The organism is Nocardia africana NBRC 100379 (assembly GCF_001612635.1).
GTDB classification, from domain to species: Bacteria; Actinomycetota; Actinomycetes; order Mycobacteriales; family Mycobacteriaceae; genus Nocardia; species Nocardia africana.
In genome coordinates this window covers 286,897-344,567 of sequence record NZ_BDAV01000012.1, presented here as the reverse complement: position 1 = coordinate 344,567, position 57,671 = coordinate 286,897, and the positions used below count along the sequence as shown (strand labels likewise).

General features: G+C 68.3%; 56 protein-coding genes (2 of these 56 only partly in view). 23 read left to right on the top strand and 33 right to left on the bottom strand.

All coding sequences use genetic code 11. From position 1 onward, the window contains the following. Positions 1-951: the 5' portion of a DUF4407 domain-containing protein gene (locus tag NA3_RS22820; RefSeq protein WP_227995422.1), read on the bottom strand. Its footprint begins 1,005 nt before the window's first position; 951 of the gene's 1,956 nt are visible here — the first part of the coding sequence; the start codon lies at positions 949-951; its stop codon lies beyond the left edge, outside the window. Positions 952-1,266: 315 nt separating this feature from the next. Between NA3_RS22820 and NA3_RS22815 the strand changes: the two genes are divergently transcribed. The 4 genes from NA3_RS22815 (at position 1,267) to NA3_RS22800 (ending at position 10,190) form a co-directional block, all read left to right on the top strand. Beyond that, a complete protein-coding gene (locus NA3_RS22815) occupies positions 1,267-1,998 on the top strand; it encodes a chorismate mutase (RefSeq protein WP_062965654.1) in 732 nt (243 codons plus the stop codon). A 718-nt stretch (positions 1,999-2,716) separates the two neighbouring features. After that, positions 2,717-7,381, top strand: coding sequence for a glutamate synthase large subunit (gene gltB / locus NA3_RS22810; RefSeq protein ID WP_062965653.1), 4,665 nt, complete (start codon positions 2,717-2,719; stop codon positions 7,379-7,381). Positions 7,382-7,440: 59 nt separating this feature from the next. Continuing rightward, entirely contained in the window at positions 7,441-8,910 is a 1,470-nt protein-coding gene (locus NA3_RS22805; RefSeq protein ID WP_062965652.1) for a glutamate synthase subunit beta, read from the top strand. A 356-nt stretch (positions 8,911-9,266) separates the two neighbouring features. Next, positions 9,267-10,190, top strand: coding sequence for a cutinase family protein (locus NA3_RS22800; RefSeq protein WP_084491787.1), 924 nt, complete (start codon positions 9,267-9,269; stop codon positions 10,188-10,190). A 63-nt stretch (positions 10,191-10,253) separates the two neighbouring features. On the opposite strand, the gene NA3_RS22795 is transcribed toward NA3_RS22800, so the two are convergent. From NA3_RS22795 to lysX, 4 genes are all read right to left on the bottom strand, one after another. Further along, entirely contained in the window at positions 10,254-10,583 is a 330-nt protein-coding gene (locus NA3_RS22795) for a hypothetical protein (protein ID WP_062965651.1), read from the bottom strand. 225 nt (positions 10,584-10,808) lie between these two features. Then, entirely contained in the window at positions 10,809-11,084 is a 276-nt protein-coding gene (locus NA3_RS22790) for a hypothetical protein (RefSeq protein ID WP_227995421.1), read from the bottom strand. A gap of 146 nt (positions 11,085-11,230) precedes the next feature. After that, complete coding sequence (locus NA3_RS22785; RefSeq protein ID WP_062965649.1) at positions 11,231-11,875, bottom strand: histidine phosphatase family protein; 645 nt, start codon at positions 11,873-11,875, stop codon at positions 11,231-11,233. Between the two features lie 70 nt (positions 11,876-11,945). Further along, positions 11,946-15,281 carry a bifunctional lysylphosphatidylglycerol synthetase/lysine--tRNA ligase LysX gene (lysX, locus tag NA3_RS22780; protein ID WP_062965743.1) on the bottom strand — a complete coding sequence of 1,112 codons (3,336 nt, stop codon included), beginning with the start codon at positions 15,279-15,281 and terminating at the stop codon, positions 11,946-11,948. Positions 15,282-15,437: 156 nt separating this feature from the next. On the opposite strand from lysX, the gene NA3_RS22775 reads away from it, so the two are divergent. Beyond that, positions 15,438-15,659: an RNA-binding S4 domain-containing protein gene (locus NA3_RS22775; RefSeq protein ID WP_062965648.1), complete on the top strand. Its 222-nt coding sequence runs from the start codon at positions 15,438-15,440 to the stop codon at positions 15,657-15,659. Between the two features lie 43 nt (positions 15,660-15,702). On the opposite strand, the gene rraA is transcribed toward NA3_RS22775, so the two are convergent. From rraA to NA3_RS22740, 7 genes are all read right to left on the bottom strand, one after another. Further along, on the bottom strand, positions 15,703-16,188 hold the full coding sequence (gene rraA, locus NA3_RS22770; RefSeq protein ID WP_062965647.1) for a ribonuclease E activity regulator RraA: 486 nt from the start codon (positions 16,186-16,188) through the stop codon (positions 15,703-15,705). 72 nt (positions 16,189-16,260) lie between these two features. Further along, on the bottom strand, positions 16,261-16,719 hold the full coding sequence (locus NA3_RS22765) for an SRPBCC family protein (RefSeq protein WP_062965646.1): 459 nt from the start codon (positions 16,717-16,719) through the stop codon (positions 16,261-16,263). Positions 16,720-16,809: 90 nt separating this feature from the next. Beyond that, positions 16,810-17,751 carry a CopD family protein gene (locus tag NA3_RS22760; RefSeq protein ID WP_062965645.1) on the bottom strand — a complete coding sequence of 314 codons (942 nt, stop codon included), beginning with the start codon at positions 17,749-17,751 and terminating at the stop codon, positions 16,810-16,812. Next, positions 17,748-18,302: a copper resistance CopC family protein gene (locus NA3_RS22755; RefSeq protein WP_084491786.1), complete on the bottom strand. Its 555-nt coding sequence runs from the start codon at positions 18,300-18,302 to the stop codon at positions 17,748-17,750. The genes NA3_RS22760 and NA3_RS22755 overlap by 4 nt, the downstream gene beginning before the upstream one ends. Next, positions 18,299-18,961 (bottom strand): YcnI family copper-binding membrane protein, encoded by a 663-nt coding sequence (locus NA3_RS22750; RefSeq protein ID WP_062965643.1) that lies wholly within the window; start codon positions 18,959-18,961, stop codon positions 18,299-18,301. Before NA3_RS22750 ends, NA3_RS22755 begins: the two co-directional genes overlap by 4 nt. 75 nt (positions 18,962-19,036) lie before the next feature. After that, complete coding sequence (locus NA3_RS37085) at positions 19,037-19,642, bottom strand: hypothetical protein (RefSeq protein ID WP_157126592.1); 606 nt, start codon at positions 19,640-19,642, stop codon at positions 19,037-19,039. 14 nt (positions 19,643-19,656) lie between these two features. After that, on the bottom strand, positions 19,657-20,298 hold the full coding sequence (locus tag NA3_RS22740; RefSeq protein WP_062965641.1) for a DUF6474 family protein: 642 nt from the start codon (positions 20,296-20,298) through the stop codon (positions 19,657-19,659). A 410-nt stretch (positions 20,299-20,708) separates the two neighbouring features. On the opposite strand from NA3_RS22740, the gene NA3_RS22735 reads away from it, so the two are divergent. After that, entirely contained in the window at positions 20,709-22,388 is a 1,680-nt protein-coding gene (locus tag NA3_RS22735; protein WP_062965742.1) for a TM0106 family RecB-like putative nuclease, read from the top strand. After that, positions 22,385-24,379, top strand: coding sequence for a molecular chaperone HtpG (gene htpG / locus NA3_RS22730; RefSeq protein WP_062965640.1), 1,995 nt, complete (start codon positions 22,385-22,387; stop codon positions 24,377-24,379). The genes NA3_RS22735 and htpG overlap by 4 nt, the downstream gene beginning before the upstream one ends. A gap of 91 nt (positions 24,380-24,470) precedes the next feature. Here the strand turns inward: htpG and NA3_RS22725 are convergent, their stop codons facing one another. Then, positions 24,471-25,238, bottom strand: coding sequence for an SDR family NAD(P)-dependent oxidoreductase (locus tag NA3_RS22725; protein WP_036496958.1), 768 nt, complete (start codon positions 25,236-25,238; stop codon positions 24,471-24,473). A 186-nt stretch (positions 25,239-25,424) separates the two neighbouring features. Here NA3_RS22725 and NA3_RS22720 point away from each other — a divergent pair, with 186 nt between their 5' ends. Then, a complete protein-coding gene (locus NA3_RS22720) occupies positions 25,425-26,192 on the top strand; it encodes a TetR/AcrR family transcriptional regulator (protein ID WP_062965639.1) in 768 nt (255 codons plus the stop codon). An 18-nt stretch (positions 26,193-26,210) separates the two neighbouring features. Here NA3_RS22720 and NA3_RS22715 read toward each other — a convergent pair whose 3' ends face one another. Both NA3_RS22715 and NA3_RS22710 read right to left on the bottom strand, forming a co-directional pair. Further along, on the bottom strand, positions 26,211-26,648 hold the full coding sequence (locus tag NA3_RS22715; protein ID WP_062965638.1) for a VOC family protein: 438 nt from the start codon (positions 26,646-26,648) through the stop codon (positions 26,211-26,213). Continuing rightward, on the bottom strand, positions 26,648-27,217 hold the full coding sequence (locus tag NA3_RS22710) for a DinB family protein (protein ID WP_062965637.1): 570 nt from the start codon (positions 27,215-27,217) through the stop codon (positions 26,648-26,650). Before NA3_RS22710 ends, NA3_RS22715 begins: the two co-directional genes overlap by 1 nt. Before the next feature lie 61 nt (positions 27,218-27,278). On the opposite strand from NA3_RS22710, the gene NA3_RS22705 reads away from it, so the two are divergent. Next, positions 27,279-28,256 (top strand): helix-turn-helix transcriptional regulator, encoded by a 978-nt coding sequence (locus tag NA3_RS22705; protein WP_062965636.1) that lies wholly within the window; start codon positions 27,279-27,281, stop codon positions 28,254-28,256. Here NA3_RS22705 and NA3_RS22700 read toward each other — a convergent pair. From NA3_RS22700 to NA3_RS22685, 4 genes are all read right to left on the bottom strand, one after another. After that, entirely contained in the window at positions 28,239-28,958 is a 720-nt protein-coding gene (locus tag NA3_RS22700) for a TMEM165/GDT1 family protein (RefSeq protein WP_062965635.1), read from the bottom strand. The two genes, NA3_RS22705 and NA3_RS22700, sit on opposite strands and share 18 nt — an antisense overlap. 351 nt (positions 28,959-29,309) lie before the next feature. Continuing rightward, on the bottom strand, positions 29,310-29,837 hold the full coding sequence (locus NA3_RS22695; RefSeq protein WP_062965634.1) for a hypothetical protein: 528 nt from the start codon (positions 29,835-29,837) through the stop codon (positions 29,310-29,312). Between the two features lie 216 nt (positions 29,838-30,053). Continuing rightward, entirely contained in the window at positions 30,054-30,677 is a 624-nt protein-coding gene (locus NA3_RS22690) for a superoxide dismutase (protein ID WP_062965633.1), read from the bottom strand. A gap of 262 nt (positions 30,678-30,939) precedes the next feature. Continuing rightward, complete coding sequence (locus tag NA3_RS22685; protein ID WP_062965632.1) at positions 30,940-31,548, bottom strand: hypothetical protein; 609 nt, start codon at positions 31,546-31,548, stop codon at positions 30,940-30,942. 448 nt (positions 31,549-31,996) lie between these two features. Here NA3_RS22685 and NA3_RS22680 point away from each other — a divergent pair, with 448 nt between their 5' ends. The 4 genes from NA3_RS22680 to NA3_RS22665 all read left to right on the top strand — a co-directional run bounded on the left by NA3_RS22680 (position 31,997) and on the right by NA3_RS22665 (position 35,355). Continuing rightward, positions 31,997-32,380, top strand: coding sequence for a rhodanese-like domain-containing protein (locus NA3_RS22680; RefSeq protein WP_227995420.1), 384 nt, complete (start codon positions 31,997-31,999; stop codon positions 32,378-32,380). Positions 32,381-32,455: 75 nt separating this feature from the next. Beyond that, positions 32,456-33,538 carry a DUF4328 domain-containing protein gene (locus NA3_RS22675; RefSeq protein WP_227995419.1) on the top strand — a complete coding sequence of 361 codons (1,083 nt, stop codon included), beginning with the start codon at positions 32,456-32,458 and terminating at the stop codon, positions 33,536-33,538. After that, on the top strand, positions 33,535-34,302 hold the full coding sequence (locus tag NA3_RS22670; protein WP_062965631.1) for a glycerophosphodiester phosphodiesterase: 768 nt from the start codon (positions 33,535-33,537) through the stop codon (positions 34,300-34,302). Before NA3_RS22675 ends, NA3_RS22670 begins: the two co-directional genes overlap by 4 nt. 126 nt (positions 34,303-34,428) lie before the next feature. After that, positions 34,429-35,355, top strand: a complete 927-nt coding sequence (locus tag NA3_RS22665) for a DUF5926 family protein (RefSeq protein ID WP_062965630.1) — start codon at positions 34,429-34,431, stop codon at positions 35,353-35,355. Positions 35,356-35,455: 100 nt separating this feature from the next. On the opposite strand, the gene NA3_RS22660 is transcribed toward NA3_RS22665, so the two are convergent. From NA3_RS22660 to NA3_RS22640, 5 genes are all read right to left on the bottom strand, one after another. Continuing rightward, positions 35,456-36,004: a ferritin gene (locus tag NA3_RS22660; protein WP_062965629.1), complete on the bottom strand. Its 549-nt coding sequence runs from the start codon at positions 36,002-36,004 to the stop codon at positions 35,456-35,458. A gap of 80 nt (positions 36,005-36,084) precedes the next feature. Next, the gene (locus NA3_RS22655; protein ID WP_062965628.1) at positions 36,085-36,624 is read right to left on the bottom strand and encodes a ferritin; all 540 of its coding nucleotides are present in this window, start codon (positions 36,622-36,624) and stop codon (positions 36,085-36,087) included. A 10-nt stretch (positions 36,625-36,634) separates the two neighbouring features. After that, the gene (locus tag NA3_RS22650) at positions 36,635-38,059 is read right to left on the bottom strand and encodes an LCP family protein (protein WP_372464260.1); all 1,425 of its coding nucleotides are present in this window, start codon (positions 38,057-38,059) and stop codon (positions 36,635-36,637) included. Positions 38,060-38,150: 91 nt separating this feature from the next. After that, a complete protein-coding gene (locus tag NA3_RS22645; RefSeq protein ID WP_227995417.1) occupies positions 38,151-38,927 on the bottom strand; it encodes a CPBP family intramembrane glutamic endopeptidase in 777 nt (258 codons plus the stop codon). A gap of 68 nt (positions 38,928-38,995) precedes the next feature. Next, complete coding sequence (locus NA3_RS22640; protein WP_062965626.1) at positions 38,996-39,769, bottom strand: DUF2470 domain-containing protein; 774 nt, start codon at positions 39,767-39,769, stop codon at positions 38,996-38,998. Positions 39,770-39,874: 105 nt separating this feature from the next. Here NA3_RS22640 and NA3_RS22635 point away from each other — a divergent pair, with 105 nt between their 5' ends. The 3 genes from NA3_RS22635 to NA3_RS22625 all read left to right on the top strand — a co-directional run bounded on the left by NA3_RS22635 (position 39,875) and on the right by NA3_RS22625 (position 41,997). After that, a complete protein-coding gene (locus NA3_RS22635; RefSeq protein ID WP_062965625.1) occupies positions 39,875-40,294 on the top strand; it encodes a hypothetical protein in 420 nt (139 codons plus the stop codon). 84 nt (positions 40,295-40,378) lie between these two features. Continuing rightward, on the top strand, positions 40,379-41,299 hold the full coding sequence (pheA, locus tag NA3_RS22630) for a prephenate dehydratase (protein WP_062965624.1): 921 nt from the start codon (positions 40,379-40,381) through the stop codon (positions 41,297-41,299). Beyond that, entirely contained in the window at positions 41,296-41,997 is a 702-nt protein-coding gene (locus NA3_RS22625) for a histidine phosphatase family protein (RefSeq protein WP_062965623.1), read from the top strand. Before pheA ends, NA3_RS22625 begins: the two co-directional genes overlap by 4 nt. On the opposite strand, the gene NA3_RS22620 is transcribed toward NA3_RS22625, so the two are convergent. The 5 genes from NA3_RS22620 to NA3_RS22600 all read right to left on the bottom strand — a co-directional run bounded on the left by NA3_RS22620 (position 41,994) and on the right by NA3_RS22600 (position 46,074). After that, on the bottom strand, positions 41,994-42,827 hold the full coding sequence (locus NA3_RS22620; protein WP_062965622.1) for an ESX secretion-associated protein EspG: 834 nt from the start codon (positions 42,825-42,827) through the stop codon (positions 41,994-41,996). The genes NA3_RS22625 and NA3_RS22620 overlap by 4 nt on opposite strands. Further along, positions 42,828-44,003 (bottom strand): PPE domain-containing protein, encoded by a 1,176-nt coding sequence (locus tag NA3_RS22615; protein WP_062965621.1) that lies wholly within the window; start codon positions 44,001-44,003, stop codon positions 42,828-42,830. Positions 44,004-44,047: 44 nt separating this feature from the next. Continuing rightward, positions 44,048-44,359, bottom strand: coding sequence for a PE family protein (locus tag NA3_RS22610; protein ID WP_030516766.1), 312 nt, complete (start codon positions 44,357-44,359; stop codon positions 44,048-44,050). 199 nt (positions 44,360-44,558) lie between these two features. After that, a complete protein-coding gene (locus NA3_RS22605) occupies positions 44,559-44,912 on the bottom strand; it encodes a metallopeptidase family protein (RefSeq protein ID WP_062965620.1) in 354 nt (117 codons plus the stop codon). Positions 44,913-44,916: 4 nt separating this feature from the next. Beyond that, positions 44,917-46,074: a septum formation family protein gene (locus NA3_RS22600; protein ID WP_062965619.1), complete on the bottom strand. Its 1,158-nt coding sequence runs from the start codon at positions 46,072-46,074 to the stop codon at positions 44,917-44,919. Positions 46,075-46,179: 105 nt separating this feature from the next. On the opposite strand from NA3_RS22600, the gene serS reads away from it, so the two are divergent. The 3 genes from serS (at position 46,180) to NA3_RS22585 (ending at position 50,484) form a co-directional block, all read left to right on the top strand. Beyond that, positions 46,180-47,442: a serine--tRNA ligase gene (gene serS / locus NA3_RS22595; protein WP_062965618.1), complete on the top strand. Its 1,263-nt coding sequence runs from the start codon at positions 46,180-46,182 to the stop codon at positions 47,440-47,442. 132 nt (positions 47,443-47,574) lie between these two features. Continuing rightward, complete coding sequence (locus NA3_RS22590; RefSeq protein WP_227995416.1) at positions 47,575-49,446, top strand: putative bifunctional diguanylate cyclase/phosphodiesterase; 1,872 nt, start codon at positions 47,575-47,577, stop codon at positions 49,444-49,446. Between the two features lie 63 nt (positions 49,447-49,509). After that, on the top strand, positions 49,510-50,484 hold the full coding sequence (locus NA3_RS22585; protein WP_062965616.1) for a DMT family transporter: 975 nt from the start codon (positions 49,510-49,512) through the stop codon (positions 50,482-50,484). 27 nt (positions 50,485-50,511) lie between these two features. Here NA3_RS22585 and NA3_RS22580 read toward each other — a convergent pair whose 3' ends face one another. Then, entirely contained in the window at positions 50,512-51,141 is a 630-nt protein-coding gene (locus tag NA3_RS22580) for a TetR/AcrR family transcriptional regulator (protein ID WP_062965615.1), read from the bottom strand. Positions 51,142-51,257: 116 nt separating this feature from the next. On the opposite strand from NA3_RS22580, the gene NA3_RS22575 reads away from it, so the two are divergent. Then, on the top strand, positions 51,258-52,079 hold the full coding sequence (locus tag NA3_RS22575) for an SDR family NAD(P)-dependent oxidoreductase (RefSeq protein WP_062965614.1): 822 nt from the start codon (positions 51,258-51,260) through the stop codon (positions 52,077-52,079). A gap of 86 nt (positions 52,080-52,165) precedes the next feature. Here NA3_RS22575 and NA3_RS22570 read toward each other — a convergent pair whose 3' ends face one another. Then, complete coding sequence (locus tag NA3_RS22570; RefSeq protein ID WP_062965613.1) at positions 52,166-53,722, bottom strand: Rieske 2Fe-2S domain-containing protein; 1,557 nt, start codon at positions 53,720-53,722, stop codon at positions 52,166-52,168. A 195-nt stretch (positions 53,723-53,917) separates the two neighbouring features. Here NA3_RS22570 and NA3_RS22565 point away from each other — a divergent pair, with 195 nt between their 5' ends. Further along, positions 53,918-54,544 carry an antibiotic biosynthesis monooxygenase gene (locus NA3_RS22565; RefSeq protein ID WP_062965612.1) on the top strand — a complete coding sequence of 209 codons (627 nt, stop codon included), beginning with the start codon at positions 53,918-53,920 and terminating at the stop codon, positions 54,542-54,544. An 86-nt stretch (positions 54,545-54,630) separates the two neighbouring features. On the opposite strand, the gene NA3_RS22560 is transcribed toward NA3_RS22565, so the two are convergent. Beyond that, a complete protein-coding gene (locus NA3_RS22560) occupies positions 54,631-55,542 on the bottom strand; it encodes a hypothetical protein (protein ID WP_062965611.1) in 912 nt (303 codons plus the stop codon). Between the two features lie 127 nt (positions 55,543-55,669). Here NA3_RS22560 and NA3_RS22555 point away from each other — a divergent pair, with 127 nt between their 5' ends. Next, positions 55,670-56,458 (top strand): lysophospholipid acyltransferase family protein, encoded by a 789-nt coding sequence (locus tag NA3_RS22555; protein WP_062965610.1) that lies wholly within the window; start codon positions 55,670-55,672, stop codon positions 56,456-56,458. 37 nt (positions 56,459-56,495) lie between these two features. Then, positions 56,496-57,251, top strand: a complete 756-nt coding sequence (locus tag NA3_RS22550; RefSeq protein ID WP_062965609.1) for a lysophospholipid acyltransferase family protein — start codon at positions 56,496-56,498, stop codon at positions 57,249-57,251. Between the two features lie 106 nt (positions 57,252-57,357). On the opposite strand, the gene NA3_RS22545 is transcribed toward NA3_RS22550, so the two are convergent. Further along, positions 57,358-57,671: the 3' portion of a hypothetical protein gene (locus NA3_RS22545; RefSeq protein WP_227995507.1), read on the bottom strand. It continues 340 nt past the right edge of the window; 314 of the gene's 654 nt are visible here — the last part of the coding sequence; the start codon falls outside the window, past its right edge; it ends in the stop codon at positions 57,358-57,360.

Genomic DNA, 57,671 nt, shown 5'->3' with positions numbered 1-57,671 from the left:
CCCGATCGCGATGGTGAGCAGGCGCAACAGCAGCGCGCCCGGATGTCCGGTGGTGTAGTCGTTCATGGCCAGCCAGCGCGCGCCCAGACCACGATCTCCGGTGTGGTAGGCGGCGGTGCGGGCCTGCTCCAGGGCGCTCTGACGGGTCGCGATCTCCGCATCCAAAGGCTGGACGCGCGCCTCGGCGGTGTTGAGCCGCCCGCGGGCATCGTCGAGCATCGCGTTGGCGGTTTGCGATTCCGGACCACGGCCGGGCACCCCGGTGATCTTGGTCTGGGGGCACTGCGGCGTCGGGTTGTACTCGCACCGGGCGACGACCAGAGCCTGATCCATATCGGCCTGCGCCCGGGCGATGGTCTGCGTGAGCGCGGCGCGTTCGGCGGCGGCGCGGTCGAGTTCCGTGCGTGCGGTGACCACGGACGCGGCGGAGTCGGCGTCGCGGCGGGACCGATCGTCGAGCGTACGATCGACGGATCCGGCGAGGATCACCGTGCTCGCCAGCTCGGCGACCAGGACGCCGGTGATTGCGGCGACCGCGATCCGCCCGATCCGATCGGCCCGGCCGCGACCCGCCTGAGCGGACAGTGGCGCGGTGGCCAGCGCTCGCGAGATCGCGCCGACCAGCAGTGTCGCCGGCAGCGCGACGATCACCACGACCGCGGCGGGCCAGTGCGCCGCCACACCGGCCGCCGCGACGACGATTCCGGACAGCACCGCGAACAGCAGCACCACCCCGCCGGTGACGGCGTACGTCGATCCCTCGTGCCGGTCGCCGCGGCCGGCTTCGGCGCCACCGAGCCAGGTCAGCATGGCGGCCGGGGACCGCCTCGCTCGCGGTTCGGTCGTGCGGGAGCCGGACACCGATGACCGGGAGGCGGCGGCTTGGGCGGTCGTGGGGCCGGATGCCGAACTTTCGGTGGCGGACTGTTCGAAGACGTGGGGATCGGTCAACGGATTCACATCCTCTGGGTCCCAATCGTTGTCGCCGCCGGGCGAAACGGTCGTTGCATCGTGGTCCGGGCGGTGGTGCCCCCACGCGCGGGCGGGACGGGTAATCCGCCGAGCGCCCTGCCGCGCGCAATCAGGTTCAGAGTGACAGGCCGAGCGGGGAACCACCGAGCGCGGCGGCATCGATGTGGTGAGCCTCACAGACGGTCGCGGAGTGAATCCCTACTCTCGGGTAGCGCGGCATCGATCGACACCATGGTGCGGCGGTGATAGGAGGGTGGAACGTTGCGAGCGACTCCGGGAGTCGGCATTCATCGGATGGGGGATCCCTATGCGGGCGACACCGACGACTCCCAGGCCGCGGCGGCGGCCGGCGCCCGCGGCGCACGGTCGCGATTCGATGGTCGCCGCGCACGCCGACGCACCCGTCTCGTCGCGGTCGCCGTGCTCCTCACCTCGGCATTCACGGTCGTGGCGCCGATGACCGTAGAGCGAGTACTTCCGCACGCGCAGGCGGCTCCCGCGCAGGAAGGCCCCTCGGTACTGAGTCCACTGGTGGAGTTGGTGCTGCGCCGCCTGAACACCGCCGATGCCGTCGCCGCCGCGAAATGGACCGCTTCGCAGCGGACCGGGCAGCCTCCCGTGGTCGACGATCCGGCGCGCGAGGCGCAGGTCTACGACGCGATGGCCGCGGCCGGCACCCGATCGGGGCTGCCGCAGGACTGGGTGCGGCAGGTGTTCACCGGGCAGATCGAAGCGAACAAGACCGTGCAGTACGGACTACTCACCCGGTGGCGGTTCGATCCGGCGGCCGCGCCCGCACCGGATGCGTCGGATCTGGCCGCCGTACGGCCGGTGATCGACGAGGTGAACGGCGAGATCCTGAATCAGCTGGCGGCTCACCGCGCCGTACTGGGCGCACCGGATTGTGCGGAGCAGCTCGCGGCCGCCGTGTTTCCGGTGCTGACCTCGGGCCGGGTCGATCCGCTGCACGGTGCCGCCCTGGTCCGCGCGACCGTAACGCTTTGTCCCGCAACGGATGTGAAATAAACCACAGTCATTCTCGATCTTGGTTTGCCGAGAATGTGCTGAACTCCACATTCGCAAACGATGCCGTACGGTCCGCACATTGGCGTGGCTTGTCGCTCCGCTATCCGGAATGTCTCCTCCGGGTGTCCGGAGAGTTAGCCGCCTTACACCCCGGTTTGCCGCCGCCGCATTCGGGGAAATCTGATTCGACGCAGGTGAGAGCGTTGCGCAGGACTGGGCTCCCAGCTCGTGGCCGATGCCCAGGCGCTATCGACGGCAGTGGCGAACGCGACTCAGCGATCCGCGTCGGCTGCTTTACACTGGAGAACGCGCAGGTAGTGGAGGACCGATGAAGATGCCCAGGTAGACGGAGTATTTAGCACAACCTAAGTTGGTTGGGCTCCGGTCCTGACTTATCGTTTGCTCTAAGTGTCGGACGTGAAATGTCCGACTCGTCGCCCGTACTCGGCCACGAGCCGTAAGCATCAGCCTAGCGGGCGAGCACGGCGCGGTGGGTAAGGAACTCCTCAGAGTTCCGCTACCACCGAGCACCCGACTACGAAACCGAAGCGGGTGGACAACTGGAGAGTTTGACTGCACGGGATGACCATCAGCGCCGCTGGTCGCCGCAACGTCCGGACGCAGTCTAGGCGGAGGCGTTTCGACGAGGGCCATCGGAAGAAGGCATCGAAATCGAAGGCCTCTTCGTTGAAGGCGCCTATTTCTTGAAGGCAGAGGCATGACGCAACTTCCTGGCCACAGGTCACCTGGACCGATCGGGCTCTATGACCCGGCGAACGAGCACGACTCCTGCGGTGTCGCGTTCGTCGTCGACATGCATGGCCGTCGTAGCCGCGACATCGTCGACAAGGCTATTACGGCACTGCTGAACCTGGAGCACCGCGGTGCTGCGGGTGCGGAACCCAACTCCGGTGACGGTGCGGGCATCCTGATCCAGCTCCCGGACGCGTTCTTCCGGGCCGCGCTGGCGGAGAGTGGTGCCACGTTCGAGTTGCCGCCGGAAGGCTCCTACGCCACCGGTATCGCATTCCTGCCGCAGGCCCGCCGCGAGGCCGCCCGCGCCTGCTACCGGGTCGAGAAGATCGTCAAGGAAGAGGGCCTGGCCGTTCTGGGCTGGCGCGAGGTTCCGATCGACGAGTCCTCCCTGGGCGCGCTGTCGCGTGACGCCATGCCGACGTTCCGGCAGCTGTTCATCGCCTCGCCCGCCGATTCGGCCGAGCAGCTCAGCGGAATGGATCTGGAGCGGCGTGCCTACGTCGTGCGCAAGCGGGTCGAGCACGAACTCGGCAAGCAGGGCGCCGGCGAGGGCGCGGTCGGCCGCGAGACCGTCTACTTCCCGAGCCTGTCCGGTCAGACCTTCGTCTACAAGGGCATGTTCACCACCCCGCAGCTGCGGGCGTTCTATCTCGACCTGCAGGACGACCGGGTGGAGTCGGCGCTGGGCATCGTGCACTCGCGCTTCTCGACCAACACCTTCCCGTCCTGGCCGCTGGCCCACCCCTTCCGCCGCGTCGCGCACAACGGTGAGATCAACACCGTCACCGGTAACGAGAACTGGATGCGCGCCCGCGAGGCGCTGCTGAACTCCGAGATCTTCGGCACCGACAGCGAGGGCAACAACCGGCTGGAGAAGATCTTCCCGGTCTGCACCCCGGGCGCCTCCGACACCGCGCGCTTCGACGAGGTGCTGGAACTGCTGCACCTCGGTGGCCGCAGCCTGCCCCACGCCGTGCTGATGATGATCCCGGAGGCCTGGGAGCGGCACGAGTCGATGGACCCGGCGCAGCGCGCCTTCTACCGCTACCACTCCATGCTGATGGAGCCGTGGGACGGCCCGGCCTCGGTGTGCTTCACCGACGGCACCGTGGTCGGCGCGGTGCTGGACCGCAACGGTCTGCGCCCCTCGCGGATCTGGGTCACCGAGGACGGCCTGGTCGTCATGGCCTCCGAGGTCGGCGTGCTCGACATCGAGCCGTCGAAGGTGGTCCGCAAGGCCCGTCTGCAGCCCGGCCGCATGTTCCTGGTGGACACCTCGCAGGGCCGCATCATCAGCGACGACGAGATCAAGTCGCAGCTGGCCGCCGAGCAGCCGTATCAGCAGTGGCTCGACGAGGGCATCATCAAGCTCGCCGAGCTGCCCGACCGTCCGCACGAGCACATGTCGCACGACCGCGTGCTCATCCGCCAGCAGATCTTCGGATACTCCACCGAGGAACTGAGCCTGCTGATCTCGCCGATGGCCAAGACCGGCGGCGAGGCGCTGGGGTCGATGGGCACCGATACGCCGATCGCGGTGCTGTCGTCGCGTCCGCGTCTGCTGTTCGACTACTTCGCGCAGCTGTTCGCCCAGGTCACCAACCCGCCGCTGGACGCCATCCGCGAGGAGGTCGTCACCAGCCTGCGCAGCACCATCGGCCCCGAGGCCGACCTGCTGCATCCGGGTCCGGAGTCCTGTCGTCACATCACGCTGACCCAGCCGATTCTCGACAACGACGAGCTGGCCAAGCTCGTCCACATCAACGACGACGGTTCGCGGCCCGAGCTGCGTTCGGTGGTCGTGCGCGGCCTCTACTCGGTGAAGAAGGGCGGCAAGGGCCTGCGCAAGGCGCTCGAGGCGATCAACGCCCAGGTGTCGGCCGCCATCGACGGCGGCGCGCGGATCATCGTGCTGTCCGACCGCGAATCCAACGAGAAGCTGGCGCCGATTCCGTCGCTGCTGCTCACCGCCTCGGTGCACCACCACCTGGTGCGCGAGCGCACCCGCACCAAGGTCGGCCTCGTGGTCGAGGCCGGTGACGCCCGCGAGGTGCACCACATGGCCATGCTGGTCGGCTTCGGCGCGGCCGCGATCAACCCCTACATGGCCTTCGAGTCGATCGAGGACATGCTCGAGCGCGGCGCGCTGGAGATGCCGGGCAGCACCGGCGACAAGGCGGCCGACTACGCCGCCGCCGTCAAGAACTACAACAAGGCGGCCGGCAAGGGCGTGCTGAAGGTGATGTCCAAGATGGGCATCTCCACCATCGCCTCCTACCGCGGCGCGCAGCTGTTCCAGGTCGTGGGTCTGTCGCAGGAACTGTGCGACCAGTACTTCACCGGCCTGACCTCGCCGCTGGACGGCATCGGTCTCGACGACATCGCCGCCGAGGTCGCCGCCCGCCACCGGATCGCCTTCCTGGAGAACCGCACCGAGCGCGCGCACCGCGAACTCGAGATCGGCGGTGAGTACCAGTGGCGGCGCGAGGGTGAGTACCACCTGTTCAACCCGGACACGGTGTTCAAGCTGCAGCACGCGACCCGCTCGGGTCAGTACTCGATCTTCAAGGAGTACACCAAGCTGGTCGACGACCAGTCCGAGCGACTGGCCTCGCTGCGCGGCCTGTTCAAGTTCAAGACCGAGGGCCGGCACGCGATTCCGATCGAGGAGGTCGAGCCGGCCAGCGAGATCGTGAAGCGCTTCTCCACCGGCGCGATGAGCTACGGCTCGATCTCCGCGGAGGCGCACGAGACCCTCGCGATCGCGATGAACCGCCTCGGCGGCCGTTCCAACTCGGGTGAGGGCGGCGAGTCGCCGGCCCGCTTCGAGCCGGAGGACAACGGCGACTGGCGGCGCAGCGCGATCAAGCAGGTGGCGTCGGGTCGCTTCGGTGTGACCGCGCACTACCTGACCAACTGCACCGATATCCAGATCAAGATGGCCCAGGGCGCCAAGCCCGGTGAGGGCGGTCAGCTGCCGGCGCACAAGGTGTACCCGTGGGTCGCCGAGGTGCGGCACTCGACGCCGGGTGTCGGCCTGATCTCGCCGCCGCCGCACCACGACATCTACTCGATCGAGGATCTGGCCCAGCTGATCCACGACCTGAAGAACGCGAATCCGCAGGCTCGGATTCACGTGAAACTTGTCGCGGAGCCGGGTGTCGGAACGGTCGCGGCCGGTGTGTCGAAGGCCCACGCCGACGTCGTGCTGATCTCCGGCCACGACGGTGGTACCGGCGCCTCGCCGCTGACCTCGCTGAAGCACGCGGGCGGCCCCTGGGAACTCGGCCTGGCCGAGACCCAGCAGACCCTGCTGCTCAACGGTCTGCGCGACCGCATCGTGGTGCAGGTCGACGGCCAGATGAAGACCGGCCGCGATGTGCTGATCGGCGCGCTGCTCGGCGCCGAGGAGTACGGCTTCGCGACCGCTCCGCTGGTGGTCTCCGGCTGCGTCATGATGCGTGTCTGCCACCTCGACACCTGCCCGGTCGGCGTCGCGACTCAGAATCCGGTACTGCGCCAGCGCTTCACCGGTAAGCCCGAATTCGTCGAGAACTTCTTCATGTTCGTCGCCGAAGAGGTGCGGGAGCTGCTGGCCTCGCTGGGTCTGCGCACGCTCGACGAGGCCATCGGCCGCGTCGACCTGCTCGACACCACCAGGGCCAAGGAGCACTGGAAGGCGAGCAAGCTGGATCTGTCGCCGATCCTCGACGACGTCGAGACGGCGTTCATGTACCAGGACCGCCGCTGCACCAAGACGCAGGACCACGGCCTGGACAAGGCGCTGGACAACCAGCTCATCGCCCAGGCGGCGGATGCGCTCGAGCGCGGCAAGCCGGTCAAGTTCGAGACCAAGATCACGAACGTGAACCGCACGGTCGGCACCATGCTCGGCCACGAGGTGACCAAGCTCTACGGTGGCGCCGGCCTGCCCGACGACACCATCGACATCACCTTCACCGGTTCGGCGGGCAACAGCTTCGGCGCGTTCGTCCCGGCCGGTATCACCCTGCGCGTGTTCGGTGATGCCAACGACTATGTGGGCAAGGGCCTTTCGGGCGGTCACCTGGTGGTGCGGCCGTCGCTGAACGCGCCGGAGTCCTTCGTCGCCGAGGAGAACATCATCGCGGGCAACGTGATCCTGTTCGGCGCCACCAGCGGTGAGGCATTCATCCGCGGTGTGGTCGGCGAGCGGTTCTGCGTGCGCAACTCGGGCGCCACCGCGGTGGTCGAGGGCGTGGGTGATCACGGCTGCGAGTACATGACCGGCGGCCGGGTCGTCATCCTCGGCGAGACCGGACGCAACTTCGGTGCCGGCATGTCGGGCGGTATCGCCTACATCTACAACCCGAACGGCACGTTCGAAGCCAACCTCAACACCGAGCTGGTGGATATCGAACAGCTCGAGGGCGAGGACTTCACCTGGCTGCGCGACGTGGTCGCGAGCCATCGCGACGCGACGGGTTCGGCGGTGGCCGAACGCATCCTGAGCGATTGGTCGCAGCAGGTGAACCACTTCGTGAAGGTTATGCCTCGCGACTACAAGAAGGTATTGCTCGCTATCTCCGAGGCCGAGAAGGCCGGGCGGGATGTCGACGAGGCGATCATGGAGGCCGCACGTGGATAACGTGAGACGCGTGCACAACGCACGGACGGCTGTGAGAGGCGAAAAGACGGAGGCCGCACGTGGGTGATCCACAGGGATTTCTGAAGCACACCAAGCGGGAGCTGCCCACCCGCCGTCCGGTTCCGCTGCGCCTGATGGACTGGAAAGAGGTCTACGAGGAGAACTACTCCCACCAGACCCTGCAGACCCAGGCCAGCCGCTGCATGGACTGCGGTATCCCGTTCTGCCACAACGGCTGCCCGCTGGGGAACCTGATTCCCGAGTGGAACGACCTGGTCTACCGGGATCGCTGGCGCGAGGGCATCGACCGTCTGCACGCGACCAACAACTTCCCGGAATTCACCGGGCGGTTGTGCCCGGCGCCGTGTGAGGCGTCGTGTGTGCTCGGCATCAACCAGGATCCGGTCACCATCAAGCAGGTCGAGGTCGAACTCATCGAGAACGCCTTCGACGAGGGCTGGGTGCAGCCGGTCTATCCGACCCGCCTGACCGGTAAGAAGATCGCGGTCGTGGGTTCGGGTCCGGCCGGTCTGGCCGCGGCCCAGCAGCTGACCCGCGCCGGCCACACCGTCACGGTGTTCGAGCGCGACGACCGCATCGGCGGCCTGCTGCGCTACGGCATTCCGGAATTCAAGATGGAGAAGCGCTTCATCGACCGCCGCCTGGCGCAGATGGAGGCCGAGGGCACCATCTTCAAGGCGGGCGTGAACGTCGGTGTCGACATCACCGCCGAGCAGCTGCGCGAGCAGTTCGACGCGGTGGTGCTCGCGGGTGGTTCCACCATCGCTCGGGACCTGCCGATTCCGGGTCGCGATCTGGACGGCATCCACCAGGCGATGGAATTCCTGCCGCTGGCCAACCGGGTCCAGCTGGGCGATCCCGTCACCGACGAGGAGGGCCTGCCGCGGATCCACGCCAAGGGCAAGAAGGTCGTCATCATCGGTGGCGGTGACACCGGCGCCGACTGCCTGGGCACCTCGCACCGCCAGGGCGCGGCCAGCATCCACCAGTTCGAGATCATGCCGAAGCCGCCGGCCGAGCGGGCCGAGTCGACCCCGTGGCCGACCTACCCGCTGATGTTCCGGGTCTCCTCGGCGCACGAAGAGGGCGGCGAGCGCGTCTTCTCGGTGAACACCGAGCGGTTCATCGGTGCGGACGGCAAGGTCACCGGACTGCAGGCGCACGAGGTCCGCAACGTCAACGGCCGCTTCGAGAAGGTCGAGGGCACCGACTTCACGCTGGAGGCCGATCTGGTCCTGCTGGCGATGGGCTTCGTCGGCCCGCAGAAGCCGGGTCTGCTCGAGGATCTCGGCGTGGGCTACGACCAGCGCGGCAACGTCAAGCGCGATAAGGACTTCCAGACCACCGTTCCCGGTGTCTTCGTCGCCGGCGACATGGGCCGTGGTCAGTCGCTGATCGTGTGGGCCATCGCCGAGGGCCGCGCCGCCGCGTCGGCGGTGGACAAGCACCTCGAGGGTGAGACCGCGCTGCCGGCGCCGATCGCTCCGACGGCGGTCGCCCAGCGCTGAGTCCCGGCAAGCGCCGGCTGTCGAACAATCGAAAAAACGAGGCGTCCACGGGCTTTCGAGCCCGTGGACGCCTGTCTTTCCGGCCCTGTACTGCGGAAACGCGTACCCGCGTCTCAAACACCGGAAATCGGACGGGATTTCGAGCTCGGATGGCAGTTCCTAGGTGCCGCCGTTATCCTGATCACCGGTATGTCGTAAGTCGTGCTCTTGGTCCGCGTCCGAACTCGTTCACGAGTTACGGGCGCGGGCGGCTTTTGCTTCGCCGGGAATTTACCGCGCGGCAATGTGGCGGCGGCATCATCAGCGGCGAATACATATGGGGAGCCCCGGCGAGGGCTGGCTTGAACTGGAGCAGCATGCGGTTGAAGAAGGTTGTCGCGGCCGCCGGGGCGGCAGTCGCGGTCCTGGCTGGAATGGCAGTGTCGGGTACCGCGATCGGAAGCGGTTCCGCGAGCGCGGATCCCGGTTGCCCGAGCCTGTACGTCGTCGCGATTCCGGGCACCTGGGAGACCGGTGATCACAAGCCCGATCACATGGTCGGCCCCGGCATGCTGTCCGGTGTGACGCGCGGCCTGCCGAGCTCGGCGGACGTCGACTACGTCAGCTACGCCGCGACCGCCTTCCCGTGGGAGGGCGATGTCTACGGCGCCTCCAAGAAGGAAGCGACCGACAACGCGCGCGGCCTCATCCAGGCGATGGCGGCCCGCTGCGCCGGTACGCATTACGCGATCGTCGGCTACAGCCAGGGTGCGGATGCCGCGGGCGATCTGGCCGCCGAGATCGGCACCGGCCTGGGCGTCGTTCCGCCGGACCGCGTTTCGGGTGTCGGCCTGATCTCCGATCCGCGTCGTTCGCCCACCGACGTCCAGGTCGGCCCGGTGGTCGGCGGCGCCGGCGCCGGTGGCCCGCGCGTGGGTGGATTCGGCTTCCTCAGCGACCGGGTCCGCACCATCTGCGCGGCCGGCGACCTGTACTGCTCCACCGAGGACACCGACTACGTCACCCGCTTCGCCGGCTTCCTGGCGCAGGCCTCCGGTGCGAGCGCGGCCAACCTGTGGCGCTACCAGCTCGAGGCGGGTTCGATCATCGGCGACCTGATGGCGCACGGCGGTGTCGCGGCCCTGCAGTCGCAGCTCACCGACGACGCCAACCAGCAGCGGGTGGAACAGCTCCAGCACTTCTACCAGTCCGGCACCCACACCTCCTACGGCAGCTATTCCGTGGGCGGCGGCCAGACCGCGATCTCCTGGATGCACAACTGGATCGCCGGAATGGCATGAGCCGGTGATTCGCCCGTGAAGGCCACCCCGCGGCGAGCGGGGTGGCCTTCGTCGTTTCCGGGATCAGCCGGCGGAACCGGTCGGCGGGAGCTGGGGCAGCTGCGGTCCGGGAGCCGGCTGGTTCTCCGGTCCGCGGTCCCGATCCCCGCGGTTGTCGCCGCGGTGGTCACCGTCGGGCGCGCGGTGGTCACCGTCGTGATCGCGGTCGCCGGGGTGGTTGTCCCGGTCGATGGCGACCGCGGCGGGGGTGTCGGCGAAGGCCGGCACGGCGAGCGCGGACAGGGGAACGACGACCAGCGCACCGGCGACGGCGATGCGGGTCATGAGGCGGCGGGTGTGGTTCTTCGGCTTCGCGGTGGTCTGCAAGGTTTCGGCCTTTCGTCTGCGAATCACGGAGCCGCGCTGTGGGTTTCGGACCGGGTGGCCCGGCGGCTCACGAGTACATCGAAACGCCCGCGGCTAGGACGGCGATGTTCGCGAACTGTGAATGAACTTTGAAGCGATCGGTCACGATGTCGCGTCCCCCGGTCACACCCGCGAATCCGTATCCCGTACAGCGAACGAGGGCCGCTCCCTGCCGGGAGCGGCCCTCGTGTGTTCATCGGCTGTGCGGTTCGATCAGCCGAACGAGCCGGTGGGCGGCGGGCCGGGCAGGAAGCCGCCGGGGCCGGGCTGCCACGGGCCGTTGTCGTGATCATGATGATGACGCCACCCGTCGTGGTCGCGATCGTGGTCGTGATCACGGTCGTGGTCGTGCCAGTCGATCTGCGTGGCGGACGGGGTCTCGGCGAAGGCGGGTACGGCGACCGCCGCGACGGGGGCGGCCGCGACCGCGCCGGCGACGGCGATGCGGGCGACCAGCCGGCGGCGCGAGGAACTCGTGGAGGAGAACAACGGACTACCTTTCTCGGAGCACGGACCGTCGGGCGGGCCCGTGGTCATCCATGGAACGACTCGTGCCTGTGACCGGCAGGCGTTCGGGCTGGCAATCGGCTGTGAATATCCGTGCCCCGGCACAGCTTTCGGATGCCGGGCTCTCCTCAGATCGCGTCGCTTCCCGCTGCGGGACGATTTCGCGGCAGCAGATCCCACACGTGGCTGTTCTCGTTGATCGTCGCGGCGGTGCGGTTACCGCTGCGAGAGAACAGGATCCGGGTGATCGAGCAATAGTCGATCGGAAAGGTCAGCGGGCGTTCGAGTCCGAGAATGTCCTGGAGCAGCACGTTCACCACTCCGCCGTGGGCGAAGGCGACGACCGTATCGGCGGGTTCGGCGGCCGCGACGAGCTCCGACACTGTGCCCAGCACCCGCGCCACGAACGCGGGCCCGTCGATCTGTTCGGGCAGATGCCCGGCCTTGATCCGGTCGTAGGTGGCGCGGAAGTCGCGCTTGGCGTCTTCGATCGGGATGTAGGCGGGCAGGTCGCGGTCGTATTCGGCCAGCCCGTCGAGCACCTCGACCGGCAGCCCCAGCTTCTCGGCCGTCGGCGCGGCGGTATCGCGGGCCCGCCGCTGCGGACTGCTCACCACCCGTGCGATGCGATGCTCGCCCCCGGCGAAGCGGGCGATCACCGCCGGTACCCGGCGAGCCTGCTCGAGACCCAGTTCGGTGAGTTCGGGATCGGCGGGACCGGAGGTGGTCAGCACCCGGCCGGGCTGGGCGTGACGCACGAGAACAAGCTGCACGGAACTACTGTGCCGGACGCGGGTTCCGGGTTCGCGAACGGGTGCGCGCCCCCGGCCGCCGGCGGTGTGGTCAGCGTCCGTCGCCGTGTCCGGTGCGCGGTTTGACCAGCGGGAACGGCAGGGTTTCACGGATGCTGCGGCCCGTGATGAGCATGACCACGCGGTCCACACCCACACCCAGACCGCCGGTCGGCGGCATCGCGAATTCCAGCGCCTCGAGGAACTCCTCGTCCAGTTCCATGGCCTCCGGATCGCCGCCCGCGGCCAGCAGCGACTGTTCGGTCAGGCGCCGGCGTTGTTCGATCGGATTGGTCAATTCGCTGTAGGCGGTGCCCAGTTCGACACCCCAGGCCACCAGATCCCAGCGTTCGGCGACACCGTCGATGCGGCGATGCGCGCGCGTCAGCGGTGATACGGAGGTCGGGAAGTCGATGTAGAAGGTCGGTTCCTGGGTCCGGTCCTCGACCAGATGCTCGTACATCTCCAGCACGATCTGCCCGGCGTCCCAGCCGGGCTGATACGGCACCTCGGCCTTGTCGCACAGCAGCCGCAGCCGATCCGCCGGGGTATCGGGGGTGACGGTCTCGCCGACGGCCTCGGAGATGGCGCCGTGCACCGTACGCACCGGCCAGTCGCCGGAGATGTCGACCTCGGTCAGCGTTCCGTCCGCACCCGGCCGCAGGGCGACGCAGGCGCCGTTGGCCGCGATCGCCGCGTTCTGGATCAGCTGGCGGCACGCGTGCATCATCCGCTCGTAATCACTGTGCGCCTCATAGGCTTCCAGAATCGTGAACTCCGGATTGTGGCTGTAGTCCACCCCCTCGTTGCGGAACACCCGGCCCAATTCGAAGACCTTCTCCATCCCGCCCACGCACAGCCGCTTGAGGTACAGCTCCGGTGCGATGCGCAGGTAGAGGTCCAGATCGTAGGCGTTGATGTGGGTGCGGAACGGCGCGGCGTTGGCGCCGCCGTGCACCTGCTGCAGCACCGGCGTCTCGACCTCGAGGAAACCCCAGCCGTTCAAGGTATCCCGCAGCGACCGCACCACGGCGCTGCGTTTGGCCAGCACCTCGCGCGCCTCGACGTTGATCGTCATATCGACGTAGCGCTGGCGCACCCGCGCCTCGGGGTCGGCGAGTCCGCGCCACTTGTCCGGCAGCGGGTGCAGGCATTTGCCGATCATCCGCCAGTCCTGGGCGAGCAGCGACAGTTCGCCCCGGCGGCTGGCGCCGATCTGGCCGCTCACCTCGATCAGATCGCCCAGATCGAAGTACTCGCCGAACGAACTCGAGCGGCGCGCGCCGACGCGGCCCCGGTCGATGAGGATCTGGATGTCGCCGGACCAGTCGCGCAGCGCCGCGAAGGTGACGCCGCCGTGGTCGCGGATTCGCAACAGCCGCCCGCACACTCGCACCGTGGTGCCCTTGGGGGAGCGGCGGGCATCGGCGATCGAGTGGGTCGGGGCGTAGGCCACCGGATAGGCGTCGATATCGGCCGATTCGAGACGCCGCACCTTGTCCATCCGCACCCGCACCTGCTCCGGGCGGCGCGCGGCGGCCTGTTCGAGGGGGGAGGGCGGTGCCTCGGGCGGGCTGCCGTCGGCATGCAGCCCGGTGATGGTGGGCGGCACCGCGGAATGAAGACCGGTGTGCGCCGAGGCATCCGGCTGCTTGCCGAAGCGCGGCAGGAAGCCCTCGGCCAGCGCGCTGGCGAGCGCGACCCGCGGCAGCCGGCGGCGTTCCTCGAAGATGAAGAACCGCGGCACCCACTGCGGCTGATATTTCACATTCGACCGGTACAGCGCCTCGAGCTGCCACCAGCGGCTGAAGAACATCAGCACACTGCGCCACAGCCGCAGCACCGGGCCGGCGCCGATCCGGCTGCCCTCCTCGAAGACCGAGCGGAACACCGCGAAGTTCAGCGAGACCCGGGTGATCCCGTACTGCTCCGAGGTCAGCGCCAGCTGGGAAATCATGAATTCCATGATTCCGTTGGGGCCCTGGGGATCTCGTCGCATCACATCGAGCGAGACACCACTGCGGCCCCACGGCACCAGCGACAGCATGCCCCAGACGCGGCCGTCGCGGTCGAGGGCCTCCACCAGCAGGCTGTCGCCGTCGAGCCGGTCGCCGAGCCGGCCCAGTGCCATCGAGAAGCCGCGTTCGGTTTCGGTGTCTCGCCAGGAATCGGCGCGGGCGATCATCTGCGCCATCTCGTCCGGCGAGAGTTCGCTGTGGCGGCGGACCCGGACCGTGAAGCCCTGTTTGTGCAGGCGGTTGGCGGCCTGGCGCACCTGCTTCATCTCGGGCCCGGCCAGCGAGAAGGAACGGGTGTCGAGGATCGCCTCGTCGCCCAGGCGCAGCGCGGACAGGCCCGCCCGGCGGTAGGCGGTGGCGCCGAGTTCACTTGCGCCCATCACCGCCGGGGCCCAGCCGTATTCGTCGGCCAGTCGCAACCAGGCGTCGATGGCCTGCGGCCACGCCTCCCGCACACCGATCGGATCACCGGAGGCCAGGCAGACGCCGAGTTCGACGCGATAGGTGATCGCCGCCTTACCGCTGGGCGCGAACACCACGGCCTTGTCGCGGCGAGTCGCGAAGTAACCCAGCGAATCCTCGACATCGGACCGGGCGAGCAGGCCGCGCACCGCGGATTCGTCGAGTCCGGTCATGGCGTTGGAGGCGCGTTGGGAGCGGAACAGTACCAGCGCCGCCGCCAGCAGCGCGATCGCACCGAACAAGCCGAGCAGCAGATTCACCACATGCAGCGGGTGGCCGTCGAAGTTGTTGTCGGCCACCAGAATTGTCGCGGTGACGCGCGAGATCGCCCACAGCGGGCGCTGCGCACCGCGCGGCAGGCTGCCGGGGAACAGTTCCACCAGCCCCCACCCGAGCAGGCTGCCGACCACCAGCCCGCTGACCAGGACACCGAGCGCCTTCCACACCGCACCCCGCCGGACCCGGGTGTAGAACTCCGGCCATGCCGCGATCATCAGGCCGATCACGGCGAGGTGGACGCACAGCGCGGCCAGCGCGTGCGGATCCTGTTCCTCGGCGAAATCCAGACCGTTGGCAAGGGCGAACAGCGCCATGTACCCGACCAGCAGCCACCAGGCGATGCGTTTGCGGGAGGCCGTCGCGCCCGCGAGCAGGCCGACGATCACCGCCCACATCAGGTTCGTGTCGGGCGCGTCGAAATAGTAGGCGTCGAGGTAGTGCCGGGGGACCGAGGTGATGTAGCGCAGGCCCGGCGAAATGCTCCACAGCGCACACAGAACCGAGAACACGCCGAGCACCAGGCCGACCAGGTGGGGGACTTCGCTCAGCCGACCGTGGGCGCGATGCGGAACCGGTGACGAAGGTGATCTGCGGTCGCGCGAGTGGAGCTGGTCTTGCGTGGAAGTCACCGCACCAGTGTGCGGGCTGGGGCCGCTCGAGGGGAGAAGGCCACCGGGCGAGTCCTGCTCGTGCACGGTCATATTCGATCCTTTCGCCGGACCCCGATGCCCACGGCGGCGGGGGCGGCGTGCGGCCCGTCGAGCGCGGCGGTAAAGATGTAATCCATGTCGGATCCAGTCGATGTGCCGATCGAAGACGAAGTCATTCGACTCGGGCAATTCCTGAAGCTGGCCAATCTCATCGACAGCGGGTCGGAGGCCAAGACCGTGATCGCCGCCGGACTCGTGCGCGTCAACGACGAGGTGGAACTACGGCGGGGCCGCCAGCTCCATGCCGGAGACGTTGTCGAACTCGCCGGCCACCGCGTGCGGGTGGCAAGCGGATAGTTCGGCAGGCGCGAGACCGGCCGGCCCGGCGGCGATCGGCGACTCATTCCGCGCGGACGACGACCCCGTCGTGATCGCTGTAGAGCATCTCGCCCGGAACGAAGGTGACGCCGCCGAATTCGACCGGCACATCGCGTTCGCCGGACCCGGTCTGCGTGCTCTTGCGCGGGTTGGTGCCCAGCGCCTTGATACCGATGGGCAGGGTGCGCAGAATCGCCGAATCACGGACGGCGCCGTTGATCACGACGCCGGACCACCCGTTGTCGACTCCGCGGCCGGCGATCACGTCACCGACGAGGGCGGTGTGGATGCTCGCGCCGCCGTCCACGACCAGCACACGTCCCTCACCGGGTTCGCTGAGAGTCTGCTTGACCAACAGATTGTCCTGGAAGCAGCGAATGGTGACGATGCGCCCGCTGAACACCGGATTGCCGCCGAACTGCGTGAATTGCGTATCACAGCTACGAATCTCGGGGCCGATCTCATCGGCGAGGTCGGCGGTTGCCACTAGGTTTGCTGAATCGGTCACGAAATAAGCTTGCCATGCGGGCGGCGATCGGATCCTGAGACCTTGCCGCCGTCCGCCGCGGCCCTGGCCGGTTCAGCTGTCGAGGGCGCGCTGATACTCCGCGATCTTGGTCGTCAGATTGTGGGTGGTGTGTTTGACCGACAGCTTCACGAACGGCTCGATGGTCTTGCCCAGCACCTTGCCCGCGAGTCCGCCCGGTACCCGGTACTCGACGATGGCGTCCACCGTGCAGTCGCGGTCGCCGCGGGGATGGAACAGGAAGGTCGATTCGATCTCGAATCCGGTCACGGCCTTCACCGCGATCGCGACGTTCTTCTCCCAGCGCACGATCTGCAGCCGGGAGGTCAGCGACGCGGGGCCCAGTTTGATCTCGGTGTCGAACGTCGCGCCCAGCCCGGCCACCTGATCGGTGATCGGGCGGAAGGAATGGACCTCGGTGACGAATTCCGGCAGATGGCGATAGTCGTTGACATAGTCGAACGCGGTCTCGGCCGGCGCGGCGCAATCGGCCACGATCTTCACTGCGGTCATGCGGTAACCGTAACGTGTTGCAGTCCCGCCCGGACCGGATGTAATTGCTATCACTCCAGTTCGCAGGGCCTGTCCGGCCCGGGCTCGGACTCAGGCGGTCACCGCCAGCGTCGCCGCCAGGCCGAACACGGCGGCCATCACCACGACCTCGATCAGCGCCCGGCGCAGCGAGGAGTCCGCAGTCATCCGGTGGTCGGTGGCCATCGGAACCCAGCTGCGCCGCCACCACCAGCCGAGGCCGAGCAGCGCGACGGCCATGACCGTCTTCGCCAGCACGACGCGGCCGTATCCGGTATCGACGAGGGCAGCCGGACCCCCGATCCGGACCAGCCCGTTCACCACTCCGGTCACCGTCACCGCGGCCACCGCCGGCAACGCCCAGCCGGAATAGCGCGGCAGAATCACCGCCCACTCCCCGCGGGTGCGCACGACCAAGGCCAGCGCCAGCAGCAGGCCGAACCAGGCAGCCGCGGCGAGGGCGTGGACTGCGGCCAGTACCGAGCCCAGCGTCTGCTGCGACATATGGCCGGTGATCGGGCGCAACACCAGCGTCACCGCGGCGAAGACCAGCACCAGATCGGCGGCCGCGCGGTCCGGTCGCCGGAAGGCCAGCGTGCTGTAGCCCACGACCGCCGCGGTGCCGATCAGCACGGCGATGCCGATCTGGCCGCCGCTGACATGCGCGAGGTAGTCGCCGAAATCGCCGGCGCGCAACCGGGTCAGCGGTACCCCGACCACCTCGGCGGCCTCGGTGGCCAGCAGCACGAATTCCGCGACCGCCCAGAGGCCGCCGAAGACCGCCAGCAGCCGCCACGCGGGCCGCATCCGGTCGTGCAGGCGCGGCAGGGCGGCCAGGCCGAGCACCGTCGCGCCCAGCCCGTCGGCCAGGGTGCGCACCGGCGCCTCGGCCTGTACCGGATCGGGTGCGGCGAGCGCCCATCCGGCGGCGGCGCCGACGAGGGCGGCCGGGACGACCAGCAGCAGTGCGTAACGCAGTGCGGTCGATCTGCTGCCGGCCGTCCCCGGCCTCATGGTTTGCCGCCGCTGCCCGACCGTCGGGAGCGACCACCGAACAGCGCGAACGCCAGCCCACCGCCGAACAGCACGACCGCGGCCACGATGAACACCCACAGCGGTACGCCGCCGGAATCGCCGCCCCCGGAGTTGCCGCCCTTGGCATCGGCCTTGGGCCCGGGGGTCCCGTGGCCGGGCGTGGTCAGCTCGAAGCTGCGGGTGCCGCTGACCGGATGGCCGTCGGCGGAGGTGACCCGGTACGCCATCGTGTAGGTGCCGGCCGGGCCCAGGTCACCGACCTCGACGCTGACGGTCGGGCCATCCACCACCGGCTTGCCCTTCGACCACAGATTGCCGTCCGGGCCGACGACGGTGAGCGACGGGAAACTCGGCTGCAGATTCTCGTTGAAGGTGATGCTCACCCGCGCCGGACCGGTCTCGACCTTCGCGCCGTCGGCGGGGTCGGTGGATACCACCGTCGAATGCGCGGCGGCCGGACCGGCGGCCGTGACCGTCAGTCCGCCCAGGGCCAGGGCGCCGACCAGGGCGAACAGGATGCGGCGCATCATGCGCGCCGGCTCCGGATCAGGCTGCCGAGTCCGAGCGCGGCGCCGAGGGCGCCCAGCACGAGTCCGATGCCGCCCAGCCAGCGCGCGGTGTCGTCGGAGTCGGACTCGTCGCTGCCGGACTTGTCACTGCCGCTCGCCATACCGGCGTGATCGTCGTCGGATCCGGCGGCGGCCGGCGTGATGCTCGGAGCGGGGTGCTCGGGTTCGTCGCCGCCGGCGGGCATGGGCTCGTTCCAGTTGACGACCTTGCCGTCGCTGTAGGTCTGGGTGGCCGGGAAGTTGATCTTGTCCTGCTTCGGCAGCGGTCCGACCGAGACGGCGAAGCGCTGGAACTGCTCGGGGGTGATGCCGGGAGTGCCCGGGTTGGCGGTCCAGGTCACGGAGGTGAACTGGTTCTTGTCGTTCTTCTCGGTCTTTGCGGTCCAGCCCGGAACGGGTTCGGTGCGGGCCGCGGACAGCTGTGGCAGCGCGACGGTCAGCTTGGTGGTGGAGGCTGTCGCCGATTCGGTCGGCACGCGGAAGGTGATGACGGCGTAGCCGCCCTGGGCCGCCCCGGGCGCGTCGGCGGTGACGTGCGCGGCCGCGGTGCCGGAGGCGAGCAGGGCGAGACCGGCGGCGGCGCCCGTGGCGACCAGGGCGCGCGACAGTGCGGTGGACATAGTTGAGCTCACGATGGGTGACTTTCTCGGTACTCGGCGAAATGCCTGAGGGATTGCCTGTGGTCGAGGATCGGTTCAGGCGAGTACCGGAGGTGCGCGGGAGCCCAGAGCGCCGGCGCTCCATCGCTGCCCCGGTCGCCGCGCGGAGTTCCGCCATCGGGGTGTGGCGATATCCATCGGCGGTCGCGGCCGGGTGGTGACGGCCCGCAACGATTGGGAGACAGCGGCATACAGCCGCTCCACGGCTACGATCAGCACCGCGCACACCACGGTCGCGAGGGTGTGCGCCAGCGTCATCCAGCCGGTCGGGAAGATCGCGTTCAGGCCGGAAAGGCCGCTCCCGCATGGGGATTCACCGGGTCGATGGGCCGGCACCAGACTCAGCGCGATATGCGACACCGTCTGTCCGCCGGCGAGGGCCGCCAGGACGCCGGTCCGGCCCCGCACACCGCCGGTGGGCGGCAGCATCGACGCGAAGGTTCCGGTGGCCGCCGCGCTCAGCAGCAGCAGCGCCAGCGTCGCCGAGCCGGGACAGCCGCCGTCGGCCCATCCGTGCGCGGCGACGGCGAGCACCACCACCGCCACCCCGACCAGGCTGCCCCGCAGCGCATCGATGCCCGGCCGCCGGACCGCTCGCCGAGAGGGCGGGGATCCGGTCGTGGGCCGGGCACGAGGCAGCATGGCGAGCGGTCGGATCAGTGCACGCCGAGGCGCGCGAGGATATCGGCTTCGACGCCGGACAGTTCGTGCGAGATGGAGTTGTGCACCGCACGCCGTCGCGGCGCGGGCATCTGCTCGGCGGTGCGCACGGCAGCGGACAGGCTGGCGAGCCGGTCGCGGGTGGCGGCCACGAACTTCTGCGTCTCACCGCTCTTGTCACCGGAGTTCTCGATGCCTGCCAGGGTCGATTCGACGCCGGTGATGCGGGCCTGCAGGCGGGCGCCGTGGCCGGTGAAGTTGCCCAGTTCGCCGATCCCGATGCCCAGCCGATGGGCGCGGCGGGTGTCGATCTGGCCGCGGACGAAGGTGGCGGCACGGTAGGCCAGCGGCGCCAGCACCGGCACCAGCACGCGCGCCACGCCCAGATACTTCTTCACCTGACTCGCGGTGAGCAGTTCGCGGTCGGCGCGTTCGGCGGTCTTGAGCGCGGCCTTCTCCTCCGCTTTCAATGCCGCGATCTGGGCCTTCGCCACCTCGCGCTGGGTGCGCAGTTCGGCGCGCTGGCGTTTGCGTTCGTTGCGGGCGCCGAGTTTGGCTTCCATCGCGGCCTTGTGCTTGAGGGCTTTCGCCTCGGCTTTGCGGTCCGCACGCCGCTTGCGCTTGGTGAACAACCCCATCGAAAGCCCTCCGTCACGAAGTTCCGTCATGCTGATATACCCACATGCCACACGGTTTGCGCCAACTGTAGCGGGGTGCGGGCCCGAGGGCGCCGCCGCGGCGGCCGGTCCGCGGTTCGAGCGCGTGGCGATCCGAACCCCGGGCCGCGTGAGTGCCGAGGTAGCCGCCCCGCATACGCCCGGCACGCAGGCGGTTCGCGGGAGTGTCGGAGGTAGGGACCATACTGCTTACCGTGTATTCGGGCAGCGGCGACCGGGACGGTCGCGAGGAGGACGGCGGAGGCGACGAGCGGCGGGCTGCTGCTCGACGAACCGTCGTGGTGCCCGTCGAAGTGGAACGGGCGCAGCAGGTTTCGGCAGATACGGACGATGTTTCGGCTCTCGCCGGGTCCGCCGAACAGCCGCCGCGAATCGCCTACGTCGACGCGCGCGCACTGGTCGGCTGCCGGCACCGGCTGCATCTGGACGCCACTCATCCGGAACGGCTGCTCGGGGTGCCCGAGGACGCGGGGGTCAAACAGCGCCGCGACGCCGCCACCGCGCATCGCTCGAAGGTCCGCGACACACTCGTCGCCGCCGATCCGCAGGCGTGGGTGATCATCGATGCGGATCAGAACGCGAGCGGCCGCGCCGAGGACACGCTGCGCGCGTGTTCGGAAGGAGCGCAGCGCATCTGGGGCGCGTTGCTGCCGCAGGAGCCCGATACCGGCCGTCGCGGCGGTTGCGAGATCCTGCTGCGCGACACCGATCGGGGCGGCTATATCCCGATCATCGTGGTCAACCACAAGGTGACCGATCCGCGCCAGCCGGATCCGGCCGATTTCCACCCCACCACCTCCGACCTGTACCGCTGGGATCCGCGCCCCGACCGGCACGTCCGAGTCCGGACCCAACCGCGCGACCAGCAGCGGCTGGCCCACCTCTACCGGATGTTGCAGCGGCACGGGCTGGCCAGTCCCGCCCTGGTCGGCGGGGCGATCGGCTATCACTTCGACCGCATCCTGGTGCACGATCTGGGCCCGGTGCTCGACGAGTACGACCGGCGCTATGCCGACCGCATCGCGGTGGTGCGGGGTGAGCTGCCGACCGTGCCGTCCAAGGTGCCGGAATGCCGGCAGTGCCCGTGGTGGACGCGGGCGCCCAGCGTGACCGGCGGCGAGCGCCCGGATATCACCGAACCGCCCGCGGTGAGCTGTGAGGGCTGGCTGGCGGCCCATCGCGACGTCAGCCTCGTCGCACCCGGTTCCCGCGCCGAACTGCTGCGCCGCCACGGCGTGCAGACCATCGACGATCTGGCCGAGTGGACCGCGGACGAACCCGAGGACTGGCAGTACGAGCCGTTCGCCGAGACGGTGGTGACCGCGCGCGCCTGGATCTCGGGCGCACCGCTGGTCCGCCGCGTGGATCGGGTCCGGGTCACCCGGGCCGACGTCGAGGTCGACGTCGACTTGGAGAGCTATCAGGAATACGGCGCCTACCTGTGGGGCACCCTGCTCGACGGGGTGTATCGCCCCTTCTTCACCTGGGACCCGCTGCCGACCGCCGACGAGGCCCGCTCGTTCGCCGAGTTCTGGACCTGGTTGATGGCGGTGCGTGCCGACGCGGTCGCGGCGGGCAAGACGTTCGCCGCCTACTGCTACTCGCGTACCGCCGAGGACAAGTGGCTCTACGAATCGGCGCGCCGCTTCGCCGGACGGCCGGGGGTCCCCAGCGAGGACGAGGTCCGTGCCTTCGTCGACAGCCCGCAGTGGGTGGATATGTTCCAGGCGGTGTCGGAGCAGTTCATCTGCCCGAACGGCAAGGGGCTCAAGAAGATCGCTCCGGTCGCCGGCTTCGGCTGGCGCGATCCCGAGGCCGGCGGCGAGGCGTCGATGAGCTGGTATCGCCTGGCGGTCGGTTACGACGGGGCGCCCGATCTGTCGCAGCGCACCCGGCTGCTGGAATACAACGAGGACGACGTGCGCGCCACCCAGGTGCTGCGCGAATGGATGGCGCCCGCGCAGCCCCGCGCGCACAGCGCCGACGCCGAGGTTCCCGCGATGACCGACTTTCGCGAGCCACCCGCGGTCCGTCGTAATATCTGCACGTGACCGAACACGTCGAACAACTGGAGTTTCAGGCCGAGACCCATCAGCTTCTGGAACTGATGATCCACTCGGTCTACTCGAACAAGGACACCTTCCTGCGGGAATTGATCTCGAACGCCTCCGACGCGCTGGACAAGCTGCGACTCGAGTCGTTCCGGGACAAGGATCTCGAGGTCGACACCTCGGATCTGCATATCGAACTCGAGGTCGACAAGGACGCCCGAGTGCTGACCGTCCGCGACAACGGCATCGGCATGTCGCGCGCCGAGGTCGTCGATCTCATCGGCACCCTGGCCAAGTCCGGCACCGCCGAACTGCGCCGCCAGCTGCTGGAATCCAAGGGTGGCGACGGCGCCGTGAGCTCCGAGGATCTCATCGGCCAGTTCGGTATCGGCTTCTACTCGACGTTCATGGTGGCCGACAAGGTCACGCTGACCACCCGCCGCGCGGGTGAGTCCGAGGGCACCCGCTGGGAGTCCTCGGCCGGCAGTTCGACCTACACCATCGAAACCCTCGACGACGCGCCTCAGGGCACCGCGGTGTCGCTGCACCTGAAGTCCGCCGACGAGGACGACCACCTCTTCGATTACACGCAGGAGTGGAAGCTCCGCGAAATCGTCAAGAAGTACTCGGACTTCATCTCCTGGCCCATCCGGATGCAGGTGGAGCGCACCGTCACCGAGGGTGAGGGTGAGGAGAAGACCGAGAAGACCATCCTCGAGGACCAGACGCTCAATTCGCAGAAGGCGCTGTGGACGCGCCCACGCAGCGACGTCTCCGACGAGGAGTACAAGGAGTTCTACAAGCACGTCTCGCATGCCTGGGACGACCCGCTGGAGATCATTCCGCTCAAGGCCGAGGGTACGTTCGAATATCAGGCGCTGCTGTTCATCCCGTCGCACGCGCCGTTCGACCTGTTCATGCGCGAGCACAAGCGCGGGGTGCAGCTGTATGTGCGCCGCGTGTTCATCATGGACAACTGCGAAGAGCTGATGCCGGAGTATCTGCGCTTCGTCAAGGGCGTCGTGGACGCGCAGGATCTGTCGCTGAACGTCTCGCGCGAGATTCTGCAGCAGGACCGGCAGATCCAGATGATCCGCAAGCGCCTGGTGCGCAAGGTGCTGTCGACCATCAAGGATATGCAGGGCGCCGAAGCGGCCGAGGCCGGCGACGGCGAGGCCACCGCGAAAGACTCGAAGTACCAGACCTTCTGGAACGAATTCGGCCGAGTTCTCAAGGAGGGGCTGCTCTCCGACTTCGACAACCGCGAAACCATCCTGCAGGTCTCGTCTTTCGCCTCGACGCACTCGGAATCAGAGCCCACCACGCTCGCGCAGTACGTGGAGCGCATGGCCGAGGGCCAGGACAAGATCTACTACATGACCGGCGAATCCCGGCAGCAGATCGAGAATTCGCCGCATATGGAGGCGTTCAAGGCCAAGGGCCTCGAGGTGCTGATCCTCACCGATCCGGTCGACGAGATGTGGGTCGGTTCGGTGCCGGACTTCGACGGCAAGCCGTTCCAGTCGATCGCCAAGGGCGAGGTCGATCTGGAGACCGAGGAGGAGAAGAAGGCCTCCGAACAGCTGCGTGAGCAGCAGGAGAAGGATTTCGGCGACGTGCTGAAGTGGCTGCAGGAGACGCTGAGCGACAGCGTCAAGGAGGTCCGCCTGTCCTCGCGCCTGACCACCTCCCCGGCCTGTGTCGTCGGCGATGTCTTCGACTTCACCCCGCAGCTGGAGCGCATGTACCGCGCATCCGGCCAGGCCCTGCCGGAATCCAAGCGCATTCTGGAACTCAACCCGGATCACCCGCTGGTCACCGGGCTGCGTGATGCCTACGCCGGGAGCAAGGACGCGGGCGAGAAGTCCGAAGATTTGGCCGCTACCGCCGAATTGCTCTACGGCACGGCGATTCTCGCCGAAGGCGGCGAATTGAAGGACCCGGCCCACTTCGCGCAACTGCTGGCGGATCGGCTCACGAAGACCGTCTGACCGCACTGCTGGAAAAACGTCAGGCTCGCACGGAAGTCCGTGCGAGCCTGACGTTTTCCGGCAGCAGGGGCGGAACCCCCACGGCCCGGCGTCAGCGCGGCGCCATGCGCAGCGCACCGTCCATGCGGAAGGTCTCGCCGTTCAGGTAGTCGTGCTCGGTGATGTACTGCGCGAGCTGGGCGTACTCGTCCGGGCGGCCCAGGCGCGAGGGGAAGGGCACGCCGGCTTCGAGGCCCTTGCGGTACTCCTCGGTGACGCCGGCCAGCATCGGGGTGTCGATGATGCCGGGGGCGATGGTGTTGACGCGGATGCCGAACTGGGCCAGGTCGCGCGCGGCCGGCACGGTCATGCCGGCGACGCCGCCCTTGGAGGCGGAGTAGGCGATCTGGCCGATCTGGCCTTCGAACGCCGCCACCGACGCGGTGTTGATCACGACGCCGCGCTGGCCGTACTCGTCGACCGGCTCGGTCTTGGAGATGGCGTCGGCGGCCAGGCGCATCACGTTGAAGGTGCCCAGCAGATTCACGGTGATCACCGTCCGGAACAGCTCCAGATCGTGCGGGCCGTTCTTGGACAGGATGCGTCCCGCCCAGCCCACACCGGCGCAGTTGACCACGATGCGCGGCGGCACACCGGATTCGACGACCTTCGCCACCGCGGCGGCGACCTCGTCGTTGCTGGTCACGTCGGTCGGGATCAGGGTGACACCGGCGGGGACGCTGTCGCCGGCCCGTTCGATCGACTGGGTCAGATCGAGACCGAATACGGTCGCACCCTGGTCGGCGAAGCGTTGTGCGGTCGCGGCGCCCAGACCGGACGCAGCTCCGGTGATGATCGCGGCGGATCCCGAAATCTCCACGGTGTTTGGTCCTCTCGTTAGTGACGGCCCGATGGGTACTGGCCTTCCGTCAACAGCACCATATCCGGCGTTTGCGACGCGGCGGCCGGGGGTGCACCGCGTGGGAGGCGCGCACCGCGCAGAATGGAAGACAACCAGCTAGTTTCGTGTGCGAACCGCTACGCGATCGATCGATGGAGTAGTCACATGACCGCCTCGGCCCCCGCGGACCGCCGGCTACCTCGGGGCCGGCACGGAATCCCGCGGGAAACGGTCGTCCGAGACCAGCGCGACCGAATTATCGCGGCGATGGCGGACGCGATGGCCGCCCACGGCTATGTGGGCACGTCGGTCGCGGCGGTGCTCAAGCTCGCGGGGGTGTCGCGGGAGACCTTCTACGAGCAGTTCCGCTCGAAAGAGGACTGTTTCGAGGCGGCCTACGAGCGAGCGGTGGAAATGCTGATCGCGCGCATCCAGGACGCGCTGCCGCCGGTGCCGGATCCGACCGCCGGGACCGGCACCGACGGCAGCGAATCCGCGCGAAATCTTGCGCGCGAGCCCGATTCCCGGCCCGCTGCCCCGGCCCGCCCGCCGATCGGCGCCCTGCTCGACGCCTACCTCGACGGTCTGGCGTCCGAACCGGCCTATGCGCGCCTGTTCCTCGTCGAGGTCTACGCCGCCGGGCCCAAGGCCATCGCGCGGCGCGCGGAACTGCAGGAATCGTTCGTCTCGCTCGTCGCGGACATTCTCGACGCCCGCACGGACCAGCAGCGCTTCGCGTGCCGCACCCTGGTGGCCGCGCTCAGCGCCATGGTGACCACCCACGTCGCCGCCGATGATCTGGACGGGCTGCGTGAGTTGCGCGAGCCCATGCTCGAACTGGTCCACCGCAGCGGAGATCTGTTCGGCGGCGTACCCGCCGACCCCGGCGCCTTCGGCCGCACCGATCCGCGGGAGCATTTCGATCCCTGGTGACCACCGCCGGACGCCGGCTCAGTCGAGGCAGAATTCGTTGCCCTCCGGATCGGCCATCACGATGTGCCCGTTGCCCAGCGGGGGAGCGGGTTCGTAGCGCTGCAACCTGGTCGCGCCGCGGGATACCAGCCGCTGCGCCTCGGCCTCCAAGGCCGCCATCCGGTCGTCGCCGCTCAGGCCCGGAGCCGCCCGCACGTCCAGATGCACGCGATTCTTGGCCTGTTTGCCCTCGGGCACCCGCTGGAAGAACAGCCGCGGACCGGCACCCTCGGGGTCGATCAGAGCCGATGCGTCGTTGCGCCGTTCCGGCGGCACATTCATGGCCGCCAGCGCCTCGTCCCAGGTCCGGAATCCGGGCGGTGGATCCTGGAGCCGATAGCCGAGGGCGTCGGCCCAGAACGCGGCCAAGGTCGCGGGATCACCGCAGTCGAAGGTGATCTGGACATCGCGGGCCATCAGCTCGCCTCCTGTCGGTGTCGATGCAGGTAGAGGTCGCGCAGCAGGCATACCTCCGCCAGATGGTGGATCAGTTCACGATTGATGTGCAAAACCAGTGCCGAGAGCGGCAATTCGGCATAGGGCCCTTCGGCCGCCCCGCATTGACGGTCGAGGCCGTCCTCGCCCAGCGATCCGATGCCGCCCAGCCAGGTGGCATATTCCGAATCCAGCTGGGCGAGTGCGTCTTTCGCGGTCTCGGCGTACTCGAACGAATGGTAGTCGGTGGCCGCGCGCCCGAAATGTGCGGCGTTGCGCACGGCGAGGACGCCGACGATCACGTGGCCCAGCCGCCAGGCGATCGTCGTGAACGGCGCCGGCTCCGGCGGCGGGAAGGCGAAGTCGATGGTCATCGCGCCCGAACCGCCCTGGATCGGTGCGCTGCCGGAGCCGCGCGGGTGCAGATTCCAGCAGCCGGGGACGGGCTCCCAGAAGTACTCGTCGTCGGTGAGCCCGTCGAGCCGGGGCCGGAGCTGGTGGGTCCAGTGCCAGTCGATCTGCTCGCGCAGCAGCGTGTTCCAGTCGGTCATGGGCACAGCTTCGCGCGAATAGCGGACAGTTTCCTTCCGCGATCTGTGCCACCATGAGCGAATGACCGCCGAGGCGACCACGGAACGGGTGTTGCGGCTGCTGGCCCTGCTGCAACGCCGGCCGTCGTGGACGGCCGCGGAACTGGCCGCCGAGCTGGGCGTCACCGATCGTTCGGTGCGCCGCGACGTCGAGCGGCTGCGCGCGATCGGATATCCCGTCCAGGCCACGGCCGGTGTCGGCGGGGGATATCAACTCGGCGCGGGTACGCGGCTGCCGCCGCTGCTGTTCGACGACGAGGAGGCCATCGCGACGGCGGTGTCGCTGCGCCTGGCCACCGGAGGAACCGTCGCCGGCGCGGGCGAGGCGGCGCTGCGGGCGCTGACGAAGCTCGATCAGGTGATGCCGCCCAGATTGCGGGCCGAGGTGCGGGCGGTACACGACGCGACCGCGACCATGGCGGGGCCCGGCATCGAGATCGACGCGGAGGTGCTGATGACCCTCGCCCGGGCCTGCCGCGACGCGGTCCGGGTCCGCTTCCACTACGCCGGCCGCAACGGTGTCGCCGGTGAACGCACCGTCGAACCGGTCCGCATGGTCACCACAGGCCGGCGCTGGTATCTGATGGCACGCGATGTGGATCGCGACGACTGGCGCACCTTCCGCCTCGACCGCATGCGCGAGGTGCAGGCCACGACCTGGCGTTTCCGCCCGCGCGAGCATCCGGACCCGGTCGGCTACGTCCAGCGATCGGTGGCCGAGGCGCCGTACCGCTACCTCGCCCGAATCCGCGTGCACGCCGAGGCCGCCCGGGTGCGCGACCTGATTCCGCCTCAGGTCGGCCGCATCGAAGACGATCGGGAGGGCTGGTCGGTACTGGTGGTGGCCGGTGACGACCTGGACTGGCTCGCGGTGCGTATCGTTCGCCTGGGTTTCGAGGTCGAGGTCATAGAGCCGCCGGAACTGCGCGAGGCCGCGGTCCGGCTGGCCCGCGATCTGTCGGAGTTAACCGGACCGGGCGGCTCAGCGTCCGTGCAGTGAATGCGTTTCCGCCGGCTCCTCGTCGCGGCGCTCCGGCCGCCCGAGCAGGCCCCAGAGTGCGCCGCCGAGCAGTGGCACCACCGCCGCGAGCGAGTATTCGCCGAGTTTGCCCAGGTCCGGTGCTATCGCGCCGAGCAGGGTGGCGGCACCGATGTAGAGGAACAGCAGGCCGGAGGCGACGGCGACCGCTCGTTCCGGAATGTGCTTGCCGACCGTGATGCCGATCGCGATGGCGAGACCGCCGGCGGCGACCATGCCCGCGACCGAACCCGCCCAGACCGCCACCCAGTTGTGGTTGGAGGCCAGCGCGATGGTGGCGAACATGGTGCGGTCGCCGAGTTCGGCGAGCAGGAACGACGAGATCACGATGAGGAAGGCGCGGCCGGGGGAGGCGGGACCGGTGGTCTCGGGTTCGTCGGGATCGGGTTCCTCGTGGCGGGCCGCCCACAGCGTCCACACGCCGACGGCCAGCAGGATGACGGCGGTGCAGAGGGCGATCAATTCGGTGGGCAGGGCCGCTCCGAGGAAATGTCCGACACCGACGGCGATCACATTCACCAGCACGCTCGCGACGGTGATACCGCCCAGCACGATCCACCAGCGGTAGCGCAGAGCGAAGGTCAAGGCCATCAGCTGCGATTTATCGCCGAGTTCGGCGACGAAGAGCACGCCGAAGCTCAGTAGTATCGCGGCGATCATCATCGGCTCCCAGGTCTCCGGCGTATCGGCCGAAGACGGGCGCCCTCAGCCGACCACGCCGCATGAACGTCTGTCGTCGGCCGAAGGTCTCGCCCACCGGAAACCGGTTCGGATGGCCGGATCCGTTCAGCGGATCAGTATGTCGACCATGCGATTGCGGGCTACTCCCCTTCGCTGTCTGTCAGCCTACCCTCACCTTCGCGCGGCTGCCAACTCGCTGTTGCCGAAAACGCAATGCGCACAATAAGTTTGGCGACGCGGCCGAAAAGTTTCGGTTACCCGTCGAAGGGGTTTCGCCGCGGCTGGGGACCTCGTTCGGATGTCCGTGTGGCGGGTGCCGAGGCGCCGTGGACCTCAAGCGGCGAGCAGCATGGCCAGCACCGCGGTATCGGGATCCGAGATGGGGTCCACGCCCACGCGGCTGACCATCGAGGTGACCGTGCCGTCGAGTTCGGCCTCCACCCATGCCGCCCGGTGCGCCAGACCCAGATGCGGAACGCCCGGCAGCAGAACGCATCCCGACGCGGCGCCGGCACATTCGGGCAGCGACGGATTCGTCTCCGAGGGCGGATGCAACATCATCAGCGCGGGCGGCACATGTTCGGCGAAGCGCCCCGGCTCGATCGCCTCCTCGCCCAATACCGGCCCCTCGGCCACCACCAGTCCGACGGTGCCGGGCTGCGGGTCGTCGGGCAGTTCTTCGCGCGCGCCGAAGACCGTGGTGGTCGTCAGTAAGCCGGGCAGACTCGCCACCCGCACCGCGAGCGCCAGCAGTTGCGCCCATTCCTTGGTCGTATCGGGCCAGCGCCCGGAGATCACGAAGCCACGCAGGAGGCCGCGGGCCTGGAACGGCGTGACCCCGACCGGATTGTTCGTACGCATCGGATGCCTCCCGAACTGTCAACGGGGGCGGCTCCGCGGTGAGCGAGCCCGTCCTCGACCTATCGTGCGATAGGAGTACCCGAGAATGACTCGAACAATGTCTGGCACACAAGTACCAGAGAGTGCTAAATCGCAGGTAACACGGCCGAAACACCAACCCTCAACGCCACTCAGGCCATACCCGACCGGTATGGCCTGAGTACGCGGAGAGGCGGATCAGCCGAAGATGAGGCCCTTGCCCTGGGCGACGGCCTTGGCGAAGCGCTCCTGCACATCGGCCCAGTTGACGACGTTCCAGAACGCCTTCACGTAGTCGGCCTTGACGTTCTTGTACTGCAGGTAGAAGGCGTGCTCCCACATGTCGACCTGCAGCAGCGGGATGATGCCGAGCGGCACGTTGGCCTGCTGGTCGTACAGCTGGAAGGTCAGCAGCTTCTGGCCGAGGGTGTCGTAACCCAGCACGGCCCAGCCCGATCCCTGCAGGCCGTTCGCGGCCGCGGTGAACTGCGCGCGGAACTTGTCGAACGAACCGAACTGGTCGTCGATCGCGGCGGCCAGGTCCCCGACCGGCTTGTCGCCGCCGTTGGGGGACAGGTTCTTCCACCAGATCGAGTGGTTCACGTGACCACCGAGGTGGAAGGCCAGGTTCTTCTCGTACAGGAAGATCGCGCCGTGGTCCTCGGCCTCGCGCGCGGCTTCCAGCTTCTCGAGCGCGGTGTTGACGCCGGCGACGTATGCGGCGTGATGCTTCGAGTGGTGAATCTCGTTGATCTGCCCGGAGATGTGAGGCTCCAAGGCGCCGTAGTCGTAATCCAGATCTGGCAGCGTGTACTCAGCCACGATGTCCCTTCCTCATGATGTCGGCGCGTGTACCCGGTCTTGTCGAGCACACCAACCTTCATTCGTACACCCGCTCGATGCAACCGGGTCCGGTCCACCCTAGATTCCCACGGCCCGAAATCGACTGCGCGGCCAGGATCCGGGGGGACCCGCCCGAGGTATGCCCCGGCTCGGAGATTTATTCACGCTGAACGCATGTCGGCGCACATTCGTGCGTGGATCGCGGGACGGGGTTCCGCCACTTCGGCGGTGCGATCCACGCCTACATCGGCGGTGCGACGTCGGGCAGCATCGTGCGCGGATCGCACGAGTCGTGCGCCTTCCACCAGCGCCGCGCGCCGGCCGCGAAGTCGTCCAGACCGATCAGACTTCCGTCGGCGGTCTCGATGGTGACGTCCTCGAACCAGACCCGCACATCCAGTTCGCGGGGATCGGTGCCCTCCTGCTGGGAGAACTCCAGGACGTGGAGCGGGATCCGATCGCTGATCGTCGTGTCGAAGCTCAGCAGCTCGCGCCACAGCGCCCAGCCGCTGTCGTCGACGTCGATGAAATCCCAGCCGTGCAGGGCGCCGCCGCCGAATCCGGCGATGGCATCCCCGAGGGTGTCGAGGGTGAGGGGGAAGATGCGCGGTTCCAGATCGTCCCAGCGCTGCCGGCGCAGGGATGCCGCGACCCGGCTGACCCCGGACAGTGTGAGCGACACCCGGCCGTCGGCGGGCTGCCCGTCACCGGGGAGGGTGAGCACCTCCAGTTCGATTCGAAGTCGTTCGTCCGCGGCGTCGACCACGAGTCCGAGACAGGTCGCCTCGGCGAGTGCGGTGTTGAGCCCGGCCGTATCCAATCCGTCGAGTAACGCCCTGCTCGCGTCCATAGCGTCAGGCTACCGATCACCCGCCGTCAAGCTCGGTATTTCGGTTTCTCGCTAGTGTTGTCGTTTTTTTCGGAAGACGAGGGAACCGATCGGTCAGGCCGCCCGTCCAAGTATGTGTCGGGTTCTCGTAGCGGCCGGTCGCACGCCGTTGACCAGCGCAGAGACCCGCAGGCGGCGGCGGGGGCCGCTCCGGGACGAGGAGGGGAGTCCCGGAGCGGCCCCCGTTCCGTTTTCCCGAATCGGTTGATGCGAACCGACCGGTCTCGCAAGTCGCAACCTGTGGATGAGGTTGTGGATTATGTGGATAACTGGGGGTGAGATATACACAGGTCGGATTGCCCAGGGTGTGCGGCACGGTATCGACGGCCGGAACAAACCTGGAGTTCACCCAGGCGATCGACTGCCGGGTCTCCCCGCCGATCCGGGGGACATGGCAGGATCGTCCATTGTGACGAGCTCCGAAATCCCCTCGGTGCCGGTCCAGGATCTGCCTGCCGAATTCGACGCCGCACCGTCGGCGGCTGCCGGATCCGGCGCCGGCGCACCGTCCGCGATCCTGCTCGATGTCCGCGAGACCGACGAATGGCAACTCGGCCACGCGCCGGGCGCGCTGCACATCCCGATGATCGACGTACCCGCACGCCTCGACGAACTGGACTACGACGCCGACATCTACGTGGTCTGCCGGCAGGGCGGGCGCTCGATCGAGGTCGCCAAGTATCTGGCGTACGTGGGATTCGAGGCCTACCAGGTCGTCGGCGGCATGGTCGCCTGGCAGCAGGCCGGACGCCCACTGAGCGCCCTGGGCGACCACGAGGCGAAGATCTACTGACGAGCCGTCGAATACCACGAGCGCAACAGCACACCCGATGATGAAGGTCGACTGGATGGAAGGGGGAGCAGCCCGGTGAGTACGGTCGTGCAACCCTGCGCCCGGTGCGGCGCCCGCTGGGCGGTGCACGGCACGCCCATGCACTGGTGCCCGCGCTGTCGCGGCGTGCTGCTGTCACCGGCGCCCGTCGACGCCCCGCCGGAACGGCGTAACTACCGCTGGGTGGCCCGCCCGCCGGGGCGCGGACCGCGGGGCGAACGTCCGCGTCCGGCGCCCGCGATCGATCCGGCCACCCCGCGCTACACCGAGATTCCGCGTTGGGGACTGCGGGATCGGCCACCGCATGTCGTCGCCGCGCCGCAGAACCGGGTCCAGGCCGTCCTGCACTGGCTGACCGAACGGGTCGCCGGTCTGCTGCTGGCCACAGTCATCCTGTTCGGACTGTCGGCGGTCGCCGAATTCGGCCGCTATCTGATTCTGCTGCGCAACCGCACGCGGCTGATCCAGCCGCTGCTGCTGTTCTTCTCCGACCTCACCGTCTACGCGACCTCGGTCGCCGCGCTGATCTGCGCGTTGGTCACCGCGGTGGGCCTGACCGGCTGGCTGGTCCGCGCTCGCCGCAGCGCCTATGCCGACAACGGCCGCCGCGATCCCCGCTCCCTGCGGGCGCTGCTGTGCGGCGGGCTCATTCCGGTGGTCAATCTGGTCTGGCCGGGCGTTTTCCTCACCGAACTGGCCCGTGAACTGGGCGGTGATCCACGAACGTTGCGCGCGGTGCGGATCTGGTGGTGTGTCTGGGTTCTCAACGGTGTGATGGTGATTGCGTCGCTGTTCTGGCGCACGGCCGATACGCTGCAGGGCCAAGCCGACGGTGTGATCTTCACGGTGTACACCGATGTGGTCGCGGTCGCGGCGACGGTGCTGTCGCTGTGGGTGCTGCGGATGTGCGAGGGTCGTGATCTGCGTGGCCGGATCCGGATGCCCAAGCGCTGGTTGCCCGCGACCGGTCCGGCGGTGCCGGTGATCGAGCCCGTCCATCCGGTCGCGACGGCGGACAGCGGCGACCGGGCGTCCGGCGACCACATCGAAGCACGGAACACCGAAGCCGAGCACGCCGAAGCGGAGCGCGTCGAACAGGAGGAGGTCATGGCCAAGTGAGCCAGGGCAATCGCGCACCGTTCGTGGTCGCGCACCGGGGTGCGTCGGGGACCCGACCCGAACACACCCTCGCCGCCTACGAGCTGGCATTGGAGGAGGGCGCCGACGGTGTCGAATGCGATGTCCGGCTGACCCGTGACGGTCACCTGGTCTGTGTGCACGACCGCACCGTGGACCGCACCTCGTCCGGCACCGGCCTGGTCAGTGAGATGACCCTCGACGAGCTGCGCGAACTCGACTTCGGCGGTGACGGCAGCCCCGCACCCGTGCTGACGCTGAGCGAGCTGATCACGCTGGTACTGGACTGGCGCAGCCGGCCGACCAAACTGTTCATCGAGACCAAGCACCCGGTCCGCTACGGCGCGCTGGTGGAGAACAAGGTGCTGGCCGAACTGCAGCGCTTCGGCATCGCCACGCCGGCCTCGGCCGACCATTCCCGGGCGGTCGTCATGTCGTTCGCCGCCACCGCGGTCTGGCGCATCCGCCGTGCCGCGCCGCTGCTTCCGACCGTGCTGCTCGGCGAATCCTCGCGCTATCTGGGCGGCAGCGCCGCCACGACGGTGGGTGCCACGGCGGTCGGTCCGTCGGTGAAAACCCTGCGCGAACATCCCGAACTGGTCGACAAGGCCGCGGCCGCCGGACGCGCCACCTACTGCTGGACCGTCGACGATCCTCAGGACGTCGAATTGTGTGCGGAGCTGGGCGTCAGCTGGGTCGCGACGAATCATCCCGGCCGGACCAAGAACGTCCTGGACGGGATCTGATCCACTCGGCCGAGTGTGTGGGCCGACTCGATCCGCCACGGACCGCGGAATCGGTGCGCCCCTGCGTGGCAGATTCGGTGCGCCCCTGCGTGGCGGTGGCCGTGGGAACCTGTAGGTTCTGCGTTCGTGGGTAAGAAGAAGCGCAATACTCCAAAGCCCGACAGTAATCGGGCTCAGCGCCTCGCCGAACGTCGTGCGGCGCAACAGCAGGCCGCCTCGGCCGTGACGCGCCCCTTCGCCGGGCTGGCCGCCGAATGCGACCTGGTCGCACTCCGCGAGTTCGTTCCGTCGGCGACCGCGACCCTGGAACTGGCCGCGGGCGTCTCCGCCGAGCGCCCGGTGACACTGGCCACCGTGCTACCCGGCGCCGTCGCCGCCCTGGTCCGCGCCGGTGACGAGCCGACCGGTTTCGTCGGTGCGCAGGTGCAGTTCCAGTCGGAGAATCCGGCCGCCGATCTGGCCGCCGCGATTCTGTGGACGCAGGCCGCCGAACCCGGCGAATCACTCACCGCGGCAAGCGAGGCCGCTCAGGACGCGGTGCCCCCGCTGACCGAGGTGATCGACCCGAAGGCGAATCTGGATCTGACCGTCCACCAGAACTTCCAGTGGTGGGTCCCGGAGGGCGTCACGCCGGATCCGCAGGTCGCGGCGACCATCGACCAGGCCGATCAGGCGATCATGCCGTCGGACCGGCTGGCCCTGGGCGCCGAATCCGTGGGTGCGGCGTGGTGGGTCGACGCCGGCGAGAAGGCGCATCTGCGCTGGGTCCGGCCCGAGGACGAGGATGCCCTGATGCTGGCCCTCGCGCGCGTGCACGCCGCGGGCGGACTGCATCTGGGCGAGGGTTCCCGATTCGCGGGCTCGTTCCGCACGCACGGCCTGCTGGTGCCGGTCTTCGATCTGGATCGCGAACGCCACCCGAGCGAATGGGTCACTCCCGCAAACGAATTCGGCGCTCGCCTGGCCGAGGCGCTGGCCTCCGATGCCCCGATGAGCTCCGAGGAGCGGCGCTCGCGCGACGGACTTCGTTCGCGCCAGGTCACGCTGCGCTAGCTAAACCCACTGCGGAACAAGCTTTTCGCATCGGTTACCTACGACGAACTCGGCCCGCCGGACGGCGGGCCGAGTTCATCGATTCGCGACTGCTCTCGCGTCAGATGTTTCCGCCGGCCGCCGAAGGCGCCCCCGAGGCATCGCTCGGACCGCTCATCTCTCGGGAGACGAAGTACTCGAGATCGAACAGATTCGATCCGGCCCGATCCGCGACGGTGAGCAGCGTGGTCATCCGCGCCACCTCTTCGACCTGTTCCTTGAGGAACCACTGCATGAACTGCTCGCCCAGGTAGTCGCCCTCCTCGCGGGCGGTACTGGCCAGCTGGATGATCTGCTCGGTGACGGTCTTTTCCTGCTGCAGCGCCAATTGAATGGGCTCGCGCGCATTCTCGAATTGCGACCGCGCGGCATCGACTCCGGACAGTTCCACGCTCATGTCCCGATCGAGGAAATACTGCACGATCATCATCGCGTGATTGCGTTCCTCGATGGCCTGGGCATAGAAGTGCTTTGCCAGAACCGGCAGATCGGCGTTGTCGAACCACACCGCGATCGCGATGTACTGGTGCTCGGCATTGAATTCATGCCGGATCTGATCGTGGAGCAGGGCGTGAAATTTGCTGTGCGAGGAATCGGGGTGGCTGGACATGGGCCCGACATTAGTGCTGGTCAAGTTCGGCTGTCATCCAAGTACACCCTTAATGAGGCAAGTGTTGCCTTAGCAGCCTGTCATCGCCGCGCGCTTCCCGCGGGTTTCGGAGCGGAGGCATCGGGCGTGCGTGTGGCCCGAATCTCACGCGCCACGAACTCCTCGATGTCGAACAAATTGCCGGCCGCGCGCTCGCAGACCGCGGCCAGGGTGGTGAGTCGCGCCACCTCTTCGAGCTGATCTTCGAGGAACCAGCGGATGAACTGTTCGCCGAGATAATCCCCCGCGTCCCGGGCGGTCCGGGTCAGTGTGGTGATGCGATCGGTGAGCTCCCGTTCGCGAGCCAGCAGGAATTCCACGATGGCCGAGGGCGATTCGAATTCCGAGCGCACCTCGTCGGTCCCCGTGACCGTCACGGCGACATCCCGGTCGAGCAGATACTGCACCATTCGCAAGGCGTGGGCGCGTTTGTCCTCCGCGCCCACATAGCAAATACGTGCCAGTTGCGGCAGCCGCTGCGCGTCGAAATAGACGGCGGCCGCGAGATATTGCTGCGAGGCGGTGAATTCGTGCCGTATCTGCGCGCGCAGGAGTTCGGGGAAGGGGCCGGTACCGGACATGCCCTCGACGCTACCGGGTGAGCAGATCGTCCGGGATCGTCCGGTCGTGCGCCAGCGCGTCGAAGAATCGGCTCGCCCGATCCCGGTCCCACAGCAGTACGTTGCCCGAGCCCGACTCGTCGGTGAAGCCGCCGATCGGCACGGTGGTGGCAATCGTCTTTCCGTGCAGCGCCCAGCCCAACCGGCCGAGATCCCAGATGTGATCTCCCTTGTCGACCTGCAGTGAAGACGCCACATCGCGGGCCAGCGGCCATACCTTCAGCGGATTGGCGAGTGTCCCGGCGCTGGTGGCCTTCTCCAGCAGCGCGGAGAGGAACAGCCGCTGATTGTTCATGCGGTCCAGATCCGCCCGCGGGGTGGCACGGGTGCGCACGAAGCCGAGCGCCTGAGCGCCGGACAGATGCTGACATCCGGCCGGAAGGTCGATGCCGGCCTTCGGATCGTCGATCGCATCGGGCAGGCACATATCGATGCCACCGAGCGAATCGACCATGCCCGCGAAACCGCCGAAGCCGATCTCGGCGAAATGATCGATACGCAGGCCGGTCGCATTCTCGACCGTCTGTACCAGCAATTTCGGCCCGCCCGCGGCGAATGCGGCGTTGAGTTTGTCCTTGCCGACACCCGGAATGCTCACATACGAGTCACGCGGCAGGCTCACCACGGTGGGCGCACCGGATTTCGGGATGTGCACGAGCATGATGGTGTCGCTGCGTTCACCACCGGCGTCGGCGCTGTCGCCGGTCGACAGTTCCTTCTCCTGTTCCGGTGTCAGACCGACGCGGGTGTCGGATCCGGTCAGCAGCCAGTTGCTGCCGGCCGTCTGCGCGACCCGGTCGGGATAGGGGGACAGGGCGTCGATGCGGTGCAGTGAATGATCCAGATAGATCACCCCGGCGACCGGCAGCAGGATGATGACGAGCAGCAGAATCAGCAGCCACCTGCCCCAATGCCGTTTCCGGCGGGCCCGCGGCGCTCGTGGTTCGCGCGGCGGCCGTTCGGTGCGGCGGGGCCGTGCCGGGGGCGGCGGCGGTGGTTCCCGGTAGGGAACCGGGCGCTGCGTCGGAGCATGGGCAGGCGGTTCGCCGCCGGGTTCGTAGGGCGGCGGGTTACCGCGCGGCCGGGCCGGACTACTCGGCGCCTGCGACCAGGCCAGCGGCGGATTGTTGCCGTCGCGGCGCATGACCTGGGTCGGTTCGATCGGCGGGCGCCCGGGCGGATGCCCCGATCCCGGCGGCAGCGGACGGCCCGAGCCGGGGGGACGACCCGAATTCGGCGGGCGGCCCGAGCCGGGCGGCATCGGCCGTCCGGAACCTGGCACAACGCGCGGATCGTGCCCGCGCCGATCCGGCGGCGGCATGCGCCGACCGTCCGGGCCCGCCGGCGGCGGCACCCGGCGGGTCCGCGGATACTGCTGGGGGTCGTCGCCGTTCACCACCGAGATGGTACTGACCGGGGCGTTGTGCCGGTCGGCACAATGCGTCCGCGGGGGTGAACGTGGCTGATTCCCGCAGGTCGGCGTGGTCTCACGGCAGCCAGGAGACGTGGCCGTGCAGTGCGGTGTAGCCGATGTAGGCAACCGAATCGATCGTCGCGTGAGCCAGGATGAGAGGCCACAGCCGTCCCGTCCGCTGCCAGTACCGGCCGAAGATCAGCCCCATCACCAGGTTGCCGAGGCCGCCGCCCAGCCCCTGATACAGGTGATAACTGCCACGCAGGAGCGCCGACGCGGCCAGTGATCGGTTCTCCGACCACCCGAGCGTGCGCAGCCGGCTGATCAGATATCCGACGACGACGATCTCCTCGGCCACGGCATTCGCGACCGCCGAGAGCACCAGCACCGGCAACCGCCACCAGTGGTCGTGCAGTGAACTGGGCACGATCGTCACGCTGAGCCCCAGCGCATGGGCGGCCAGATACAGCCCCAGTCCGGGCAGACCGATCACCACGGCGAGGACGAGGCCGGGGACCACGTCACCACGCCACCGGAGGCGCGCCAGGCCGACGAGCCGCGGACCGATTCCGCTGCGCCACAACAGATACAGGCCCAGCGCACCCCAGCCGGCCAGTCGCGCGACGCTCAACAGCTGAAACAGCAGATCGATCGTCGACTGCGCGGCCCGCGACGGATTCAGCGCGACCTGCTGACCGCCGATTCCGCCCGGCGCCAGCGCGCTTTCCAGCAGCGACAGAGCCGCACCGGCCCCGCTCGTCCCGAAGGTGACGACCAGGACGATCGCGATCTCCACCCGGACCGCGAACCGGTCGCGCTCCGCAGCGGGATCGGGCCAGGTAGCTGCCACACGATCACCCGGAACCATAGGAACAATCTAGGGGTGCTTCGCCGCGTGCCGGATATCCGGCCGTGCTCTCACGCGGAGCGATCGGAGCCGTGCATGCGGTCGAAGAAGGGGCAGCCGGCGAGGATTCGCACCGCGCGGCTCAGCGACTGCACGTCGTCCACCGGTGCGTGGAAGGGGAGTCGCACGTCGTGATCGGTGTCGGGTCCCTCGACCCGCAGCGTGACGCCATAGCGGTCGATCGCCAGCGGCCGCACCGAACCACCGCGCAGCCGGACCGGCAGATGGCGGGCCAGCCGGGCGATCACGTCCGCGTGATCGGAATCCATATGCTGCAGCCAGGCCGCCTCCAGCTCCCGGAACGGGTCGGCGTCGGCGCTGCGCAGATCGTGTGGGCAGACCGATTCGGCGCCGGTGGAATCGGCGACGACGGCCGATTCCAGCACCACTCGCAGCAAGGTGCTGGTGTGACCCACATCGAGCAGACCGGGATGCGGATATTCGCTCGCGACCTGAGATGCCATGGCGCGCTGGGCATGACCGGGTACCGCCCGCACCCGCCCGCGCAACCAGACCAGCGCGCGCACGGGCTCGCGCAACGCCAGGGGTGCGTGGTCGGTCAACTCCAGCACACCCGGCGAACCGACCTCGGCCGCCGCGGCCGCCACCGCCGCCGAATCGCGCGCGACGGCGACGACCACATCACCGCACGCGCGCAGATGATGCACGGTCGTGGGAATCGGATCGGTGCCGGGTAGAGCCAGGACGGAACTCTCGGCATGGGCGCACGCACTGCGGATCCGCTCCGCGGCGGATGGAGCGGCGGACGTGATCGTGCGGCGCATACAGACCTCCAGTGACGAACAGGGACGGCGACAGGATAATTAGGTAAACCTAAGCTAAGTCACCGTCCCGCGTTGCGCAAGCATTGCGCTCGCTACGGTGGAAATGTGCCGCACGACTCGACGCCCGCCTCCGAACCCGTTCTGCTGTCGCTGAGCGTCCCCACCACGGGCCCGTCCGATCTGGTGGACGGCTTGGTCCGGCCGCCGTCGGCGAAACCCCAGGCGCCGGTGCTCGACCTGACGCTGCCCGATGAGCGTGTCGCCGAATTTCTGGTCGGAGTGGCACATTCCGATACCGGATTCGTCGCCGCGACCGCCTCCGGCGAGCGTGCGGTGGCGATCGTCGCCGCCACGGTGGCCGCGTTGTGCGGCGAGAATATCCGGACCGCACTGACCAGCCCCGATATCGACTTTCTCCGCGGCCTGTCCGCTCCGGCCGTCCAGGCACTGCGTGAGGTGCTCCTGGCCGTCGAAACCGAACAGGTGGAGTCGGTGACGGCGGCGCTGCGGGTGCTGACGCCCTGAGCGCTTCCCGCCGCGACCTGGGCTGTTACCCGCGGGCACGCACAAACGGCGAGCGCGCAGCCAACTGCCAGTAATGTCGTATCCGTGCCGCGTATCGCCTATTTCGGACCGTCCGGAACGTTCACCGAGATGGCCCTGGCCCGACTCGAATCGGACGGGGCCTTCGACGAGCCGGTCGAGCGGATAGCCGCGCCCAGTCAGGGCGCGGCGCTCGAGATGGTCCGGTCCGGTGCGGCCGACGGCGCGGTGGTGCCGATCGAGAGCTCGGTCGAAGGTTCCATCTCGGCGACCCTGGACGCCCTCGCGGTGGGCCCACGGCTGCAGATCATCGCCGAAACCGAGCTCGACGTGGCGTTCACGATCGTGGCGAAACCCGGTATGGAGCTGTCGCGGGTGCGCACGCTCGCCGCCTATCCGGTGGCGGCCGCGCAGGTGCGGTTGTGGCTGGCGGATCGGATGCCGCAGGCATCGCTGTACACCTCGGCCTCCAACGCGGCCGCGGCCGAGGATGTCGTGGCCGGCCATGCCGACGCCGCGGTCTCGACCACGCTGGCCGGTCAGCGGCTGAACCTCGTCGAACTGGCCACCGGTGTCGCCGACCACGACCAGGCCATCACCCGTTTCGTGCTGGTCACTCCGCCGCGCGAGGCGCCGGCCCGCACCGGCGCCGACCGCACCTCGCTGGTGGTGCTCGAGTTGGCGAACGAACCCGGTTCGCTGATGCGGGTTTTCGCCGAATTCGCCACTCGCGGTGTCGATCTGACCCGGATCGAATCCCGGCCGACTCGCACCGGAATGGGTACCTATCGCTTCTATCTGGATTGTGTCGGCCATATCGATGACACCGCCGTCGCCGAGGCCCTGAAGGCGCTGCACCGGACCGCCGGGCGGATCCGCTATCTGGGCTCCTGGCCGGCGAGTTCACCGAGCGGTTCGCCGCCGCCCGCCGACGAGCCGGCGTCGGCCTGGTTGGACGATGTGAAAAAGGGGGTGGACGCCTCATGAGTGAAACCGGTGCGACCCGCGAACCCGTCCGCGGTTCCGGCAGGTTGGTGCTGGTCCGCCACGGCGAGACCGAGGGCAATATAGCGAAACTTCTGGATACCCGCGTCCCCGGTTTACCGCTCACCGAACGCGGTGTGGCTCAAGCCAAATCGTTCGCCGCGCGGTTGGCGGTGCCACCGGTGCGGTTGTACTCCTCGGTGGCGCTGCGTGCCCAGCAGACCGCCGGCCATATCGAATCGGTGACCGGTGTGGCGGCCGAGGTGGTCGACGGCGTGTACGAGGTACAGGTCGGCGAGCTGGAGGGACAGAATTCCGAAGCAGCGCACCGGGAATTCCAGCGGGTATACCGGTCCTGGCACCTGGGTGAGCTGAATACGCGGCTGCCGGGCGGCGAATCCGGCGAGGAGGTCCTCGAGCGGTATCTGCCCGTGCTGGAACAGGTTCGGGACGACTATCTGCTTCCCGGCTCGGATTCGCGCGACGTGTTGCTGGTCAGTCACGGCGCCGCGATGCGACTGGCGGCCCGTGAACTCACCGGCGTCGCACCGCCGTTCACGACCAACAACCACCTGGACAACACCGAGACCATCGAACTGGCCCCGACCGCCGACGGCGGTTGGACCTGTGTCCGCTGGGGCCGCTACACCCCGCCGTTCGGATACAAGGTCGAACCGAAGGCCGACGATCCGATGGGTTAGCCGACTCCGGGCGTCGTCGGCTTGAAATCCTCACGCAGCGGAAGCTTTTCGATGAGGTCCTTGATCGCGGTCCGCAACCGGCCCGGTGTCCCACTTGCCAGCGAGGTCCACATGACCTCGTCGTCGGAGCGGGTGGTGACCCCGATGAACCGCCCGTTGCGGGTGTTGTACACCGCGATCATCCCGTCGGAGATGTCGCGGCTGGCATCGTTGTAGACCACACCGACGATCGACGCGTGCGAATGGATTTCGACCAGTGCCGAGGCCAGCGCCTGCGCGTCGCGGGGCGGCCGCCCCACCCGGCCCAGGCGCTGCGCGGTGGTCGCGGCATCCCCGGCATCACCGAGAATCGGCTTGAGTTCCTCGGTCAGGACGTTCATTCCGCTGAGCTCGAGCGCCTCCGCCGGACCCAGCGCCGCCATGATCGTGTCCGGCAGGTCGTGTCCGGCCTCGTCGATGGTGTAGGAATTCGGCCCGCGCAGGGCGACGACGTCGAGGTTGTCGCCCTTGGCGAGGCAGAATCGGTTCACCCGGTCGCCGACGTACCAGCGCATCGAGATCACCCAGTGCGGGCGGTACAGCCCGCGCAGCCGGTCTTCCAGGTCGTGATGGACGACGTCGTCGACCAGTAGCCCACGCGCGGTGAGCGATTCGGCGGCCGCGGTCATCGCCCGGTCGTGGTCGACGACGTTGTCGTAGCGGCCCATCGCGTTGAGCACGACCGGCACCTCGTCGATCTCCAGTTTCTCGAGCAGAAACTGCATCTCGTCGAGCGACAACACGACGGACTCGAGCATCGACGGACCGCGGCCGTCGCCGAGTACGGTCACTTAGCGCGCTCCCACGACCGGGTCCGCTCCGATGACACCGGGCGCGATGACCCGGCCGTCGGCGAAGTGCTCACCCCGCAGGTAGTCGTTGCCCTGGTGCTCGCCCTCGTCGTCGTCGCTGTCCACCTGACGACCCAGCAGCGGGTTACCGGCGGCGTTGTTCGCGCGGGCCGGCGCCGGTGCTCCCATCTGCGCGACGGGTGCCGACTCCGCCACCGGCGCGGTCGCGGCCGGACCACCGATGACATTGCCGGCGCCCCAGCCTTCGGGGAGCTGCAGTGTGCCGGCACCGTTGCCGATACCGACGGTGCTTCCACCGAAGGACACGGCACGAGTGGCGGCCGCGGCGCCACCGGCGGCGGCGACACCACCCAGGCCGCCCATCATCATCGGGGACATGCTCGCGGCCGGTGCGGCATGGCTGGTGGCCGCGGCGATCGCGGTACCGGCCACATTGCCCACCGTGGACACGCCCGTCGAGGCCACCGATCCGGCGACATTGGCCGCCTGGGTAGCGGCGCTGACCACGCCCGGATCGGTCGCGAGCGCCTGTGCCACACCGATGGCGGTCTGCACCGGGTCGCTGCTTGTGTTCTGCGAAGCCGCCTCGGCGCCGCTGTCGGCCAGTCCGGCGCCGGCCGCGATCGGCGGCGGCGTCAGGAATTCGGCCGGAGTCGCCGTCATGGCCTCGACCGTGGATTCATAGGTGTCCATGACCAGCGCGGCCTGCACATCCAGTGCGGCCTTGGCGGCTTCGGCCGCCTCGGCGCTACCGTCCAGATCGCCGCCGTGGGCATGCGCCGCCACGCGCGCGGCATCCACCGCGGCGATTTCCGGCAGGCTCGGCATGGCAAGCGTGGCAACGGTATTGGCGGTGGCGTGTGCTGAGGCCTTGGCCGCCATCGCCGCCGCCTGCACGCCCTGCTGTTCGGCCCAGCCGGTGAAGCCGGCGAGTTTGGTCAGTGCGACGGCGCCGTTGAGGCCGATCATGCCGACACCCAGTTCGGCCATGACCCGGGTGACGGTCGCGGTCGCGTCGACCCAAGCCGCCGTCAGCCCGCCCCAGGCCGTGGCCGCGGCAGCGGCCGGAACGGCGTGCGGACCCGCCGTCAGCAAACTCGAGTTGCCCTCGGCGAGCCGGGGCAGCCAGTAGATTCCGGTGATCCCTGCAGACATTGTCTCTCCCCTGAACGAATGGTGTGGTGAAGGATCGGCGCCGGTCAGAACTGAATGGCGGCGGTGCCGGCCGCGTTGACCGCGTCCTGGGCGATGTACGAGGCCAGCTGCTGACGCAGGATCGCGGCCGCGTGATGCAATTCGAGGATGGCCTGCGCGGCCGCGCGGTCGTGGCTGAGAGCGCCCTCGTTCAGGTGGGTTGCCGCGGCGACGGAGACCTCTTCGGCGCCGGCGGGGACGACGTGGGTGGCCGGACCGCTCAAAGCAGTGGCGGCCGTGAGACGTTCGGCGAGCAGATCGAGTTCCGCCGAGGCCGCCAGAACGACTTCGGGCTGTACACCGAGCAAACCAACCATGACTCGAACTCCTTCTTGTGGCGGCTATGCAAGTGTCGAGGCTGTCCGGCCCCCAGTGCTGTTCCGGCACAGAGGATCCGGCAGACCCGTCGGTGGAACCACGAGAATTCCCCCTACGAGATGATTGGACGCGACGGCCCCCGGTTCGGTTCCCTCGAGTCACGAATCGATTCGACTTTACCCGCTACGCGTGTAAAAACTAGCCCCATCCCAGCTGATGCAGTCGTTCTTCGTCAATGCCGAAATAGTGAGCTATCTCATGGATCACGGTGATGGCCACTTCTTCGACGACCTGCCGTTCGTCGTCGCACATTTCCAGAATCGTGTCGCGGTAGATGGTGACGGTGTCCGGTAGCGCGCCGCCGTACTGACTGTCCACCCGGTCGGTCAGGGCGATGCCGTGATACAGCCCGAGCAGATGCGGATCATCGGGATTGCGGGCTTCGATCAGCACCACCACGTTCTCGATGGCCTGGGTGAGTGCGGCCGGAATCGTATCCAGCGCATCGCCGACCAGTTCTTCGAACCGGCTCTCCGACATCGACACCGGCATGGCGTCAGCGCTGCGGCGGAATCGGCGCGGGAGCCGCGCCCGGCAGCGGCGCCGGGGTGGAACGCCCGGAACTCGGCGGCGGCACCGGGGCCTGGCCGTCGATCAGCACATCGCCCTTGGCCGAGCCGGTGATCGTCGCGAAACCGTCCTGAGAGCCCTTGCCCACCAGGCAATTCAGCTTGTGGCTGCCGACCAGCCAGCTGCGGGCGTCGAGGTTGTCCCAGAAGATGGTCAGCGTCTTGTTGATCAACGCGTCCTGACCGCCGAGGTAATCGCCTGCGGCGCGGGCACATTCGTCCTGCATGAACTTGTCCTGATCGGCGTTCGCCGGCGGCCCGCCGGTGAAGTGGGTGCCGAGATCCACTGTCGACATCACCTCGTAGGCGTGCGGCTGGCCGCAGGGCACCGGCTCGTTGGTCGGCAGGTTCTGATTGATGCCGATGCAGGTGCCCGGATCGAAGACGCGGGACTGGTCGCTGTCACGCACCCGGCCGACGGTCTGCTGTGTCGCGCTGCCCGTGGCGCTCACCAACTGCAACCCGCACCGGATGGTCCGATCGCCGTTGCGCCAGCCCGGTTCGCCCGGGTTGACCATGCCGACCACGAACCGCCCCCGGGGGTCGAGCCGGCCGCCGAGATAGGCGGCCGCGGCCGATGCGCAGTGTTCGTCGCGCAGTTCGCCGAAGCGCAGCGAATCGGGGAAGGCCGAGCCCGGCCCGAACTCGCGGCCCGGATATTTGCTCAGGTCGATGTCGGCGGTGACCTCGAACAGATGTTTGTCGGCGCAGTTGACCTTGGTCAGATCCAGGGTTTTGGTGCTGGTCCAGGTGAGGCAGTCGCCGGTCTTGGCGGCGCCGAAGGCGGCGTCGGCGCGACCGGCGGGTGGTTTGCCCGAACCGGGATCGTGCACCTCCAGCCCGTGCGAACTGCGAAACCCCGAGATGGACAGCGTCACCAGCGCCGCCACCACGGCACCGACGGCGACCGCGAGCAATCCCCATCGCAACCGGTGCGGATGCAGCGCCTTGCCGTCCTGGCCGAAGCGTTTCCCGGCGCCCGGCGACGGGCGGCGACGGTTCGCCCCGGCACGCCTGCGGCGAGGCATGTCGGATTCTTCGTTTCCCGGTTCCGGCGCCGCTGGCGCCCCATCGTCGGAGGACATCGCCGTCCATCATGGCAGGCCCCGCGCGAGGCCTGCCATGATCGGTTCGGATTTCACCGGATCCACAGAAAATGCGGTGGACACCTCCCACTAGGCTGATTGCCCATGATCGACCTCCGATTCCTGCGCGAGAATCCCGAAGCGGTCCGTGCCTCGCAGCGTGCCCGCGGTGAGGACCCGGCGCTGGTGGACGCCCTGCTCGAGGCGGATGCCGCCCGCCGCGCCGCGGTCGCGACGGCGGACAACCTGCGCGCCGAGCAGAAGGCGCTGGGCAAGAAGGTCGGCAAGGCGTCCCCGGAGGAGCGCACGACGCTGCTGGCGCATGCGCAGGAGCTGTCGGCGAAGGTGAAGGAGGCCGAGGCCGCCGAGAACGCCGCCGACGCCGAACTCGACACCGCCCACCGCGCGATCTCGAACGTCGTGCAGGAGGGCGCGCCCGCCGGCGGCGAGGACGATTTCGTTCTGCTCGAAACAGTGGGCACGCCCACCGAATTCGACTTCTCGCCGCGCGATCATCTCGACCTGGGCGAGTCGCTCGGACTGATCGACATGGAACGTGGCGCCAAGGTCTCGGGCGCCCGCTTCTACTTCCTGACCGGCTACGGCGCCCTGCTGCAACTGGGCCTGCTGCAACTGGCCGCCCAGCGCGCGGTCGCCAACGGTTTCACCATGATGATCCCGCCGGTGCTGGTGCGCCCGGAGATCATGGCCGGAACGGGCTTCCTGGGCCAGCATTCGGCCGAGGTCTATCACCTCGACGACGACGATCTGTACCTGGTCGGCACCTCCGAGGTGCCGCTGGCCGGCTACCACTCGGGCGAGATCCTCGACCTGAGCGACGGGCCGAAGCGCTATGCCGGCTGGTCGTCGTGCTTCCGCCGCGAGGCCGGCAGCTACGGCAAGGACACCCGCGGCATCATCCGCGTGCACCAGTTCGACAAGGTCGAGATGTTCGTCTACTGCCGGCCCGAGGACGCCGACGCCGAACATCGCCGCCTGCTGAACTGGGAGAAGGAGATGCTCGCCGCGATCGAGGTCCCGTATCGGGTCATCGATGTGGCAGGCGGTGATCTCGGCAGCTCGGCCGCTCGCAAATTCGACTGCGAGGCCTGGGTGCCGACCCAGCAGACCTATCGCGAGCTCACCTCGACCTCGAACTGCACCACCTTCCAGGCCCGCCGCCTGTCGGTGCGCTACCGGGACGAGAACGGCAAGCCGCAGATCGCCGCGACCCTCAACGGCACCCTGGCGACCACGCGCTGGATCGTCGCGTTGCTGGAAAATCACCAGCAGGCCGACGGCTCGGTCCGGGTGCCCGCCGCGCTGGTCCCGTTCGTGGGCCGCGAGGTGCTCGAGCCGCCGCGGTAGTGATCGCGACACCGCCGCGATGACGGTTGCCGCGGCGCCGCTGGGATGTTCGCGGCGCGGCCGCGGTGACTTCGGCCTCGAATCCGGCGGTTGTCACTACTGCTATGCACCGCGTTGTCTAGGCTGGACGGCGTGCGAGGACTCGGGTCTCGCGGCGATACCCGCACGCAGGTTCGGGCGGCATCGGCGCTGGCGACGGCAATGGTCATGGCTCGGACCACCGGGGCGTTCTACGTCATGGGTGGGGTCCTGGGCCTGCTGATCACTGCCATCGCACCGGGAAACGAGGGCAACCGCCCGCTGGTCGGCTCGGCCGCCCTGGTCGCGCTGTTGCTCGGCGTGAGCCTGCTGATCTGGGGGCCTCGCCAGCCGCACTGGGTGCACCACGGGTATGTCGCGGTGGCGACGGTGCTGGTCACCATCGCCGTGCACTGGTTCCCGAACACCGTCGGCGCGATCACGCTCGCCGCCTTCTACGTCTTCGTCGCCGCCGATGCCGCGATCTTCTTCGCCTGGCGGCTCGCCGGGGCGCATGTGGCGTTCGCGGTCGTGCTGTGTCTGTGGGTGGTGCCGTCCCGGGGTCTGCCCTGGTGGTCGGGCATCATCCCGGCCGGCATCACGGTCGGCGTCGGCATCGTGGTCGGCATCCTCACGCGGATGGCCTCCGATGCCGATATCGACACCCTCACCGGGCTGTTGAACCGCCGCGGTTTCGATCGCGCGCTCAACAGCGCCATCGGACATGCCGGGCGGACCGGTCAGGGGCTGGCTCTGGTCCTGGTGGACCTGGACCGGTTCCAGAAGATCAACGATCATCTCGGCCATCGCGCCGGCGATGCCGTACTGCAGCGCGTCGGCGACACCTGGTCGAAGCTGCTGGGCCCGGATCAGGTGCTGGCCCGATACGGCGGCGACGCGTTCGCGCTGCTGTTGCCCAACACCACCGAACAGGCCGCGATCCTGCTGACCGAACAGCTGCGCGCCGCGGTCACCACGGGATGTTCGGCGGGTGTCACCTCCTGGCAGCCCGGCGAATCCGGATCGCTGCTGGTCAGTCGCGCCGATGTGGGCCTGTACCGGGCCAAGCAGGCCGGGCGCAATCGCACGGTGCTGGAATCGTCGCGGCAGCTGCCGTTGGCGGTCGAACTGCGCGAGGCCATCGATACGGGTGCGTTGGACGTGCACTACCAGCCCATCGTGAGCCTCGGTGAGGACGGTGCCCAGGCGGTCGGGGTGGAGGCCCTGCTGCGCTGGTCGTCCAATGCCCAGCCCGACGTGACCACCGAGGGACTGATCCGGGTCGCCGAGGAATACGACCTGATCTCCGACCTCGACGAGCTGGTCCTGCGGCGTGCGTGTGCGGATGCGGCCCGGCTGCAGCAGACCTTCGCACAGCTCGATCTGACCCTCAACGTCAACGTCAGCGGTCTCGAATTGGCCGAGACCAACTACGCCGACCGGGTCTCGGGCATCCTCGCCGACACCGGCTGGCCCGCCGAGCAGCTCGTCCTCGAGGTCACCGAGAGCGAACTGGCCGCCGAATCCCAAACCGCCATCGCGAATCTCCACCAATTGCGCGACAGCGGCGTTCGCATCGCCATCGACGATTTCGGCACCGGCTACTCCTCGCTGAGCCGGTTGGCCACCATCCCCAGCGACATCCTCAAGGTCGACCAGTCCTTCGTCGCCGCGATCCGATCCGATTCGCCCGCGCCGCCGCTGCTGGGAGTGATTGCGGCGCTGAGCAAGTCGCTGGATCTGCAGGTGATCGCCGAGGGTGTGGAAACCGAATATCAGGCGGCCGTGCTGACCGAACTCGGCTTCGCGCTCGCCCAGGGCTATCACTACAGCGATTCGCACCCGGTCTCCGAGCTGATCAGCGATATGAACTCCAACCGCGGGCTGGTCGGCGCCGGGACGACCGATCGGGATTTCGCCGCCAAGGGCTGGGTTCCGGTGGACAACAACGGTTTCGACCCGGAGGGCCTGAACCATCGGAGCTGACCCGCTCCGCCGGGCGATCCGGGACGCGGCTTCGGCTCGTCCGGACCAACTACCGTGGCGGATATGACCGCAGTCCGTGAACGAACCGACGTGCGGCGCTGGATCGGCGTGCTGCTGGGCCTGTGCTGCGGCGCCGGTGTGGCGGTCCAGGCGCGAATCAACGGCGATCTCGGCGATCGGCTGAACGACGGAATCGCCGCCGCCGTCATCAGTTTCGGCTCGGGGCTGCTCCTGCTCCTCGTCGTCAGCGGTTTCAGCGGGCGACTGCGCGCGGGCCTGGCCGCGATCCGCCGGTCGGTGCACGCCGGCCGGCTGCGGTGGTGGCATCTGCTGGGCGGACTGTGCGGCGCGTTCTTCGTTGCGTGTCAAGGCTTGTCCGTGGCGACGATCGGCGTCACCGCCTTCACCATCGCCGTGGTCGCCGGTCAATTGACCAGCGGACTCGTCGTGGACCGGCTGGGTGTGGGACCGGCCGGCGTGACGCCCGTGACGCCGGTGCGACTCGGTGCGGCGGCACTCGCGGTCGGTGCGGTCTGTGTCGCCGCACTGGGGCGCTCCGGCGGCGTATCCGGTTCCGGTGGAGGTGCGGCCTATCTGCTGATCGCGCTGCCCGCGCTGGCCGGTCTCGGCCTGGCGTGGCAGCAGGCGGTCAACGGGCGGCTGGCGACCGTCGGCGGGCCGGTGCCGGCCACGACGATCAATTTCGCGACCGGAACCGTGGGGCTGCTCGTGGTCGAGGCGGCGCAGCTCGCGCGGATCGGTTGGCCCACCGGCTTTCCCACCGAACCGTGGCTCTATCTCGGCGGGGCGATCGGGGTCTTCTTCATCGCGGTGGCGGCGCTGATCGTGCGCTGGATCGGGGTGCTCCTGTTCGGGCTGACCTCGGTGTCCGGCCAGCTCATCGGTTCGGTGGTACTGGATGTCGTCGCGCCGACGGGCACCCGGCTGTCGATGCTGACCGTCGTCGGCTGCGTACTGACGTTGCTCGCCGCCGTCATCGGCGTCCTCGGGCAGGGTCGCACCGCCGCACCGGACTGACGGCGATATCGGCGTACGGCCCGCGGATCAGCGCTCGCTCCGGCGGTTTCGTGACTCAGGGCCGAAGGCGCGAAGTGTGAGCTCCACCAGCGCATCGGCATACGCGTCGTCGAGGGGTCCGTACCGCAGCAGCCACCGCTGATACAGCGGGGCGTACAACATTTCGAGCATCAGATCGAGGTCGGCGTCCGCGCGCACCTGGCCCGCCGCCTGCGCGCTGCGTAACCGTTCCTTCTTGGCGTCGTCGACGGGACGCCGCAACTGCCGGTCGTACTGTGCGGCCAGTTCCGGATCGTTGATGATCTCGGTGTTGAGCGCCCGCACGGGCTTCTCGAATTCCGTATCGGCGAATTCGGCGACCGTCGCTCGCATCACGAGTTTCAGGTCCGCCTCGATATCGCCGGTGTCCGGCAGTGAGATGCCCTGCCCGTCCGATTCGCTCAGGTCGAGGAAGGACTCGAAGATCACCGCGCCCTTGGACGGCCACCAGCGATAGATCGTCTGTTTGCCGACGCCCGCACGTGCGGCGATCGCCTCGATCGAGACCTTCCGATACCCGACCTCGGAGAGCAACGCGCGGGTGGCCGCCAGAATCGCCTGCCGCGACTTCTCGCTGCGCCGGGCGCGGTCGGGTTCGGACTTCGCGGTATCGGGCACGCGGTCGACCCTAGCAGTTCTTGCGAGACGAGACGGTTCGTGTTGACAAGGCGACGCCCGTCGCCCACACTCTCTCGAGACGAGACGGACCGTCTCATGGTGAGAGGATGTGGACTATGACCATCGGTAAGACCTGGTTCATCACCGGTGCTTCCCGTGGGCTGGGGCGGGCGTTCACCGAAGCCGCCTTGCGTGCCGGTGATCGAGTTGTCGCGGCCGCCCGCGACATCGATCCGTTACGGGAACTGGCTGCGGCACAAACGGATCGGCTGATTCCGCTCGGCGTGGACGTCTCGGATCGCCGGGCCGTATGCGAGGCAATCGAACAGGCGGTTGCGCTGGTCGGCGAGCTCGACATCGTGGTGAACAACGCGGGCGTCATGCTCTACGGCATGGTCGAGGAGGCGACCGAGGACCAGATCCGCGCTCATCTGGATGTGAACTTCTTCGGCGCGGTGTGGGTCGTCCAGGCCGTGCTGCCGCATCTGCGCGCGCAGGGGCACGGCCGCATCCTCCAGGTCACCTCGATGGGCACGGCGGGCGGTATGGCCGCGGTCGGCTACTACGGCGCCGGGAAGGCGGTGCTGGCCTCGCTGACCGAAGCGCTGGCGATGGAGGTGGAACCCTTCGGAATCAAGGTCACCAACCTGGAGATGGGCGGCTACGACACCGACCTGTTCACCGCCGGGACGACCGCGACCGAGGCCCTGTCGCACTACGAACCACTGCGCGAAGAACTCGCGCGGATGTGGGGCGACGAATCCGGCCCGGCGCCGAGTTCGGCCGCGCCGGTGATCATGAAACTGGTCGAACTGGAGGATCCGCCGCGTCGCCTGATCGTGGGCGGCACATCCTTCGATCAGGTCGCCGACCTGTATGCGGCGCGTTCCGAAGGGTATCGAGCATGGGAGTCGCTCAGCCGCTCGGCGCCCGGCTGAGAGCGGTGAACTATTCGTGCAAACCTGGGCCGTCCGCGCGGAAATCCGCTCGTCGTCGCGAGTTTGCACGAATAGTTCGCCCTCGTTCACAGCTTGCGCGAACGAAGTTCATGCCCCTTGGACGTCTTGCAGCGCCCGGTCTCCAGATCCCACTGCCAGCCGTGCAGATTGCAGGTGAGCGTATTGCCTTCCACCACACCGAATTTCGACAGATCCGCCTTGAGGTGCGGGCAGCGGCGCTGCACCTCCCACCCGGCGAGCTCGGTGGAGGCCGAATCGTCGTGTGCCTCGGCGAACCAGCCATCGGCATAGGCGATGCGCTCGTCGGTGAGGCATTTGAAGAAGGTGTAGAGGAATTCGTTGTAGCCGCCGATCCGCCACGCCTGGAAGCGCGTGGACAGGAAGATGGTGTTCACCCAGTCCGGCTCGTTGTCGCGCAGCACGGTGCGGACCAGTTGCGGCGCGATGCGGAACCCGTAGCGGTACTTGCCCTCTCCCTCGATCGGCCCGCGCACCAGCCGCTTCGGGAAGTCGAGGACCACGGTTTCCTCGCCCATCACCAGGCCGACCGGATAGCCGATACCGTCGCAGATCAGATCGCTCTGCGCCATGATCGGTTCGAACAGTTCCTTGAGCTGGGGCAGCAGCGGCGTGCCGTCCTCGGTTGCCCAGGAAGCCTTCTCGCGTTCCAGCACCGGCGCCATGCGCTGTGCCATCCGCTCGATGTAGCCGGCCTTGTCGTCGTAGATCTCGGCCGGATCGAACGGATGGGTCAGATCCAGTTCCTTCCCTCGCACATCCGCGACCGAACCCGGAATCATCAGCACGCCACCGGAATTGCCGTGGATGCGCATCTGCTCCAGGAACACCATCTGATCCGGGAAGATATTGCCGTTGTCGGCGGAGTAGCGGTTCTCGCCGTCGTCGTTGAGGTAGCGCAGCTCGTCGTCGAGGAACACCGGCGGCCCGGCCGAGGGCACCACCCAGGTGGCGCCGACCTGCTCGATATAGCTACGCGCGCGGTCCATTCCGCGCTGACGCTTCTGCTTGCCGAAGTTCGCCTTGGTCTTGCTCGGGATGTCGTAGACCATCGGGTACCAGATGGCGCCCGAATACTGCAGCAGGTGGATGTCGATATGTCCGAACTGCTCGCGCAGGACGTCCATATCCACCGGCCGCGCGTCGTTCATGTTGAAACACACGGTCTCGCGATCGGAGACGACCAGACCCGAATCACCGATCGGCCCGTCGGCCGGCGCCCGCAGCGCGATGATCATGATGTCGAGCTCGTGCCCGTCCCGGCCGGTGATCGTGTGCTTGACCGAGTCCTTGGTCTCGAAGAAGGTGTGGAAACCCAGCTTCTCGAGTTCGCGTTGCAGATCCGGCACCGGATAGTCCGGCAGCAGGACGGTGGCGTCCTTGTTCACATGGTCGAGCAGGTTCTTCGCGTCGAAGTGGTCGCGATGCAAATGCGAGACGTAGAGGAAATCGCAGTTTCCAAGCTCGTCCCAGTCCAGCCCGGTGTTGTCCGGGAACGGGACCCACGACGCGAAATAGGCCGGGTTCACCCACGGATCACAGAGGATCGTCCCGGCTGCGGTGCGGATGTGGAATCCGGCATGTCCGACGCTGGTGATCTGCACGAAGAAGTCCCTCCTGAACCCGGCTACCAGCCACCCAGGGTAGCGGTTGAACGGGCTCCCACAGCCTGAGGGGCGCTTTCGGCGGGCTCGATATCGGTTATTTCGGAGCTATTGCCTCCGCCGTAGGACCGGCGCAGTGTAGAGGTGCACGGTGGCGCCACCGGGGCGCTGCCCCGAGTACAGAGGAAGTGGACCGTGTACGCACGTTCTACGACTATTCAAGCGAAGCCCTCCGCCCTAGACGCCGGCATCGCGCATATGCGCGACGAGGTGATGCCGGCCCTGGAGAACATGCCCGGCTGTGTCGGGATGTCGTTGCTGGTCGACCGCCGGTCCGGTCGCTGCATCGCGACGACGTCGTGGGAGTCCGAGGACATGATGCGCGAGAGCGCCGATCGGGTGCGCTCGCTGCGCGATGGTGCCGTCCGGATGCTCGGTGCCGATTCGGCGCGGGTCGAGCAGTGGGAGGTCGCGGTCATGCACCGTGACCATCGCCTCCCCGAAGGCGCATGTGCCCAGCTCACGTGGGCCAAGTCCGACGATACGAGCCGGTTCGGGACGGCGATCGAGACCTACAAGTCCATGGTGGCGTCGCAGCTGGAACAGATGCCGGGGTTCTGCAGCACGAGCCTGCTGGTCGATCGGGCGAACGGCCGCGGAGTCGCCTGTGAGACCTTCGAGAGCGCCGACGCGGTCGAAAACAACCGCGAACAACTCGCCACCCTGCGTCGCGTAGGAACCCGTCGAGCCGGTGTCGACGTCCTCGAAGTCGGCGATTTCGAGGTCGCCCTCGCGCATCTGCGCGTCCCCGAACTGGTCTGAGTGCGGGCGGGTCGTCGTGGCGCCCGCTGTCATCCGGGGGCGGTTACTCCTGAGCTATCGCAACGATGCCCGCCCGCCTCCGCACATCACGCCGAAACGTCGCCGATGCAATATCCATTGTCTGTCGCTTTGACGGTGTATGTCCGTTCCTGCTGGCTGCCGCCGGCCGTGACCGTTGCGGAGATGGACAGGTAGGTGCTGTTCAGGGCGGTGGAGCTGAGCGATTGATCGGCGAAGGCGGTCGCAGCCGTGAGTTTGGCCGCATTCGTGGCCAGCGGGGGGCGCGAGGTGCGTCCGGTGCCGTTCGGATCCCAGGCGGTGTCGGCGGTGCACAGCAGCGGATGCGAGCTTTCCTGGTCCGCCGCGTCGATCGGATGTCCGGTCTGGCGTGACAGGTAGCGCCGGACGACGTGGCGGGCGTCGGCGGTCTGGGCCTCGCTACCGGTGCCGAAACCGATCTCGGCGCCGGCGGGGTAGACCCGCGGGCAGGCATATCCGGTGGCGATATCCGCTCGCTCGGCGACGACGGTCACCGCGTCGGCGGCTCCGCTCGCCGACTTCCACACCAGGGCGGTGCCGTTGTCGCTGCCGGGCTGTGCCAGCGCCGACTCGATCGCCGGCTTGTCGGCATACATCGTCTCGACGTTGCGGGGAGCCATCGTCCAGCACTTGGCTTCCATGTCCGCGGGAGTGAGCCGCCGCAGATCGGTCACCCACCGCGTCATGGCCTCGGTGGCCTGCGGATCGGCCGTCACGAGGGCCACCGCGACGGCGGACTCGGGTGCTGCCGGAGCGGGAGCGGCGATCCGCGATGTCGACGGTGCGGCGGAACGTGTTGCCGCGGAGGACTTCTCGTCCTTGTGATAGTCGGTGCCCTCGATGCCGACCTGCGAATCACATCCGGCGAGGATGCCCGCGACGACGATCGCCAGACCGCCTGCCCGCGCCGCCGAGAGTCGCCTGCCGCGCCGCGCTGCCCGGCCGGTCTGCAGCGCCACGCCTACCCTCTCGTGGTGTGCGGCCGCCTGCACGCGATGCTGGACTGGGGCTTTCCACTGCGCTGAACCTCGTTTCCTGTGCCGCGGTCGGTCGCGAAAATGTGACAGCGACTACGCTAGCGGAATTGTGGAACCCGTATACCGGACGATCATCGGCCTGGCCCGGACCGTCTTCTTCGTACAGGGACTGAAATTCGACGTCACGGGGGCAGAGAACATCCCCGCGCAGGGCGGCGCGGTCATCGCGATCAACCACACCGGCTATATGGACTTCACCTACGCGGGCCTGCCCGCGCGGACGCCGAAGCGCTATATCCGGTTCATGGCGAAGAAGGAAGTCTTCGACAACGCGATCTCCGGGCCGATCATGCGCGTGCTGCGGCACATCCCGGTCGACCGCGGGGCCGGCGCGGACTCCTACAAGGCGGCCGTGGACTATCTGCGCCGCGGCGAGCTGGTCGGGGTCTATCCCGAGGCGACCATCAGCCGCAGCTTCGAGATCAAGGAATTCAAATCGGGTGCCGCGCGGATGGCCATCGAGGCCGGCGTCCCGATCATTCCGATGACGATCTGGGGTGCGCAACGCGTGTGGACCAAGGGACACCCGAAACGCCTGGGCCGCACCAACACTCCCATCTCGATCGCCGTCGGCGAACCCATCCTCCCGCCCGCCGAGGCGGACGAGAAGGCCGTCGCCGAACTCACCGAGACCGTGCGCTCGACCATGCGGGACATGCTGCTCGACCTGCAGAAGGACTACACGCACGAGCCCGGCGCGTACTGGGTCCCGGCCCGATTGGGCGGCGGCGCACCGACGCTGGAGGAAGCCGACGCGATGGACGCGGCCGAGGCGAAGGCGAAAGCGGAGAAGCGTGCGGCACGTCGCGCCGCCGAAGCGGGAGATGCCGACTCCTGACGGCAGGATCGGCCCGGTTGTACCAGGAGTTTCACCGATGACGCGAGAGCCCGTGTTCGACGTCCTCACCGGATTGGTCCGCGCCATCTTCTGGGCACAGGGCCTGAAGATCGACATCGTCGGCGGGGAGAACATCCCGCGCACCGGCGGTGCGGTCCTGGCCGTGAATCACACGGCCTACCTGGACTTCATGGAGGTCGGCCTGGTCGGGCGCGAATCCGGCCGCAACGTCCGCTACATGATGAAGGCCGAACTCGAACACGGCATCGTCGGCTGGCTCATGAAGCACTGCAAGGCGATCGGCGTGGACCGCACCGCCGGCGCCGAGTCCTACGCCCGCGCCGTCACCGCCCTGCGCGACGGCGAAATCGTCGTCGTCTACCCCGAAGCCACCATCAGCCGCAGCTTCGAACTGAAGGAATTCAAATCCGGCGCCGCCCGCATGGCGATCGAAGCCGCCGTCCCCATCGTTCCCATGACGATCTGGGGCGCCCAACGCGTCTGGACCAAAGACATCCCGAAACAACTGGGCCGCCACAACTTCCGGATCAACATCCAGGTAGGCGAACCCATACCCCCTACCGAACCCGCCGACGCCCTGACCGCCACCCTGCGTTCCAGCATGGAGAAACTGCTCGACGCGGCACAACGCGACTACGACATGCCCGCGGGCGCCCGCTGGGTCCCGGCCCGATTGGGTGGCACCGCACCGACATTGGAGCAGGCGAAGGTCCTGGAACGCGAGGAGATGGAACGCCGCGCAGCCGCGAAAGCCAAACGCGCACAAAGGTGAATCGGCGCCGCAGCCTGCGGAGGACCGTGAGTCGATCGTCGGAGGCTACGAGGAGTACAGCCTTCTTCTCACTGCGAGATAATGCTTCTCGGACCGATGCGACCCCTCAGCTCGGATCCGAGCCCCGGATGGCGGCGAACCAGGTGGCGGTGGCGGCCGCCACCACGGTCGCCCCGGCGAAGGCGGGGACGCCGCCGCCGGCGACGTAGATCCAGAACAGGCCGGCGAAGGGGGCGACGACGGCGAACTGGGCGTCGAGGAGGAGGCGGCGGCCGAGGCGGGTGGATGCGGCGGCGTGGGACGGGCCGTCGGGGTCGGGGCGGGTCGGGTTGTCGATCAGGCGGCCTTGCGGTTCGGAGTCGCGGACCGCGCCGGATGCGAACAGACGCCGGCCGTGTACGACCGCGGTGGCGTCGCAGG

Bases quoted from the DNA above. Each gene is read 5' to 3' on its own strand.
- gltB (WP_062965653.1), top strand. From the start codon at position 2,717: ATGACGCAACTTCCTGGCCACAGGTCACCTGGACCGATCGGGCTCTAT.
- NA3_RS22625 (WP_062965623.1), top strand. From the start codon at position 41,296: ATGAGTGAAACCGGTGCGACCCGCGAACCCGTCCGCGGTTCCGGCAGG.
- NA3_RS22660 (WP_062965629.1), bottom strand. From the start codon at position 36,004: ATGTCCAGCCACCCCGATTCCTCGCACAGCAAATTTCACGCCCTGCTC.
- NA3_RS22760 (WP_062965645.1), bottom strand. From the start codon at position 17,751: ATGAGGCCGGGGACGGCCGGCAGCAGATCGACCGCACTGCGTTACGCA.
- serS (WP_062965618.1), top strand. From the start codon at position 46,180: ATGATCGACCTCCGATTCCTGCGCGAGAATCCCGAAGCGGTCCGTGCC.
- NA3_RS22710 (WP_062965637.1), bottom strand. From the start codon at position 27,217: ATGACCGACTGGAACACGCTGCTGCGCGAGCAGATCGACTGGCACTGG.
- NA3_RS22605 (WP_062965620.1), bottom strand. From the start codon at position 44,912: ATGCCGGTGTCGATGTCGGAGAGCCGGTTCGAAGAACTGGTCGGCGAT.
- NA3_RS22720 (WP_062965639.1), top strand. From the start codon at position 25,425: ATGACCGCCTCGGCCCCCGCGGACCGCCGGCTACCTCGGGGCCGGCAC.
- NA3_RS22655 (WP_062965628.1), bottom strand. From the start codon at position 36,624: ATGTCCGGTACCGGCCCCTTCCCCGAACTCCTGCGCGCGCAGATACGG.
- NA3_RS22695 (WP_062965634.1), bottom strand. From the start codon at position 29,837: ATGCGTACGAACAATCCGGTCGGGGTCACGCCGTTCCAGGCCCGCGGC.
- NA3_RS22715 (WP_062965638.1), bottom strand. From the start codon at position 26,648: ATGGCCCGCGATGTCCAGATCACCTTCGACTGCGGTGATCCCGCGACC.
- NA3_RS22765 (WP_062965646.1), bottom strand. From the start codon at position 16,719: ATGACCGCAGTGAAGATCGTGGCCGATTGCGCCGCGCCGGCCGAGACC.
- NA3_RS22685 (WP_062965632.1), bottom strand. From the start codon at position 31,548: ATGGACGCGAGCAGGGCGTTACTCGACGGATTGGATACGGCCGGGCTC.
- NA3_RS22550 (WP_062965609.1), top strand. From the start codon at position 56,496: ATGACGCGAGAGCCCGTGTTCGACGTCCTCACCGGATTGGTCCGCGCC.
- NA3_RS22575 (WP_062965614.1), top strand. From the start codon at position 51,258: ATGACCATCGGTAAGACCTGGTTCATCACCGGTGCTTCCCGTGGGCTG.
- NA3_RS22755 (WP_084491786.1), bottom strand. From the start codon at position 18,302: ATGATGCGCCGCATCCTGTTCGCCCTGGTCGGCGCCCTGGCCCTGGGC.
- NA3_RS22800 (WP_084491787.1), top strand. From the start codon at position 9,267: ATGCGGTTGAAGAAGGTTGTCGCGGCCGCCGGGGCGGCAGTCGCGGTC.
- NA3_RS22585 (WP_062965616.1), top strand. From the start codon at position 49,510: ATGACCGCAGTCCGTGAACGAACCGACGTGCGGCGCTGGATCGGCGTG.
- NA3_RS22640 (WP_062965626.1), bottom strand. From the start codon at position 39,769: ATGCGCCGCACGATCACGTCCGCCGCTCCATCCGCCGCGGAGCGGATC.
- NA3_RS22610 (WP_030516766.1), bottom strand. From the start codon at position 44,359: ATGGTTGGTTTGCTCGGTGTACAGCCCGAAGTCGTTCTGGCGGCCTCG.
- NA3_RS22740 (WP_062965641.1), bottom strand. From the start codon at position 20,298: ATGGGGTTGTTCACCAAGCGCAAGCGGCGTGCGGACCGCAAAGCCGAG.
- NA3_RS22775 (WP_062965648.1), top strand. From the start codon at position 15,438: ATGTCGGATCCAGTCGATGTGCCGATCGAAGACGAAGTCATTCGACTC.
- NA3_RS22615 (WP_062965621.1), bottom strand. From the start codon at position 44,003: ATGTCTGCAGGGATCACCGGAATCTACTGGCTGCCCCGGCTCGCCGAG.
- NA3_RS22600 (WP_062965619.1), bottom strand. From the start codon at position 46,074: ATGTCCTCCGACGATGGGGCGCCAGCGGCGCCGGAACCGGGAAACGAA.
- NA3_RS22705 (WP_062965636.1), top strand. From the start codon at position 27,279: ATGACCGCCGAGGCGACCACGGAACGGGTGTTGCGGCTGCTGGCCCTG.
- NA3_RS22815 (WP_062965654.1), top strand. From the start codon at position 1,267: ATGGGGGATCCCTATGCGGGCGACACCGACGACTCCCAGGCCGCGGCG.
- NA3_RS22700 (WP_062965635.1), bottom strand. From the start codon at position 28,958: ATGATGATCGCCGCGATACTACTGAGCTTCGGCGTGCTCTTCGTCGCC.
- NA3_RS22750 (WP_062965643.1), bottom strand. From the start codon at position 18,961: ATGTCCACCGCACTGTCGCGCGCCCTGGTCGCCACGGGCGCCGCCGCC.
- NA3_RS37085 (WP_157126592.1), bottom strand. From the start codon at position 19,642: ATGCTGCCTCGTGCCCGGCCCACGACCGGATCCCCGCCCTCTCGGCGA.